Annotated in this window: 58 protein-coding genes (2 of these 58 cut by a window edge); 27 read left to right on the top strand and 31 right to left on the bottom strand. The window is 33.6% G+C overall.

What is annotated here, in order from left to right; genetic code table 11:
* The 4 genes from Q7C23_RS10350 to Q7C23_RS10335 form a co-directional block, all read right to left on the bottom strand.
* Window positions 1-653 carry the 5' end (the start) of an alpha/beta hydrolase family protein gene (locus Q7C23_RS10350; RefSeq protein ID WP_375032448.1) on the bottom strand. Its footprint begins 724 nt before the window's first position, so only the first 653 of its 1,377 coding nucleotides appear in the window; its start codon is at window positions 651-653; its stop codon lies off the left edge, out of view.
* Window positions 654-678: 25 nt separating this feature from the next.
* Window positions 679-1,329 carry an SdpI family protein gene (locus Q7C23_RS10345; RefSeq protein WP_375032447.1) on the bottom strand — a complete coding sequence of 217 codons (651 nt, stop codon included), beginning with the start codon at window positions 1,327-1,329 and terminating at the stop codon, window positions 679-681.
* Between the two features lie 15 nt (window positions 1,330-1,344).
* Window positions 1,345-1,599, bottom strand: coding sequence for an autorepressor SdpR family transcription factor (locus Q7C23_RS10340; RefSeq protein ID WP_026984867.1), 255 nt, complete (start codon window positions 1,597-1,599; stop codon window positions 1,345-1,347).
* A 104-nt stretch (window positions 1,600-1,703) separates the two neighbouring features.
* Complete coding sequence (locus Q7C23_RS10335; protein WP_375032446.1) at window positions 1,704-2,981, bottom strand: MFS transporter; 1,278 nt, start codon at window positions 2,979-2,981, stop codon at window positions 1,704-1,706.
* Window positions 2,982-3,323: 342 nt separating this feature from the next.
* Between Q7C23_RS10335 and bshC the strand changes: the two genes are divergently transcribed.
* From bshC to Q7C23_RS10320, 3 genes are all read left to right on the top strand, one after another.
* Window positions 3,324-4,913 carry a bacillithiol biosynthesis cysteine-adding enzyme BshC gene (bshC, locus tag Q7C23_RS10330; RefSeq protein ID WP_375032445.1) on the top strand — a complete coding sequence of 530 codons (1,590 nt, stop codon included), beginning with the start codon at window positions 3,324-3,326 and terminating at the stop codon, window positions 4,911-4,913.
* Between the two features lie 120 nt (window positions 4,914-5,033).
* The gene (locus tag Q7C23_RS10325; RefSeq protein WP_375032444.1) at window positions 5,034-6,305 is read left to right on the top strand and encodes an acyltransferase family protein; all 1,272 of its coding nucleotides are present in this window, start codon (window positions 5,034-5,036) and stop codon (window positions 6,303-6,305) included.
* A 220-nt stretch (window positions 6,306-6,525) separates the two neighbouring features.
* The gene (locus Q7C23_RS10320) at window positions 6,526-6,945 is read left to right on the top strand and encodes a nucleoside-diphosphate kinase (protein ID WP_026984871.1); all 420 of its coding nucleotides are present in this window, start codon (window positions 6,526-6,528) and stop codon (window positions 6,943-6,945) included.
* Between the two features lie 91 nt (window positions 6,946-7,036).
* Here the strand turns inward: Q7C23_RS10320 and Q7C23_RS10315 are convergent, their stop codons facing one another.
* The 3 genes from Q7C23_RS10315 to Q7C23_RS10305 are packed head-to-tail and all read right to left on the bottom strand — an operon-like array spanning window position 7,037 to window position 8,241.
* Window positions 7,037-7,507: a hypothetical protein gene (locus Q7C23_RS10315; RefSeq protein ID WP_375032443.1), complete on the bottom strand. Its 471-nt coding sequence runs from the start codon at window positions 7,505-7,507 to the stop codon at window positions 7,037-7,039.
* A 16-nt stretch (window positions 7,508-7,523) separates the two neighbouring features.
* The gene (locus tag Q7C23_RS10310) at window positions 7,524-7,820 is read right to left on the bottom strand and encodes a DUF721 domain-containing protein (protein WP_375032442.1); all 297 of its coding nucleotides are present in this window, start codon (window positions 7,818-7,820) and stop codon (window positions 7,524-7,526) included.
* Window positions 7,801-8,241 carry a hypothetical protein gene (locus tag Q7C23_RS10305; RefSeq protein ID WP_375032441.1) on the bottom strand — a complete coding sequence of 147 codons (441 nt, stop codon included), beginning with the start codon at window positions 8,239-8,241 and terminating at the stop codon, window positions 7,801-7,803. The genes Q7C23_RS10310 and Q7C23_RS10305 overlap by 20 nt, the downstream gene beginning before the upstream one ends.
* Before the next feature lie 229 nt (window positions 8,242-8,470).
* On the opposite strand from Q7C23_RS10305, the gene Q7C23_RS10300 reads away from it, so the two are divergent.
* Window positions 8,471-9,535: a serine hydrolase domain-containing protein gene (locus Q7C23_RS10300; RefSeq protein ID WP_375032440.1), complete on the top strand. Its 1,065-nt coding sequence runs from the start codon at window positions 8,471-8,473 to the stop codon at window positions 9,533-9,535.
* Between the two features lie 698 nt (window positions 9,536-10,233).
* Entirely contained in the window at window positions 10,234-10,443 is a 210-nt protein-coding gene (locus tag Q7C23_RS10295) for a hypothetical protein (protein ID WP_375032439.1), read from the top strand.
* A gap of 56 nt (window positions 10,444-10,499) precedes the next feature.
* Here the strand turns inward: Q7C23_RS10295 and Q7C23_RS10290 are convergent, their stop codons facing one another.
* The 13 genes from Q7C23_RS10290 to Q7C23_RS10230 all read right to left on the bottom strand — a co-directional run bounded on the left by Q7C23_RS10290 (window position 10,500) and on the right by Q7C23_RS10230 (window position 21,814).
* The gene (locus Q7C23_RS10290) at window positions 10,500-11,105 is read right to left on the bottom strand and encodes a Zn-dependent protease (protein WP_375032438.1); all 606 of its coding nucleotides are present in this window, start codon (window positions 11,103-11,105) and stop codon (window positions 10,500-10,502) included.
* 205 nt (window positions 11,106-11,310) lie between these two features.
* A complete protein-coding gene (gene ftsY / locus Q7C23_RS10285; RefSeq protein ID WP_375032437.1) occupies window positions 11,311-12,264 on the bottom strand; it encodes a signal recognition particle-docking protein FtsY in 954 nt (317 codons plus the stop codon).
* Window positions 12,265-12,432: 168 nt separating this feature from the next.
* Window positions 12,433-12,585, bottom strand: coding sequence for a DUF4295 domain-containing protein (locus Q7C23_RS10280; protein ID WP_008468081.1), 153 nt, complete (start codon window positions 12,583-12,585; stop codon window positions 12,433-12,435).
* Between the two features lie 74 nt (window positions 12,586-12,659).
* Window positions 12,660-12,842: a 50S ribosomal protein L33 gene (rpmG, locus tag Q7C23_RS10275; protein WP_008253902.1), complete on the bottom strand. Its 183-nt coding sequence runs from the start codon at window positions 12,840-12,842 to the stop codon at window positions 12,660-12,662.
* Window positions 12,843-12,869: 27 nt separating this feature from the next.
* Window positions 12,870-13,106, bottom strand: coding sequence for a 50S ribosomal protein L28 (gene rpmB, locus Q7C23_RS10270; protein ID WP_007805815.1), 237 nt, complete (start codon window positions 13,104-13,106; stop codon window positions 12,870-12,872).
* A 71-nt stretch (window positions 13,107-13,177) separates the two neighbouring features.
* Complete coding sequence (locus Q7C23_RS10265) at window positions 13,178-14,431, bottom strand: CinA family nicotinamide mononucleotide deamidase-related protein (protein WP_375032436.1); 1,254 nt, start codon at window positions 14,429-14,431, stop codon at window positions 13,178-13,180.
* Between the two features lie 213 nt (window positions 14,432-14,644).
* Window positions 14,645-14,989 carry an Hpt domain-containing protein gene (locus Q7C23_RS10260; RefSeq protein WP_026984878.1) on the bottom strand — a complete coding sequence of 115 codons (345 nt, stop codon included), beginning with the start codon at window positions 14,987-14,989 and terminating at the stop codon, window positions 14,645-14,647.
* On the bottom strand, window positions 14,989-15,600 hold the full coding sequence (locus tag Q7C23_RS10255) for a fumarylacetoacetate hydrolase family protein (protein WP_375032435.1): 612 nt from the start codon (window positions 15,598-15,600) through the stop codon (window positions 14,989-14,991). The genes Q7C23_RS10260 and Q7C23_RS10255 overlap by 1 nt, the downstream gene beginning before the upstream one ends.
* 88 nt (window positions 15,601-15,688) lie before the next feature.
* Window positions 15,689-16,459, bottom strand: coding sequence for a 3'-5' exonuclease (locus Q7C23_RS10250; protein WP_072973054.1), 771 nt, complete (start codon window positions 16,457-16,459; stop codon window positions 15,689-15,691).
* A 216-nt stretch (window positions 16,460-16,675) separates the two neighbouring features.
* Window positions 16,676-18,001 carry a dihydrolipoamide acetyltransferase family protein gene (locus Q7C23_RS10245; protein ID WP_375032434.1) on the bottom strand — a complete coding sequence of 442 codons (1,326 nt, stop codon included), beginning with the start codon at window positions 17,999-18,001 and terminating at the stop codon, window positions 16,676-16,678.
* Window positions 18,002-18,085: 84 nt separating this feature from the next.
* Window positions 18,086-19,249 (bottom strand): glycosyltransferase family 2 protein, encoded by a 1,164-nt coding sequence (locus tag Q7C23_RS10240; protein WP_375032433.1) that lies wholly within the window; start codon window positions 19,247-19,249, stop codon window positions 18,086-18,088.
* A 30-nt stretch (window positions 19,250-19,279) separates the two neighbouring features.
* The gene (locus Q7C23_RS10235) at window positions 19,280-20,458 is read right to left on the bottom strand and encodes a hypothetical protein (RefSeq protein WP_375032432.1); all 1,179 of its coding nucleotides are present in this window, start codon (window positions 20,456-20,458) and stop codon (window positions 19,280-19,282) included.
* A gap of 165 nt (window positions 20,459-20,623) precedes the next feature.
* Entirely contained in the window at window positions 20,624-21,814 is a 1,191-nt protein-coding gene (locus Q7C23_RS10230) for a DUF5009 domain-containing protein (RefSeq protein WP_375032431.1), read from the bottom strand.
* A gap of 138 nt (window positions 21,815-21,952) precedes the next feature.
* Here Q7C23_RS10230 and Q7C23_RS10225 point away from each other — a divergent pair, with 138 nt between their 5' ends.
* Window positions 21,953-22,690, top strand: coding sequence for a tyrosine-protein phosphatase (locus Q7C23_RS10225; RefSeq protein WP_375032430.1), 738 nt, complete (start codon window positions 21,953-21,955; stop codon window positions 22,688-22,690).
* A gap of 9 nt (window positions 22,691-22,699) precedes the next feature.
* Here the strand turns inward: Q7C23_RS10225 and Q7C23_RS10220 are convergent, their stop codons facing one another.
* Window positions 22,700-24,118: an undecaprenyl-phosphate glucose phosphotransferase gene (locus tag Q7C23_RS10220; protein WP_375032429.1), complete on the bottom strand. Its 1,419-nt coding sequence runs from the start codon at window positions 24,116-24,118 to the stop codon at window positions 22,700-22,702.
* A gap of 171 nt (window positions 24,119-24,289) precedes the next feature.
* Between Q7C23_RS10220 and Q7C23_RS10215 the strand changes: the two genes are divergently transcribed.
* From Q7C23_RS10215 to Q7C23_RS10195, 5 genes are all read left to right on the top strand, one after another.
* Window positions 24,290-25,255, top strand: coding sequence for a T9SS C-terminal target domain-containing protein (locus Q7C23_RS10215; RefSeq protein WP_375032428.1), 966 nt, complete (start codon window positions 24,290-24,292; stop codon window positions 25,253-25,255).
* A gap of 93 nt (window positions 25,256-25,348) precedes the next feature.
* Window positions 25,349-27,211: an ABC-F family ATP-binding cassette domain-containing protein gene (locus Q7C23_RS10210; protein WP_375032427.1), complete on the top strand. Its 1,863-nt coding sequence runs from the start codon at window positions 25,349-25,351 to the stop codon at window positions 27,209-27,211.
* 145 nt (window positions 27,212-27,356) lie between these two features.
* A complete protein-coding gene (locus tag Q7C23_RS10205) occupies window positions 27,357-27,818 on the top strand; it encodes an FKBP-type peptidyl-prolyl cis-trans isomerase (RefSeq protein ID WP_375032426.1) in 462 nt (153 codons plus the stop codon).
* Between the two features lie 251 nt (window positions 27,819-28,069).
* On the top strand, window positions 28,070-28,612 hold the full coding sequence (locus tag Q7C23_RS10200; protein WP_375032425.1) for a hypothetical protein: 543 nt from the start codon (window positions 28,070-28,072) through the stop codon (window positions 28,610-28,612).
* A 110-nt stretch (window positions 28,613-28,722) separates the two neighbouring features.
* Window positions 28,723-29,502: an O-methyltransferase gene (locus Q7C23_RS10195; protein ID WP_375032424.1), complete on the top strand. Its 780-nt coding sequence runs from the start codon at window positions 28,723-28,725 to the stop codon at window positions 29,500-29,502.
* Between the two features lie 58 nt (window positions 29,503-29,560).
* Here Q7C23_RS10195 and Q7C23_RS10190 read toward each other — a convergent pair whose 3' ends face one another.
* Entirely contained in the window at window positions 29,561-30,220 is a 660-nt protein-coding gene (locus tag Q7C23_RS10190) for a DUF6565 domain-containing protein (RefSeq protein WP_375032423.1), read from the bottom strand.
* A gap of 306 nt (window positions 30,221-30,526) precedes the next feature.
* On the opposite strand from Q7C23_RS10190, the gene Q7C23_RS10185 reads away from it, so the two are divergent.
* From Q7C23_RS10185 to Q7C23_RS10155, 7 genes are all read left to right on the top strand, one after another.
* Entirely contained in the window at window positions 30,527-31,213 is a 687-nt protein-coding gene (locus Q7C23_RS10185; RefSeq protein WP_375032422.1) for an ABC transporter ATP-binding protein, read from the top strand.
* A 130-nt stretch (window positions 31,214-31,343) separates the two neighbouring features.
* Window positions 31,344-31,913, top strand: coding sequence for a cob(I)yrinic acid a,c-diamide adenosyltransferase (locus Q7C23_RS10180; protein ID WP_375032421.1), 570 nt, complete (start codon window positions 31,344-31,346; stop codon window positions 31,911-31,913).
* A 173-nt stretch (window positions 31,914-32,086) separates the two neighbouring features.
* A complete protein-coding gene (locus Q7C23_RS10175) occupies window positions 32,087-32,308 on the top strand; it encodes a DUF2795 domain-containing protein (RefSeq protein ID WP_007138072.1) in 222 nt (73 codons plus the stop codon).
* Between the two features lie 89 nt (window positions 32,309-32,397).
* The gene (gene secA / locus Q7C23_RS10170) at window positions 32,398-35,739 is read left to right on the top strand and encodes a preprotein translocase subunit SecA (RefSeq protein WP_375032420.1); all 3,342 of its coding nucleotides are present in this window, start codon (window positions 32,398-32,400) and stop codon (window positions 35,737-35,739) included.
* Between the two features lie 161 nt (window positions 35,740-35,900).
* Entirely contained in the window at window positions 35,901-36,278 is a 378-nt protein-coding gene (locus tag Q7C23_RS10165) for a hypothetical protein (RefSeq protein ID WP_375032419.1), read from the top strand.
* 102 nt (window positions 36,279-36,380) lie between these two features.
* Complete coding sequence (locus tag Q7C23_RS10160) at window positions 36,381-38,540, top strand: TonB-dependent receptor (protein WP_375032418.1); 2,160 nt, start codon at window positions 36,381-36,383, stop codon at window positions 38,538-38,540.
* A gap of 81 nt (window positions 38,541-38,621) precedes the next feature.
* A complete protein-coding gene (locus tag Q7C23_RS10155) occupies window positions 38,622-40,217 on the top strand; it encodes a PepSY domain-containing protein (RefSeq protein ID WP_375032417.1) in 1,596 nt (531 codons plus the stop codon).
* A gap of 68 nt (window positions 40,218-40,285) precedes the next feature.
* Here Q7C23_RS10155 and Q7C23_RS10150 read toward each other — a convergent pair whose 3' ends face one another.
* The 4 genes from Q7C23_RS10150 to cysC all read right to left on the bottom strand — a co-directional run bounded on the left by Q7C23_RS10150 (window position 40,286) and on the right by cysC (window position 43,225).
* Complete coding sequence (locus tag Q7C23_RS10150; protein ID WP_375032416.1) at window positions 40,286-40,951, bottom strand: TrmH family RNA methyltransferase; 666 nt, start codon at window positions 40,949-40,951, stop codon at window positions 40,286-40,288.
* A gap of 64 nt (window positions 40,952-41,015) precedes the next feature.
* The gene (locus Q7C23_RS10145) at window positions 41,016-41,984 is read right to left on the bottom strand and encodes a sulfotransferase family protein (RefSeq protein WP_375032415.1); all 969 of its coding nucleotides are present in this window, start codon (window positions 41,982-41,984) and stop codon (window positions 41,016-41,018) included.
* Between the two features lie 9 nt (window positions 41,985-41,993).
* Complete coding sequence (locus tag Q7C23_RS10140) at window positions 41,994-42,677, bottom strand: aspartyl/asparaginyl beta-hydroxylase domain-containing protein (protein ID WP_375032414.1); 684 nt, start codon at window positions 42,675-42,677, stop codon at window positions 41,994-41,996.
* A 23-nt stretch (window positions 42,678-42,700) separates the two neighbouring features.
* Complete coding sequence (gene cysC / locus Q7C23_RS10135; RefSeq protein WP_375032413.1) at window positions 42,701-43,225, bottom strand: adenylyl-sulfate kinase; 525 nt, start codon at window positions 43,223-43,225, stop codon at window positions 42,701-42,703.
* Window positions 43,226-43,399: 174 nt separating this feature from the next.
* On the opposite strand from cysC, the gene Q7C23_RS10130 reads away from it, so the two are divergent.
* From Q7C23_RS10130 to Q7C23_RS10110, 5 genes are all read left to right on the top strand, one after another.
* Window positions 43,400-44,101, top strand: coding sequence for an NAD-dependent deacetylase (locus Q7C23_RS10130; RefSeq protein WP_375032412.1), 702 nt, complete (start codon window positions 43,400-43,402; stop codon window positions 44,099-44,101).
* A gap of 80 nt (window positions 44,102-44,181) precedes the next feature.
* Window positions 44,182-44,790 carry a sterol desaturase family protein gene (locus Q7C23_RS10125; RefSeq protein ID WP_375032411.1) on the top strand — a complete coding sequence of 203 codons (609 nt, stop codon included), beginning with the start codon at window positions 44,182-44,184 and terminating at the stop codon, window positions 44,788-44,790.
* 91 nt (window positions 44,791-44,881) lie between these two features.
* Complete coding sequence (gene purB, locus Q7C23_RS10120; protein ID WP_072973163.1) at window positions 44,882-46,228, top strand: adenylosuccinate lyase; 1,347 nt, start codon at window positions 44,882-44,884, stop codon at window positions 46,226-46,228.
* Between the two features lie 10 nt (window positions 46,229-46,238).
* Complete coding sequence (locus tag Q7C23_RS10115; protein ID WP_375032410.1) at window positions 46,239-46,850, top strand: hypothetical protein; 612 nt, start codon at window positions 46,239-46,241, stop codon at window positions 46,848-46,850.
* 281 nt (window positions 46,851-47,131) lie between these two features.
* Entirely contained in the window at window positions 47,132-49,369 is a 2,238-nt protein-coding gene (locus tag Q7C23_RS10110; RefSeq protein WP_375032409.1) for a cation:proton antiporter, read from the top strand.
* A 72-nt stretch (window positions 49,370-49,441) separates the two neighbouring features.
* On the opposite strand, the gene Q7C23_RS10105 is transcribed toward Q7C23_RS10110, so the two are convergent.
* Both Q7C23_RS10105 and Q7C23_RS10100 read right to left on the bottom strand, forming a co-directional pair.
* The gene (locus tag Q7C23_RS10105) at window positions 49,442-50,080 is read right to left on the bottom strand and encodes a peroxiredoxin (protein WP_026984920.1); all 639 of its coding nucleotides are present in this window, start codon (window positions 50,078-50,080) and stop codon (window positions 49,442-49,444) included.
* Window positions 50,081-50,190: 110 nt separating this feature from the next.
* Entirely contained in the window at window positions 50,191-51,120 is a 930-nt protein-coding gene (locus Q7C23_RS10100) for an AEC family transporter (RefSeq protein ID WP_375032408.1), read from the bottom strand.
* A 100-nt stretch (window positions 51,121-51,220) separates the two neighbouring features.
* On the opposite strand from Q7C23_RS10100, the gene Q7C23_RS10095 reads away from it, so the two are divergent.
* From Q7C23_RS10095 to meaB, 3 genes are all read left to right on the top strand, one after another.
* Window positions 51,221-51,628 carry an RrF2 family transcriptional regulator gene (locus Q7C23_RS10095; protein WP_375032407.1) on the top strand — a complete coding sequence of 136 codons (408 nt, stop codon included), beginning with the start codon at window positions 51,221-51,223 and terminating at the stop codon, window positions 51,626-51,628.
* A 57-nt stretch (window positions 51,629-51,685) separates the two neighbouring features.
* Window positions 51,686-52,327, top strand: coding sequence for an NAD(P)-dependent oxidoreductase (locus tag Q7C23_RS10090; protein WP_375032406.1), 642 nt, complete (start codon window positions 51,686-51,688; stop codon window positions 52,325-52,327).
* 155 nt (window positions 52,328-52,482) lie between these two features.
* Window positions 52,483-53,580, top strand: a complete 1,098-nt coding sequence (gene meaB, locus Q7C23_RS10085) for a methylmalonyl Co-A mutase-associated GTPase MeaB (RefSeq protein ID WP_375032405.1) — start codon at window positions 52,483-52,485, stop codon at window positions 53,578-53,580.
* A gap of 69 nt (window positions 53,581-53,649) precedes the next feature.
* On the opposite strand, the gene Q7C23_RS10080 is transcribed toward meaB, so the two are convergent.
* From Q7C23_RS10080 to Q7C23_RS10070, 3 genes are all read right to left on the bottom strand, one after another.
* Window positions 53,650-55,587 (bottom strand): LTA synthase family protein, encoded by a 1,938-nt coding sequence (locus tag Q7C23_RS10080; RefSeq protein ID WP_375032404.1) that lies wholly within the window; start codon window positions 55,585-55,587, stop codon window positions 53,650-53,652.
* A 65-nt stretch (window positions 55,588-55,652) separates the two neighbouring features.
* Window positions 55,653-55,880 carry a hypothetical protein gene (locus Q7C23_RS10075; protein ID WP_072973177.1) on the bottom strand — a complete coding sequence of 76 codons (228 nt, stop codon included), beginning with the start codon at window positions 55,878-55,880 and terminating at the stop codon, window positions 55,653-55,655.
* A 27-nt stretch (window positions 55,881-55,907) separates the two neighbouring features.
* Complete coding sequence (locus tag Q7C23_RS10070) at window positions 55,908-57,293, bottom strand: MATE family efflux transporter (protein ID WP_375032403.1); 1,386 nt, start codon at window positions 57,291-57,293, stop codon at window positions 55,908-55,910.
* 238 nt (window positions 57,294-57,531) lie between these two features.
* Here Q7C23_RS10070 and Q7C23_RS10065 point away from each other — a divergent pair, with 238 nt between their 5' ends.
* A protein-coding gene (locus Q7C23_RS10065; protein ID WP_375032402.1) for a hypothetical protein crosses the window boundary here: on the top strand, window positions 57,532-57,671 show its beginning. Its footprint extends 406 nt past the window's final position; 140 of the gene's 546 nt are visible here — the first part of the coding sequence; it begins with the start codon at window positions 57,532-57,534; the stop codon falls past the right edge of the window.

The raw sequence follows: 57,671 nt of genomic DNA, 5'->3' as shown, positions 1-57,671 counted from the left end.
GCACTAAAATCACCTGTAGATTCGCCTACTCCACGATCATCCAAACGCAAAACTGCAATTCCTTTTTTAGTCAAATAATCAGATAAAACTAAAAAGGGCTTATGTCCCAGCACTTCTTCGTCTCTATTTTGCGCACTGCTCCCTGTAATTAATATTACAGCCGTAAAATTTCCTTCTTTTTTAGGGAGTGATAATGTTCCAGCCAAAGTAATATTAGCCGTTTTATTGACAAATTTTACATCTTCAGTATAATACGGATATGGTTTTTTAGGTTCCTGAGGTCTTGCATAAACTTGTTCTGAAATATTTTCTTTGGATAAATTCACGTCAAAAGATTGTCCATTTTGAGTAAGTTTTCCAACAATGATATTGTCTTTATTTAATATCCCTGTATATGAACCATTAATTGCAGGAATTTCTAATTTTAAAATAGAATTTTCAAAAGTTGTTGTGGCAACAGGAATTCCCTTCGCCTTTTGATCTGGACTATCCATAGTAGAAACATATCCCGTTTCCGTTTTACCAATATTGGCTACAATTCTTAACTGAGCACCTGGAACTTTTAAAAGACCATTCCATTGTCCTGCAATTTCTTGCCCTATCACGAAAGAAGATGTTAAAATTGTTATTATTATAAGTATTGCTTTTTTCATTTGATTTAAAAATTATGGAATAAAATTAAATTGATTTTTTATCTCTTTTTTGAATTTCTTTAAACTTGATAAAAGAATAAAGTACAGGAAAAAGTACCATAATAATTATAACAAAAACAAAAGCATTAGCAAATGTCGTACTCATAAGCAATCCTCCCAATAGCAGAAGTAATCCTCCAACAACCCAAAGCTTACCAGCAAATAAATGTGTGGCTTTCCATACTTCACTATTTTCCAACGTCCAGGGTGTACGTATTCCAAGAAAATAATTTGGTTGAATTACTTTAAAATAATTCCCCAGAATCACAAAGAAAGTACCCATTAATGCAAAAACCAGATTCGGATTATTTATTGACCTTTCTTTGGTAGTATAAAGAATGAGCAAAGCAATCAGAGACATGAAAAGAACTAAAATAAATTTCAATTGGTAAAATTTTCCTCCCATTAAAGAAATCCTGTTCTTAGGATCTATTCTTGGAATAAAAGTCATTAGCACATATATTAAAACTGGCAATAAAAATAATATGGTAATAAGCGAAAACTTATCTCCCCACCTATCAATTTCTCCCTTATAATTCCAATGTACGGGAACTTTTTCAGGAAGATTGTTCCAAATAATAGCTAAATAGACAAAAGGAGTAAGAACAATTCCAATTAGTGGAAGTTCTTTTTTCAATTCTAAATTCATTTTTTATTTTTTAAAGGTTAGTATCCATTGCAAAACATCTTCCATAATGGTGGTATTAATGGAGTAAATGATGAATTGCCCATTTTTTTCAGAAGTAATTAAATCGGCACGTTTTAAAATATCTAAGTGATGCGAGATACTTGGTTTGGAAATATTAAAAGCATCAGCAATTTCTCCGGCAGATAAGTCCTTCTCTTTTAAAAGCTCCAGAATCTCTCTTCGGGTGGCGTCATTTAATGCTTTAAAAATATCGTTCATCATTTATATATTTAGACAAATATCTAAATACTTTTTCGATCCACAAAAAAAATGGGCAACAATTTAAATTGTTGCCCATTTTATAAGGGTTTAAGAATCTATTTTTAAAACTGATGTACTTTCTTAGAAATCACTAAAAACGAAACTAGTGAAATTAAAGCAGCGGCAGTTAAATAAAAGCCTACATGACTTAATCCGTATGTACTAGCAAGCCAGATTGCGATCATTGGTGCAAATGCCGCACCTAAAATTCCTGCTAAATTAAAAGTCAAAGAAGCACCTGAATAACGAACTGTGGTAGGAAACAACTCAGACAAGAAAGTTCCTAATGGCCCATAAGTGAATCCCATCAAAGACATTCCCATACAAACAAAAGCGGTTACCAAAACTGCATTTCCTGAATTAAGAAAGTACGAAAAGAAAAATCCAAAGATAGCAATGGCAGCGGTAGTGATAATTAATATTTTTCGACGACCGATTTTATCTGCAACCAAAGCTGAAATTGGAATAAAAAAGGCAAAAAACAGTACTGAAAGTAACTGGATTAACAAAGCATCTCTTTTAGTAAAACCTAAGTCAGAAGTCGCCCAACTCAATGTAAAAACAGTCATTAAATAAAAAACCAAAAAGGTAGTTACAGCTGATAATGTCCCGAAAATTAATTGATTTTTGTATGATTTCAACAAAGTTAAAAACGGAATTCTAACTTCTTTCTGTTCTTCTTTAGAATTTTCGAAAGCAGGAGTTTCACTAATTTTTAGACGAATATAAAATCCAACAACAACCAAAAGAGAACTTGCTATAAATGGAATTCTCCATCCATAATCCATAAAGGCTTCACTGGTCATACTATCAGTTAATATTAAAAAAGTACCCCCGGAAAGTAACAATCCGATTGGCGCTCCCAATTGCGGAAACATTCCGTACCAGGCACGTTTATGTGGTGGTGCATTTTCAATTGCCAATAAAACAGCTCCTCCCCACTCTCCTCCTAGACCAACTCCTTGTCCAAATCGGCATAACATCAATAAAATGGGTGCAGCGATTCCGATACTGGCATATCCAGGTAAAAAACCAATTGCAATTGTGGATAATCCCATCGTTAATAATGCCACAACTAATGTGACTTTACGACCAATTTTATCTCCATAATGACCAAACACAGCTGACCCCAAAGGTCTGGCAAGAAAGGCTATCGAAAATGTAGCCAAAGATTCCAATGTGGAATTTGTACTACTAGCTCCGGGAAAAAATAGTTGTGGAAAAACCAATACAGCGGCATTGGCATAGATATAAAAATCAAAAAATTCAATTGTGGTTCCAATTAACGAACCAAAAAGAACATGTCGAAGAGAGTTCTCCTGATTTGGGTTATTTTTCATTGTGGTTGATATAGTTTTTTTTTAAAATTCTAGTGTAAAAATGAATTGACTCGTTACTTACACAAAACATTTATCTGCAAAAATATAGTTTCATTATTAAAAACACACATTTACAAACAACAGTTTACTATTACTCTCAGAATTTTAACAAAAAAATCAAATCTGTTGTTTTAATACCTGCTAAATAATCTTGCACACATCCAGGTTCAAAACCTAACTTAAAACTCTGATTACAAATATTTTAAATTAAAAACTAAAAATCAAATCTTAAGCATTCGTTAAAAACACTTTTAAGTACATATTTTCATTAAATTTACAGCTATCAAAAATAAATCGAAAATTATGCCCACCGACTGTATCAGCTACCAAAACTCAGGATATTTCTCTAAATTGATACAAGATTATTTAGATCAAAAACCCGAATTAAACTCCTTTTACAATCATTTTCCAACACTGGAAAATTTTGAAAAACAAATAACTGAAAAACAGGCCAATTTTGACAATGCAAATCGAATTCCTTTAGTCGAAACACTAAAAAAGCAATATCAAAATATCGAAATATCAGATGCAACTAAGCAAAATATCGAGCTATTAGCACATCAAAATACTTTTACCATCACTACTGGGCATCAGTTAAACTTATTTAGCGGCCCTCTTTATTTCTTATATAAAATCATTTCTACTATTAATTTGACGAAAGAATTAAAGTCGAAATATCCAACGCATAATTTTGTTCCCATTTATTGGATGGCAACCGAGGATCACGATTTTGAAGAAATAAATTATTTTAATTTCAAGGGGAAGAAATTTCGCTGGAACAAAGAAAGTACAGGTCCGGTTGGCAGACTTTCAACAGAAGGATTAGCTGAATTTTTCGAAATTTATTCTCTGGAATTAGGATCCAGCACAAACGCGAATGTTCTTAAAAACCTATTTGAAGAAGCCTATTTAAAACACGAAAATTTAGGAGATGCTACTCGTTTTTTAGCTGATAAATTATTTGCTAATTATGGCTTAGTTATTTTAGATGCTGATGACGCCGATTTAAAACGTGCTTTTATTCCTTTTGTAAAAGAAGAATTAGAACAACAAACTTCATTCAAAGCTGTCCAGGAAACCATTTCAAAATTTAGAGATTACACCGTTCAGGTAAATCCACGCGAAATCAATTTGTTTTATATCGAAGATGATTTGAGAGAAAGAATCATTTTTGAAAATGATAAATACTACGTAAACAATACTAAAATCTCTTTTTCTAAAGAAGAAATTTTCAAATTATTAGAAAGTAATCCGGAGAAATTCAGTCCAAATGTAATTATGCGTCCATTGTATCAGGAAATCATTCTGCCTAATTTATGTTACATTGGCGGAGGCGGAGAAATTGCGTATTGGCTGGAATTAAAATCATTTTTTGAAGCTGTAAACATTACTTTTCCTATGCTTTTAGTTCGTAATTCAGTGCTTTTGAACACGGAAAAACAAGCCAAAAAAGCTGATAAATTAGAATTAAGCTGGGCCGATTTATTTACAAAACCTGCGAATTTAGTGAATGCAATTACGCATAAATTATCTGCTTTTTCAATTGATTTAACTCCTCAAAAAGAAACATTAGAAAAGCAATTTGAATATCTTTATCAACTCGCGCAACAAACGGATAAATCATTTACCGGAGCTGTAAAAGCGCAGGAAGTAAAACAGAAAAAAGGATTAGAAAATCTTGAAAAAAGATTATTGAAAGCACAAAAACGAAAACTGGACAACGAATTACAGCGTGTTATTGATCTACAATGTGAACTTTTCCCAAATCAAAGTTTACAGGAACGTCAGACTAATTTTTCGGAGTTTTATCTAGAAAAAGGAGAACAATTAATTCCTCTTTTAATTCAAAAATTAAAACCATTAGAAACGAACTTTAATATTATAACGATATAAATACGAATAAACAATAAAGTAATAATCATCAGAATAAATAACCACCTCTTCTGAAGTTATTGCCTCTCTAAACCAAATAGTAACTTTTAAAAAACAAAAATTAATCTATTACCAAAAACTATGACCAGAGAGCGCTTGATTTCACTAGATGTCTTCAGAGGATTAACTATTTTATTAATGACTATTGTAAACAACCCCGGAGATTGGGGCAATGTTTTCCCACCACTTTTACATGCCGAATGGCACGGCTGCACGCCAACCGATTTAGTATTTCCGTTTTTTATCTTTATTATGGGAGTTGCCGTTCCTTTGGCAATGCCGGATAAAATTTATGACGGAACCACTTTCAATAAAATACTGGTTCGTTCCTTACGAATGCTCTGCCTTGGAATATTTTTTAATTTCTTTGCCAAAATACAGCTTTTCAGTCTTGATGGAATTCCGCTTTTAGTTGGTCGTTTAGCTATTACTATTGCTGTTGGTTATGCCTTAATGGGTAGTTTTAGTTCGAAAGTCAAAAACATTCTGGCCTTTTCAATTCTAATTATGTATATCGTTTTAGCTTATAGCGGTATCGAAGCCTATCACGATGTACGTCTTCCGGGAGTTTTGCAACGAATTGCAATTGTATATTTTGTAGTTTCCCTTTTATATTTAAAAACCACTCAAAAAATACAAATCATAACGGGAGTTGTTTTGTTGTTGGGTTATTGGGCAGTAATGACCTTAATTCCGGTTCCCGGAATTGGAGCTGCAAATCTTGAAAAAGGAACTAATTTAGCATCTTGGTTAGACAGCATTTTATTAAAAGGGCATATGTATCACGGAACTGTGACTTGGGATCCTGAAGGTATTTTAAGTACTATTCCGTCAATTGTAAACGGAATTATCGGTTTATTAATTGGTCAGATATTATTACGCGAAATAGGTAAAACCAAAAAAGCTCAAAATATGGCTACGATAGGCGTGGCACTTATTATTGGCGGATTACTTTGGAATATTGTTTTCCCAATTAACAAATCACTTTGGACAAGCAGTTACGTTTTGTACACTACTGGTTTAGCGACTACATTTTTAGCAATATTATATTATGTAATTGACATAGCCGATTATAAAAAAGGGTTCAAACTTTTTTTAATCTGGGGAGTAAACCCAATGATTGTCTTTTTTGCCTCGCAAATTATTCCGCAGGCATTAGTGATGATCGAATTCCAAAATCCTCATAGTCCATCAGAAAAAATCAATCTTTTGAATTATTTATACAGCTTCGGAATTGTACCATTTTTCAGCAATCCAATGACCGCTTCTTTAACCGGGGCACTGGTTTATGTTGCAATCTGGACCTTTATATTGTGGATATTCTACAAAAAGAAATTGATTTTCAAAGTTTAAAAAATCATTTGCCCACATACGATATAATAAGTAGAGACGCACAGCAGTGCGTCTTTTCATTTAAAATAATACCCACTATATCAATATTTTACAACTTACCACTGACTTTTTACAATTTTCTTTGCCATAACATCATTTCACGATGTTTTAATTATGAATTTATTAAAATCAATTCATAAAAAAAGTATACTTTTGCACAAAATTAAAAATAAGCAATAAAATGGCAACAAATAGAACTTTTACAATGATTAAACCAGATGCTGTTGCAAACGGACACATCGGGAACATCTTAGCAATGATTACTAACGGAGGTTTCAAAATCGTTTCATTAAAATTAACTCAATTAACTGTAGCTGACGCTCAGGCATTTTATGCTGTACACGCTGCAAGACCTTTCTACGGAGAATTAGTTGAATTTATGTCACGCGGACCAATTGTTGCTGCTATTTTAGAAAAAGATAACGCAGTAGAAGATTTCAGAACTTTAATTGGAGCTACAAATCCAGCTGAAGCTGCTGAAGGAACTATTCGTAAAGCATACGCAACTTCTATTGGAGAAAATGCAGTTCACGGTTCTGATAGTGACGAAAACGCTGCTATCGAAGGTGCTTTCCACTTTGCTGGAAGAGAGCAATTCTAATTTTAGCCTCCATCTCAGTGACAGTTTTTAGTCACAGAAACACATAAAAAAATCCTGTTTGTAAAACAAACAGGATTTTTTTATTTCCAATTTACTTAAATAATTCAGAACTTTCTTCTGTAAAAGTAGATTCTTTTACTCCCAGATCGATTAGTTTATCTTTCAAAATTGACTTTAACTGATCAAAATTACTATGATAAAAACTAGAAATACTACCTACCCTTTTTCCATTTTTAAGAATAAAAAGAGATTCATAAACACTTCCCTTTGCTGATTCAAATAATATTATAAAACCATCTAACGTGCTAAAATCATAACTTTCGGACTTTCCTACTCCAAAATAATGTTTTACAATTATAGTATTACCATCAATTTCAACCTTATGCGCTCTGGTCCTAAAGACTGTCAGCCAAAAAAAGACAATAAAACCCAATAACATAAAAGGTAAAATCATACTTGTTTCAGAAGAAATAGCTGCAAGATAAACAACTAAAAGTGGTAATACAGTAATAAAAGAAATTAGAAAAATGGCAAGAAAATTAAATTTAGACTTTACACTCATAATAACACAAAATTGATTACCTCAAAACAACATCCTTCACCACTTCACGCCCCAGCTCCTCATTAATCATTTTAACAATTTTAGATTTTCCGTGACTTAATTCTTCTCTTAAAACAGCAGATCCAAGTTCAACATAAAGCGTACTTCCCTTCAAAACAACGTTCTTAGTATACGTGTTTACACCATTCCCCATCAGCTGTCTCCACGCTTCTTTTACATCAATCTGATCCATACCAGGCTGTAATTTATTCACCTGAATAATCTGGTTCAAAACATCCCCAATCGTACTCTGACTATTTAGTCTCTTTGCCATCTTTTAAAATATTTAGTGGTGCTGCTTTTTTATAATGATATTCCTTTTGTTGCTCGTTTTTAACAACAAACTCTTTGTCTGAAACTGAAATTAATTCCTCGCTCCACTTCGCATAATCTGTTTTATAATCCAAAAAAGTTCCTTTATCCGTAAATCGAACCGAAACATTTTCGAATGTATTTGTGGTCAAAAAAGTACCGTCAAGCTGTGCCATAACCTTTGTTCTGGTTCCTTTAGTTCCTTTAATCTGAAAAAAATCAAAGTTCTCATTCATTCCGTAATCTTTTACTTCTCCTTCCTCAAAAACTACTTTTTCAATTTCCCAATAACCATTCAATTTAACAATATCTTCCGGTTTAATTTGCTCTTTGCAGCTTACAAACAAAAGCGACAAAATCAAAATCATAAAAATGTTTTTCATATAATACTATTTATAAGGAGCTATTTCCTGCTGTCCTTCCAATTTTTTGTGGTGAACCCCACCACAAAAAGGATTTTCCCTCCCATCAGGGCTAGGGCACCTATTTTCAAGAGAAATTTCGTGAACTACAAAGTTAACTTTATATCATTCAAAAGAAATAAAAAAACACAAAACCCATTAAACTATTTTACATATTTTTGGTCAAACCCCTAACCAACACCAAAAAACCATGATCAAAAACATTTGTAAAATCCTGATTCTCTTATTGTGTGCAAGCTGCAGCAAAGAAGATAATAATTCGACACCTACTCCAACACAAAGTATGTATTTTCCACCCTTAACAGGAAATACTTGGGAAACGGTATCAATCTCCGATCTAAAATGGAATCAAAATGCAGTTCAGCCACTTTTAGATTATCTCGAACTGAAAAATTCTAAATCTTTTATTATCCTTGTGAATGGTCGAATCGTTTTAGAAAACTATTTCAATCAACATGATGCAACGAAAAATTGGTATTGGGCAAGTGCGGGTAAAACATTGACTTCAACCATGACAGGAATTGCACAACAAGAAGGTTTACTGAATATTAATAATAAAGTCTCACAATATATCGGAATGGGCTGGACAAGTGAAACACTTGCAAAAGAAAACCTTATTACCTGCAAACATTTATTAACAATGACATCCGGATTAGATGACAGCACAGATGATGTAGAGCCAGTCAACCTTATCTACAAAGCCGATGCAGGAACACGCTGGGCCTATCATAATGTGTACGTAAAATTACAGGATGTCGTCGCAAAAGCAAGCGGTCAAACCTGGGAGAATTACTTCAACACCAAATTAAGAGACAAAATAGGAATGAATGGTAATTGGGTACAACTTGGTGTAAACAGCGTTTATACCAGCAACTCCAGAAGCATGGCACGTTTCGGTCTATTAATGCTCAATAAAGGAAAATGGGAAAGTAATCAAATTTTAAACGAAACCTATTTTAACGAAGCCACTACAACTTCACAAAATATTAATTTAGGTTATGGTTATTTATGGTGGTTAAACGGGAAAACTTCTTATCATTTACCACAATCACAACTTACTTTTCCAGGAAGCGTGATTCCAACCGCACCAAATGATACATTTATGGCTTTAGGCAAAAATGATCAAAAAATATATGTTGTACCCAGCAAAAATATGGTCATCATCAGAATGGGAGATGCAGCTGACGGAGAAAACTTAGCATTATCTGATTTTGATGAAACTTTATGGAAGAAAATTACCGCCTTGTATCAGTAACTAATACTTCAGGCACGGTAAAAGATATTACATAAATAACACCCGCTTAAAATGCTAAAAAAGAGGAAGTCTCAAAACTAAAACAAGTTTTTGAGGATTGTAAATTTGAGACCTGCGCTCCGATAGGAGTCCTAGTAAAAAACAGAAAAAGAGGCTGTTTCACGAGTTGTGAGACGGCTTCTTTTTTTTTATCAATTCATTTTAAAATAAAAAATGCGTTTTCTCACACTTTTTAATTTATAAAACAATAGCTTATTATAATACTACAATACCTTTTAGCAGTCATTAAACAACAAGAAAAAGACAACTTTTACCCCGATTTATACACAATTAAAATCAATTAACAAATAGAACTAAACTTCCTTATCTTCTTAAAAGACACACAAACAGCAAAATACAGAAAAGAAGGAAAAAACGACAATTAATAATGGAAATAAAAGTACTTTTTCTTGTTATAGCATTAACAACTTTATGTATTACCAAAAACAAAAAAGATCATTTTAGCCTGAAGAAGGAAATAAACTACAATCAGCTTAACAAACAAATTGATCACCAAAATGATCCTTCACCATTAGATTCTATAAAGCAAATATTTTTAAACACTATATTCTGAAAAGAATTTCCTACAAAAATCATCTCCTCAAAATTATTAAAAAACCAATATTCAGACTATAAGGATATTGAATTGACTTACAAGAATGTCAGCAAAAAAAATCGGAGCTATCCGATTTGAGTGGTATTGCGAAAATGCTCTTAACAAACCCGCAAGCGGAAAATTCTTTTTTATAAAAGGAAAATCTGAAGGGACTACACACTTAGCTATAAACGCCAGGCAAACCAGATCACAATTTTGGGGAAGCTTTTCAACAGATCTAAAAGTATTATCTCAGCGCGAGCTTATTTTGTAGCATTTTCAGACGGATCAACATGGAAATTACACTAACAGGAAATAAGCAAAAAGCAATTACATCAATTGCCAGCCTTTACTTTTTAAATAGCCGCTGCAATTCCTGCAAAAATCTTTTTCTTCATCCAGTGGATTTCCTCCTTCGGCATCTCTCATTAAACAAGCTTTAACTTCACAGTGCGGCAAACCTGCTGTATGGCCAAGTTCATGCAAAACTAATTTATAAAATTGTTGATTTTTATTTTTAATATCTAATCTAAAATCAGAAACAACACAAGCTTTTCCAGGTCGGTAACCCAATCCCATAATACCCCAATCTTTAATTCCATTTTTAGTGGTACTGATATCAGAATGCGATAATCCAACAATTACCGAGTCTTTACCTATGTTATTTTTAAGATTTTTAATAATACTGTCAGCGCGATATCGGTTTCGGGGCTTAAAATAGGCCTTTTCAGGAAAAGGAATATTTTTTCTCAAAACTACATTTGGGTTAATAGTCTTGATTTCAGAAAGAACCTTATTGGACTGTTCCAATTCAAAATTACCTAAAGGCTGAATTACAATAACCTTTTGACTTTGTATCTTTTCTACACTATTTTCATTATTCCTGTTGGTACAAGAAATCAGGCTAAAAAGCATAATAAGAAAATAGTATTTCATAGGTAATGCTTATTTTTTAGTACGGATTCTTTTAATCATCCCTGCAAAAAATAAACCTAGACCTAAAACCAATAGAATGTAGTAAAAAGAAAGACTTTTACCTTTTAACACATTGGCTAAAACAAAACATACAACGCTTGCGAAATAAAAAGTAACAGGCGTTATATTCTTTAAAGAAGAAAAACTCATTGAATTATCTAAAATATTATTTGAAAAAACTATCTACGAATTCGTATTTATTAAAGACTTGTAAATCTTCAATTCCTTCACCAATTCCGATATATTTAACCGGAATCTGAAACTGATCAGAAATACCAATTACAACTCCGCCTTTTGCTGTTCCGTCTAATTTAGTTACAGCTAATGAAGTCACTTCAGTTGCAGCGGTAAATTGCTTTGCTTGCTCAAAAGCATTTTGACCAGTCGAACCATCTAAAACCAAAAGAACATCATGAGGCGCATCGGTAACAACCTTCTGCATTACACGTTTTACTTTTGTAAGCTCGTTCATTAAATTGATTTTATTATGAAGACGCCCTGCTGTGTCAATAATAACAACATCGGCATTTTGAGCAACTGCAGACTGTAAAGTATCAAAGGCAACAGATGCCGGATCACTTCCCATATTTTGCCTTACGATTGGCACATCCACACGATCGGCCCAAACTTGCAACTGATCAATCGCAGCGGCACGAAAGGTGTCAGCAGCACCTAAAACCACTTTATAACCCGCTTTTTTAAACTGATATGCCAGTTTTCCAATAGTAGTTGTTTTACCAACTCCATTAACACCAACTACCATTAAAACATATGGTTTTTTATCTTTTGGGATATCAAATTCAGTTGCTTCACCTCTATTGGTCTCTGATAACAAAGCACCTATTTCATCGCGAAGAATCTGATTTAATTCATCCGTTCCCAAGTATTTATCTTCGGCAACACGTTTTTCAATTCTTGAAATAATTTTCAAAGTAGTATTTACACCAACATCTGAAGCTACCAGAATTTCTTCCAGATTATCTAAAACGTCGTCATCGACTTTTGATTTTCCAGCAACAGCTTTGCTTAACTTTGAGAAAAAAGTAGTTTTTGATTTTTCAAGACCTTTGTCTAAAGTCTCTTTTTTATCAGTGGAGAATAATTTTTTAAAAAAACTCATTTTTTATAGGTTGTTAGTTTTTTTGATTATTTGATTTTACCATCTAAATAATCCTTAATATTTAAAGAAACCTAAAATAAGGGAAGCTTCTTTAAATTTTAGACAAATATAAAAAATAAAAAAGCTACTTCCGAATGAAAGTAGCTTTTCTATATAATGTGATTGTAATTATTTCTTTTTCAAGAATTCATCAACTTCTTCAGGAGCCATAATAGATTCTACGAATGTATACGCACCAGTTTTAGGAGATTTTACCATTTTGATGGCTTTTGATAATCTCTTAGAAGATGTTTGTAACGATGCTACGGTTTTCTTTGCCATGATTCAAATGTTATTTGAAGCTTTTATAAAACTCGAATGGCAAAACCATTGAGATTTACAAAAATCTCTAATTATTACTTAATTTCTTTGTGAACAGTTACACGTTTCAAGATTGGATTAAATTTTTTAATCTCTAATCTATCCGGAGTATTTTTTTTGTTCTTAGTTGTAATGTATCTAGAAGTTCCTGGAACACCAGAAGTCTTGTGCTCAGTACATTCTAAAATTACCTGGATTCTATTACCTTTCTTTGCCATCTTGCTATATATTTATTTAGGAAAAGATTATTTGATAAATCCTTCTGACTGCGCTTTTTTCAAAACTGCAGAAATTCCATTTTTATTAATTGTTTTTATCGTAGATGCTGCTACTCTAAGAGTAATCCATCTATCTTCTTCTGGAAGATAAAAACGCTTTTTAACTAAGTTTACAGAAAACTTTCTCTTAGTTTTGTTCATAGCGTGAGAAACGTTATTTCCTACCATCGCTCTTTTACCTGTAAGGTCACAAACTCTTGACATTATACTTATCTTTTATCGTTATTCAAAATCAGGGTGCAAAGAAAAGAAAAATAAACCATTGTAGCAAAAAATTATTGCACATTTTTTAAAATTTCTTTCTGTAATATTTCTAAACTCTTAATCATCGCTCTATCTATCACTTTTTCACGTGGTTGGCCAAAGTTAAATTCTTCTACAATTATAGCAGTTGGAGTAGCCAAAGCGATAAAAACAGCTCCAATTTCAGCATCCGAGTCACCTTTTGATGGTCCGGCGTTCCCGGTTGTCGCAATTGCATAGTCTGTTTTGAGTATCTCTTTCACATTCAAAGCCATAGCCGAAGCAACCTCGGCACTAACTACCGAATATTGGTCTACTAAATTTTGCGAGACACCGAGAACATTAACCTTAGCCTCTGTCGCATACGAAACAACACTCCCTTTGAAATAATTTGAAGCCCCCGGAACGGCCGCTAAAAGCGACGCTATTTTTCCACCTGTAAAACTTTCAGCCGTTGAAATTGTTTTATTTTGCTTCGTTAATATTTTCCCGATTACCGTTTCGATTGTTTCATTTTCTTCATAACCCACTATAATATCGTGAATTATCGCATCTAAAGATTTTACATTTTCCTCAATTGCTGCTTCTAATTCCTCTTTATTAGTTCCTCTCCCGGTCAATCGCAAACGCACTCTCCCTGGATTTGGCAAATACGCCAATTTGATGAAATCCGGCAGATTATTCTCCCAATCTTCAATACGCTCTGCCACCATACTCTCGCCTTGTCCGTACGTTAAAATGGTTTTATGAATGATATAGGGACGCTTGTATTCGCGAACAATCTTTGGAATTATTTCTTCTTCGACCAAATATTTCATTTCGTAAGGAACTCCGGGAAGCGAAATAAAAACCGTGTTTTCTTTCTTCATCCACATTCCGGGTGCAGTACCCACCTGATTGTGCAATACCGTACAAGTCGAAGGCACTAAAGCCTGATCTTTATTAAGTTGTGAAATTGGTCGTTTGTAAAAACCTTCAATCAATTGTGTTACATGCGCTAAAACTTCAGGATTTACAACCAACTCATCGTCGAAATATTCGCAGAAAGTTTTTTTGGTCACATCGTCTTTTGTAGGACCCAATCCCCCTGTAATAACAACAACATCCACTTTATTTTGCAGTTGCGCAAAAGTATCCAGAATATGCTTTTTATCATCACTTATCGAAATCATTTCATGTATTTCGACTCCAATCCTGTCCAATGATTTAGCAATAAAGCCAGAATTGGTATCAACGATTTGGCCAATTAGAATTTCGTCTCCAATTGTAATTATGGTTGCTTTCATGTAAATATATTTTTATACTTACCAGATCGTAAGTCATTATTAGAAAGTAGGTTGTTGCGAGAACGATTTGCGTGAGGGGCAGAAACGGCATCCTTTTGTGACAAACAACAAGAAGTCGTTAAACGAAAATTTTCTGGAACAAAAGATATAGTGGATGACCCGACCCTATTTTTGACCTAATTAAAAAAGGGCAAAAATAGGGGCATGCCCAAATTATACGTCAAAGTCTTTTTTGATTTCTTTAATCGCTTCTTTAACTTGTATTTTTATACTTTTGAAAGTTTCAATAATTTCTTTCTTCTTGCCTTCTGCTTTTGTCCAGGCTTCAACCTGCAAGATTTCTTCAAAAGCTACATTTAAACCAATTAAATCTAAAGTAGGTTTTATTTTATGCGCATAGGCATAGGCGTACTTATGATCCTTCTTTTTAATTCCTTCTTTGATTTGTTTTAAATCCTCAGGAACTTCAGTTACAAATAATTTAAGAATTTCATTTACAAATTCCGGATCATTGTCTGAAAGTGCATATACTTTCGAAAGGTTGTATTTTAAAGCCATTACTTTACCTGTATTCTAAATAATTTTTTCTCTTCTAAAAAGCCTTCTAAAACATCGCTTGGTTTGACAGTCGCCACTCCAGCAGGTGTTCCTGTAAAAATAATATCTCCTATTTTAAGCGTAAAATATTGTGATACATATGCAATTAGCTCATCAATTTTCCAAAGCATAAGAGTCGTATTACCTTTTTGAACGGTTTGAGAATTATTTGTTAACTCAAAACTAAGGTTTTCCATTGAAACAAAATCAGTTTTTGGCAAAAAATCTCCAATGACCGCAGAACCATCAAATGCTTTTGCTTTTTCCCAAGGCAACCCTTTTGCTTTAAGTTTATCTTGTAAATCTCTGGCAGTAAAATCAATCCCAACACTAATTTCGTCATAATACTTATGCGCAAACTTAGGCTCAATATACTTTCCTACCTTATTAATTTTAACAATTATCTCTATTTCGTGATGAATTTCTTCAGAAAATTCAGGGATTACAAACGGATGCTGTTTTAATAAAACTGCCGAATCCGGTTTCATAAAAATCACCGGTTCTGTTGGACGTTCGTTTTTTAATTCTTCGATATGATTGGTATAATTTCTACCGATACAGATAATTTTCATTCTTTTAAGTGTTCAGTTTTCAGCTTTTAGTGTTCAGTAAATACAGCATTCAAAAAACTGAACACTAATTTCCTGAACACTGAATACTTTATTTCGTATTTAACTTTCTTAATTTAATGGCCGTCAAAACCTTTTTAGTATACAATGGAAAATCAGCATTTTGAATCCAGCTGAAATATCCAGGTTCTGTTTCAAGCACTTTATCTACTTTGGCCCCCTTATGTTTTCCGAAGGTAAAAATTTCTTCGTTGTCAGCATCAAAAGCAATCATTCCGGCAAAATCGGCAATTTTTTTACGGGTTGTAAATTCAGATAATGATTTCATATCATTCTCCAAATCCGGATAACGGTCTAATTGCGCTTTTAGAATTTCGTAAGTTGCCATTGTATCAGCTTCTGCAGAATGGGCATTTTCTAAACTTTTTCCGCAGTAAAATTTCAAAGCTGCACTTAAAGTACGCTCTTCCATTTTATGAAAAATAGTCTGCACATCTACTGAAACTTTATTCTTCATATCAAAATCAACTCCGGCACGTAATAACTCTTCTGCCAATAACGGAATATCAAAACGATCTGAATTAAAACCACCTAAATCACTGTCCTTAATCATATTATGGATTTGTGGCGCCAATTCATTAAAAGTAGGCTCATTAGCTACTTTTTCGTCAGTAATACCATGTACTGCAGTTGTTTGAGGTGGAATTGGAATTGTCGGATTCACCAACCAAGTTTTACTTTCTTTATTTCCGTTTGGAAAAACTTTGAATATTGAAATCTCTACGATTCGATCTTTTCCGATGTCAATTCCGGTTGTTTCAAGATCAAAAAAGCAGATTGGTTTGTTGAGTTTCAGTTCCATTTTTAGTTTTTATAAGATTACAAATGTAATTTTTAAAGCCGAATTTTTACCTCTTATTTTTTATTTTTTTTAGTTAAAATGGACTTTTATTTGTGATTTCAATTTGCAAAAAGATTATTTCACTTCTTTTATTTCAAACTAATCTCCTTTTTTCTCAAAACAAAAAAACCGGAAAATTTAAAAATTTTCCGGTTTTCATTTTATCTATTAATTTATTTAAAAATCTCTGTCTACATCAAAAGCTTCCAAATATTCAGCCACTCTTTTTACAAAGCTTCCTCCCAAAGCACCATCAACAACTCTGTGATCATAAGAGTGCGACAAGAACATTTTTTGACGAATTCCGATAAAATCACCTTCCGGAGTTTCGATAACCGCAGGCACTTTACGAATTGCACCAAGTGCTAAGATTCCCACCTGAGGCTGATTGATAATTGGCGTTCCGAAAACACTTCCAAAAGTACCAACGTTTGTTACCGTGTAAGTTCCACCTTGTGTATCGTCTGGTTTTAATTTTCCTGCTTTTGCACGGTTTCCTAAATCGTTAACCGCTTTTGCCATTCCAACAAGATTCAACTGATCCGCATTTTTAATTACAGGTACAATTAAGTTTCCGTTTGGCAAAGCTGCTGCCATTCCTAAATTTATATTTTTCTTTTTGATGATATAATCGCCATCAACAGAAATATTCATTCCGGGGAAATCTTTCAATGCTTTTGCAACCGCCTCCATCATAATTGGAGTAAAAGTCAGCTTCTCACCTTCTCTTTTTTCGAAAGCCGTTTTAACTTTCTCTCTCCATTTTACAATATTCGTTACATCAACTTCAATGAATGACTGAACGTGAGCCGAAGTTTGCACAGAAGCCACCATGTATCCTGAAATCAGTTTACGCATTCTGTCCATTTCAATGATTTCATCACCTCCATTTACAGAAACCGGAACAGCTTGCTGGCTTTTTTGAACTACTGGTTCCGCAACTTTTACCGGTTCAACCGTTTTTACCGGTTCAGCTGCTTTTGGAGTTACAACACCAGCTTTACGATCTTCTATATATTTTAAAATATCTTCTTTTGTTACACGGCCGTCTTTTCCTGAACCCTGAATACTATCTAGTTCGGCAATAGAAATACCTTCTTCTTTAGCAATATTTTTCACCAAAGGAGAAAAGAATTTATCAGATCCTGAAAAATCTTGTGGAGTTGCCACAGTTTCCTGAGCCGCTTCTATTGTTTTTTCGATTTCCGCAACTTCTGCCGGAGCTTTTGTTTCCTTAACCTCAACAGCGGTTGGACCGTCACCTTCTGTTTCAATAATCGCAATAGTCTGTCCTACCTGAACCAAATCATCTTTACCAAATAATTGTTCAACTAAGATTCCTGACACTTCGCTTGGTACCTCACTGTCAACTTTATCAGTTGCAATTTCCAGTACCGCTTCATCAGCTTCAATTTTGTCTCCTACTTCTTTCAACCAGTTGGTAATAGTTGCTTCAGCGACACTCTCTCCCATCTTAGGAAGCTTTAATTCAAATCTTGCCATATTGTTAACCTCAAGGGTGATTTTGATTTTCTGATTGCGAAATTACTGAATATTTTAAATATAAATTACATTTAATATAATTTTTTACTTGATTTTTACAATTTGCCCCCTGTCATTTCGCGAATCACTTCCTATAATAAAATTTGAGTTTTTGGGGAAAATCTTAAAAGTAATGTTCTTATCTTTAAGAGTTTCTATGATTTTGATACATTTTTTGAATGAAACATAGTGATTATCCAAAATTATCTCTGTCTTACCAACCCTTAAAACAAGGCACGAATTTACCATTTTTTCTTTTTTGAAATCGAAAAACTGCACTTTATTTTTCAAAATTAAAGGTAATTTTTCAGACAAAATTTCATTTGAAGAGTAAAAAATATACGTTTCAGGTGCCAATTTTTCTTTTGGTTTTCCCTGAAACATTTTAATAAATGAAAAAAGGACAATTCCAATTTTAATAAAAAAGGTGAAAAACCACGATTTCTTAAAATGTTTTTGATAAAAGAAATTCATGGCGCTCTGAAAACGATTCATATACTTTTCGTCTTTAACAGTACTCTCTCCTTTATAATGTATTACTGTAGTTTCATGAAAATAGTAATTTGACTTTTGCTTTTGCAAGGCGCGATAAGACAAATCAATATCATCAGCATACATAAAACAATCTTCATCAAAACCGCCAAGTTCGAGATAGAAATCGCGTTGCATAAACATAAAAGCACCTACCAGAATTTCTACTTTTCCGGTTTCATTTTCGTTTATATGCTGTGCATAATATTGATTGAAAAGTTTCCAATTTGGAAAAGCTTTATATAAACCAAAAATCTTTGTAAAAGCCACCCAGGGTGTTGGAACTCCGCGTTTACTTTCCGGTAGAAAATTTCCGGTTCCATCAATTAATTTACAACCGATAATTCCGATATTTTTTTGCCCTTCGGCGAAAGCCAAAATTTTAATAAAAGTATCTTCTGCAACGACCGTATCCGGATTTAGAATGCAAACGTATTTTCCTTTTGCCTCAAAAACGCCAATATTATTCCCTTTTGGAAATCCGAAATTTTCTTTGTTTTGAATGAGTTTTACAGATGAAAAACGTTCCAACATCATCAAACAGCTATCATCAGTCGAATTATTATCGATGACAATAATTTCCGCATCCAGCGCTCTGATTGCTTCCTGAACACTTAAAACGCATTGTTCCAGAAAGTAACGCACATTATAATTAAGTATAATTACCGATAATTGCATGAAAAATTGGACTGTTAATTTTTTGGAAAGTTAGAAATTTTCTGTTAATCCCAATCGTAAAGACCAATCGTTTTTACTGACTCCGTAATCTAAGGCCAGATTACTGTTGTTTTTTTTATTCCATTTAATTCGGATTCCGGTTCCGATGGCCGGATGCCATTTATCAAATTTATAGGTATCTAACTTTGAAACCGATGAAATATTACCAAAAAACACGGCTCCAAAAAAACCATTTCTAGTGATATCCGTTCTATATTCCGTTTCTAAATAAATCAATGCATTACTACGATATCTGTTTTTTGTAAAACCTCTTCCTGTTTTTCCATCGCGATCCCAGCCTATACTCGGTAAATCAAGATAATGGGGTTTACCTCCAAAAGTTGACCAATAAAAAGCGCGTGAAGCCCAAACCCGATGTTTTGTTTTACTGAAAGAATGGTATTTTCGGGCATCAAAATATAAAGACTGCCATTTATTTCCGTCGATGCCACTTGTATTTATTCTCAAATCGGCTTCAACATACAATCCTTCTTCCGGATTAATGATGTTTTTTCTGGAGTCATACAGACCCTGAAAAGCAAAACCAAAAGAAGTTTCATCTGAAAAATCTCCGTTCATATATTTCATATAGTCCGTTTCTTCATCAATATACGACTCTTCAGAAATGTTTTGATAATTATCGTATAGAAATCCTATTCCCAATCGATAATTCCCAACTACTTTTCGGGTAATAAATTGATAAAAACGCCATTGTTGATAGTCTAAATTTGACATTTCTTCCTTTGTATTATGATCACCTAATCCGTACGTTAACTGTGGATAAATAAGATAACGATAATCTCCAATGAAATTCCATTTATTTTCTTTTGTATAAATATAGGATTGAATTGGAAAGACAAGTTGCTTATTAAAACTAAAATAAGGTGAAAAAGAAACCTGCGACATATTGGTTGTCTCATGATTTTCATCTAAATAAAAAGTGGTTAGAAAAGAAACTACCAAACCATTTGAGTTATTAGCACCAACTGGAACGGGCAATAACGAAAAAGCCAATTTTCTTTGTTTGCTGATTGAATCGTCTTTTTTGAAAATCTTGCGAATGACATCTAAAATATCTTTGCTCTCCGCAGCTGTACTGTCATTTTGAGAATAACAAAATGGTGAAATAAAAAAAACAAACCAGATAAATTTGATTTTTAAACTATTCATTAAAAAGCTTTTAGGAATGCATTCTTACAAATTTAAAATTTTATTAAGACAAATACATGATTTTAAAAAATTTTAAAGAAAGATAAAATTCTTTCACGTTTCAGGTTTCACGTTTGCACGAAACTTGAAACCTGAAACCTAAAACCTGAAACAAAAACAACTTCCTTACAGATGTAATTGTATTTTATACTTATTGCAGATTTTCATCACAAATAACATAATCGTTGAAAAAACTAAACTCCATATAATTCCGGGAATTCCTTCTCTGAAATACTCCGGTATAATTTCTATTTTGAATGCTAAATTGAAATAATAAATAACGCCCGGTAAAATATAAATCAACAACGGATTTGCTGCTGCAGGCATGAAGAAATTACTCCATTTTGTTTGTTTTTTGATTTCCATTAACCAATAAAGAAAGTAAAACGAGGCCGTACAAATTCCGGCTGAAATCATGGTCCATGAAGGTGTCCCTTTTATTTTTGAAATTCCAAAATAAGGACGAAGAAAATAACCTATAGCAAAAAAGAAAATGGCAAAACCAATTACAGCCCAATTGATTTTAGGTGCAATTTTTCGATCAAAAAATAACAACGAAATAATCACACCAGCAGTTACCACAGACGCATGCGTTACATGTCCGGCTATAAAACTAAGCGAAGAAGATTGCTGTATTAGAGAACCTTCGATTAAATTCATCGAATTTGCTGCTATACAAAATACTAAAAAAGTAATCATCGCCCACAATCTTCCGGAAACCAGCCAATAATAAACTACTGAAAAAAGATAGGCCCAACCTATCAGCCCCAGAATTCCCCACCATTTCGGAGTCATACCTCTTTCTCCAGTATCCTGAATATATAAGAAGTAAAGTGTTATCAAGACTAAGATTCCACCATATTGCAAAGTATTTTTTAGCCAGGCAGGGAAATCTTTGTGATATTTATTCCAAATAGGAATTGGCATCGCATAAGCTAAGAGTCCCCAAAAAGCAGGTGCAATTAGCATTTTTGAAGCATCATAACCATACTCTGCATTGACCATAAAAACACCAATAATAATTAATGCTACGGCTCGTTTTAAAGTATGAGTCCAAATCGTTCTAACACTATCCCCCTTAAGCAATCTTGCATTAAATGCAAACGGAATAGACATACCGACAATAAACAAGAAAGATGGGAAAACAAGATCAACAAAGGTCATGGCATCCGCACCTGCCGGCATGTGCTTCATCCACTGCGGTACGTTTTTAACGCTGGCAAGCTCATTTACAAAAATCATTACAAAAATGGTAATTCCACGTAAAGCGTCAATCGAAATAATTCTCTTGTTATACAAATTCTCTTTAATTCTCATAAAATGCTACATTGTTGATAGTAACAAATATAGAATAATAGACTAAATGTCAAATTAGATATGAATAATAATATCCGTAAATAATAAAATCATCATTTTTAATACTATAAAGCAATCTGCAATTCTTATTTTTGTACTATGTTTTCATTCTTAAAATCAAAACCTTATTTAAAGGATCTGCTAGGCGGGAATTATATTGATATTCATTCTCATTTATTACCAGGAATAGATGACGGTGCCAAAAGCATATCGAGCACAGAAAGGCTTGCCAAATCTTTTCAGGAAATGGGTTTCTCTCAGTTTATTACAACACCACATGTAAGTCATTATATTTGGAATAATTCGAGAGAAGATATTATTACCAATTACAAAGAAACGAAACTTTCGCTGGAAGAACGTAACATACAAATTCCGTTTCAGGTCGCAGCTGAATACTTTATGGATGATTGGTTTGAAACCCATTTTCAAAACGAAAAGCTACTAACCTTAAAGGATAATTACGTTTTGGTCGAAATGTCATATATGAATGCTCCGGTACAATTGTATAAAATACTTTTTGATTTACAGGTTGCGGGGTATATTCCGGTTCTAGCACATCCGGAACGGTATTTATTTTACCATAAAAACTTCAATGAATATGATAAATTAAAAAAAGCCGGATGCCTTTTTCAATTAAATCTTCTTGCTGTAGCTGGATATTACGGAAGTGAAATCACTAAAATAGCAGAGCAACTTCTAAAAAAAGGAATGTATGATTTCGCTGGGACCGATATTCACCATAGCGATCATGTTGCTGCCTTCAATCAAAAAATAAAAATTGAAAATATAAGTGCAGTAAAAGAAGTTATCGCAAATAATCAGTTTTTTAAATTCTGATGAAATTTATTAATACGCATTTTCTTCTCCTTTAAAAACATTTATAAGCGTTCTCACAATAATTTTTATATCGAGTAAAAGGCTCCAATTCTCGATATACCAAATATCGTATTCTACTCTATTCTCCATATCAATCAGCTCTTTGGTTTCTCCACGATATCCGTTTACTTGCGCCCAACCCGTGATTCCAGGTTTAGCATAGTGGCGAACTGAATAATTCGCAATGAGTTCACCATATTCTTTGGCAAGGTTAACCATATGAGGTCTAGGGCCAACAACAGACATTTCTCCCAAAAAAACATTAAAAAACTGAGGCAATTCATCTATACTGGTTTTACGCATAAAAGCTCCAAATTTAGTAATACGACGATCGCCTTTTCCTGCTTGTTTTTTATGGGCCAAATCATTTACATACATACTTCTAAACTTGTAGCAGGTAAAAGATCGATTATCTCTACCTGATCGATCCTGCTTAAAAAATACTGGCCCCGCAGACTCCAGTTTAATGATTAGCATTATTATAGGAAACAACCAAGGGAATATCAAGAATATAACTCCTATTGAAAAACAAATGTCAAAAACTTTTTTAATTAGTCTGTTTATTGCTAACTCCAGCGGTTCCGGACGAAACATCAATACCGGTGTGTTTTCATAAAAAGTAACCTCAACTTTACTTGATTTGGTATACAATTGAAAATCAGGAATAAACTTAATTCGCACCATATTTTGTTCGCAAATTTTTACTAATTTATTTATAGTTTCAACATTATTGATATGTAACGCTACATAAATTTCATCTACCTCTTCTCTTAATATAAATTCCTCAACATCATTAAATCCGCCTAAAAGTGGTGTAAAAACACTAGCTGATTTTTCCGTTTGTTCATCAAAAAAACCTAAAAATTTATAACCATAAGTTAAATTTTTGGCTAGTATTTTTCGCATTCGCTCACCGGTTTCATTGGCACCAACAATTATGAATTTTTTAAAATTATAACCTTTAGCCCTAATGTATTTTAAAGTCTTCATTAAGGTGTAACGAGAAATCAATAACAGTACAAAGAATATCAGGTAAAAATACAACAATCGCAATCTGGAAATGTCTGCATATTTATAAAAAACGACAAAACAAGTCAGGATAGCAATATGCATTACAATTTTTTTAATCGTTCTTTTTAAGATGGATTCTATATATTCTATTCTTATTATTCTGTGTGAATCTTTAGTAAGTAATAGTCCAATCCAAATTAAATTAGCTAATAACGAAACTGTTTTTTCATCCTTTAAAAAAAGTTTCTCCAAATCCCCGAATCGAACCCACGCCGAAACTACTAAAGCTATATTTAGCAATATAATATCCCAAAGCACAAATAGCAATTTGGAGTAACGCGACAAACGGTAATGGGATAAATCTTGTATAATTTTCATCTTGCAGGAATGGCTTTGCCAAACAAAAGCCTTGGTTCTGTTTTTTGATGCAAAATAACATTTTAATTATATTTTAAACTATCTGAATCTAATTATTTATAAGAAGTATCGTTATAAAAAACCGATGTTTCCATACTGTCTTGTACTTTTGTATTTGAAAAGAATTTAATAATGAAAAAAGCACTCTTCTTTTTCTTCGCGATCATCACATCAGCACACGCTCAAATTTCGGGCTGCACAGATTCGCTTTCAAAAAACTATAATCCAAACGCGACAATTAATGACGGAAGCTGCCAATATCTTACTTTGAGTTTAAAACCTATATATTCAATTCATTTAAGCGACTCTATCCAAGAAACCTCAGGTCTTATACATCTTGACAGCTTACTATGGACACACAATGACGATGACGACAAAACGATTTACGGATTAGATTCTTTAGGGAAAATTCAGAAAAAAATCATTTTGGATAAAGTAATAAATCGGGATTGGGAAGAAATCACGCAGGACAGCTCTTATTTATATATTGGTGATTTTGGTAATAATGCCTCGGGAAACAGAACTGATTTAAACATTCTTAAAATACAAAAAAAATCATTTTTAGAAGGAAATCCTCTTATTGACACCATTGCTTTTACTTATAATGATCAGATTGATTTATCTCCACAAAAAACAAACAATACCGATTTTGACTGTGAAGCTTTTACAGTTTCCAAAGACAGTATTTATTTGTTTACCAAGCAATGGAAATCATCCAAAACCAATATTTATGTTTTACCGAACCAATCCGGAAATCATACGGCTCAATTTAAAGAAACAATTGACACAAAAGGTTTGGTTACAGGCGCCACTTATCAAGAAGATAAAAAACTTATTGTCCTTTGTGGATATTCTAAACTCGGTAAACCTTTTATATATTTAATATATGATTTTAAAGATCATGATTTTTTGTCTGGAAATAAACGAAGAATTAACATTGGCCTATCTTTTCATCAAATAGAAGGAATTGCTACCAACGATGGGCTGCATTATTATTTAACCAATGAGGCTTTGGTTCGAAAACCTGTTTTGAATGTCCGTCAGCAAATCCATTATTTTGATTTAAGTCCGATTCTGAATTCCTATCTCCATAAATAATTCGCAAATCGTGATATAATAGTTTACTTTTGCAAAAAAGTTGTGTTTTGTAAAACCTTCATAACTTATAATTTATAACTCATAATTTACAAAGTGAATTACTTATCTGTAGAAAACATATCGAAGTCTTTTGGCGAAAGAACGCTTTTTGACAACATCTCATTCGGAATCAATAAAGACCAAAAAATCGCTTTTATCGCTAAAAACGGTTCAGGAAAAACCACCATTATGAGTATTATTAATGGTTTGGATGAGCCGGATACAGGTCAGGTAGTTTTGAGAAAAGGAATCCGAATGGCATTTCTTTCTCAGGATAATAATCTACAAGAGGAATTAACCATTGAAGAAAGCATTTTTGCTTCTGATAATGAAACACTAAAAATAATCGAAGCCTACGAAAAAGCGCTTGAAAACCCAGACGATGAAGAAGCATATCAAAAAGCCTTTGACGGAATGGATCAGCACAATGCCTGGGACTTTGAAACGCAATACAAACAGATTTTATTTAAATTAAAACTAGAAGATTTTAAACTTAAAGTAAAAAATCTTTCGGGAGGACAAAAAAAACGTCTTTCATTGGCCATAATCCTAATCAATCGTCCTGATTTATTGATTCTGGATGAGCCAACCAATCACTTAGACCTTGAAATGATCGAATGGCTGGAAAGTTATTTTGCCAAAGAAAATATTACTCTGTTTATGGTAACGCACGACCGTTTCTTTTTAGAGCGTGTTTGTAATGAAATAATTGAATTAGACAACGGAAAACTATACCAATACAAAGGAAATTATTCTTATTACTTGGAAAAAAAGGAAGAAAGAATTGCCTCTGAAAATGCCAGCGTTGACAAAGCAAAAAACTTATTCGTAAAAGAATTAGAGTGGATGCGCCGTCAGCCAAAAGCGAGAACTACTAAATCAAAATCGCGTCAGGATGATTTTTATGTAATTAAAGAAAAAGCACAAAGTCGCCGTCTTGAAAATAAGGTAGAACTTGAAATTAATATGGAACGTATGGGAAGCAAGATTATCGAGCTTCACAAAATTTCAAAAAAATTCAAGGATCATGTTATTCTGGATAACTTTAGTTTTGATTTTCAGCGTGGAGAACGTATCGGAATTATTGGAAAAAACGGGACTGGAAAATCGACTTTTTTAAATCTTCTTACGGGAACACTTCCATTGGACAGTGGGCGTGTTGTAAAAGGTGAAACAATAAAAGTGGGCTATTATACGCAAAGTGGAATCAACCCGAAACCAAATCAGCGCGTCATTGACATTATTAAAGAATACGGAGAATTTATTCCGCTTGCAAAAGGCAGAATGATTTCGGCTTCACAATTATTAGAACGTTTTCTTTTTGATGCTAAAAAACAGTATGATTTTGTCGAAAAATTAAGCGGTGGAGAATTGAAACGTTTGTATTTATGTACGGTTTTGATTCAGAATCCGAACTTCCTGATTCTAGATGAGCCAACAAACGATCTGGATATTGTAACATTGAATGTTTTAGAGAGTTTTCTTTTGGACTATCCAGGATGTCTTTTAGTAGTTTCGCACGACCGTTACTTTATGGATAAAATTGTAGATCACTTATTTATTTTTAGAGGAAAAGGTGAAATCGAAAGCTTCCCAGGAAATTATTCTGATTTCAGAGCTTATGAAGATAGTGCCGATGTCGCTCAAAAAGAAGAGAACAAAGCAGAAAAGAAAGATTGGAAACAAAATAATCCAACTGGAAATTTAACTTTCAACGAGCAAAAAGAATATCAAAAACTAGAAAGAGAAATTAAAGATTTAGAAATTGATAAAACTAAAATCGAACAATTATTTTCTGACGGAAAAGTAGCTGATGCTGACATCGAGAAAAAAGCAAATGAACTACAAAATATCATCAACAAAATAGATCAGAAAGAAGAACGTTGGTTTGAATTATCAGCTAAAATAGAAGGATAAAGTTATTACACAGAGATTCACAAAGAAAACGCAGAGTTACACTAAGTTTTTTTTGTGAATCTTTGTTTTTTCTTTGTGAATCTCTATGAAACAAAAAATACATTTTATTATATTAACCTATTAAAAAATACATTTTTAAAATATCATGAAATACATCGTAACATCATTACTTGCCTTAACCCTTTTTATCTCTTGCAATTCTAATGACGAACCTAAAAAAACAGATTACACTGTTGAAAACGAAAAAGAAATAGTTGATTATATTACCAAAAATAAACTAACAGCAAAAAGAACTGATTCTGGTTTGTATTATATCATCAACGAGCCTGGAGAGGGAGCGCAGCCAACTGCAAACTCTAATGTAACAGTAGCCTACAAAGGTTACTACTCTAACGGAACTATTTTTGATCAAAGTAAAGCAGAAGGAGTATCTTTTGGTTTAAATCAGGTAATTCAAGGCTGGAGAGAAGGAATTCCCTATTTTAAAACTGGTGGCAGCGGATCTCTGCTTGTTCCTTCCCATTTAGGTTATGGCCCTTTTGATGACAGAGGTATTCCCGGAGGATCTGTTCTTATTTTTGATGTGAAATTGATTTCAGTAAATTAGTTAAGACAAAATCTTATTTTTCATCATAAAAGGCCACAATAAAGCATATTTTTATTGTGGCCTTTTTTTGTCATCCTCAACGCACTATTCTTTCCTTTAAAATTAAATTAATACTATAAAAGCACCCTCTACTTTACAAAAGTCTGAATTTCATTATGTAATGATTTGAAAAAATTGTGTAAATAATATTATATCTGTTTTCCGAGCTTTGTTTAAGTGAAAATGAATTCACCATATAAAACATATATAAAATGGAAAATTTACATAATCCCGACGGAACAAAACGAGAGGTTTTAACAGGAATGTTTTCAGACCGTGACAGTATAGAAAGAGCATATGATACTTTAAGCGAAAGAGGTTATACAAAAGATGAAATTAACCTCATCATGTCAGATGAAACCAGAAAAAAACATTATTCAGACAAAGACGATCACTCTGAGCTTGGAACAAAAGCTGCTGAAGGTGCCGGAACAGGTTCTGCAATTGGAGGAACAATTGGAGCAATTGCAGGAGTTGTTGCTGCACTAGGAACCAGTCTTGTTATTCCTGGTTTAGGGTTAATTGTTGCTGGTCCATTGGCGGCAGGATTAGCTGGTGCTGGTGCAGGAGGAATTGCAGGAGGTGTAATTGGTGCCTTAGTAGGATCAGGAATTCCGGAAGACAGAGCAAAAATTTATGAAAATGGAATTAAGGACGGTCATGTTGTTTTAGGTGTTCATCCGCGCAACAACGAAGATGCTGAATATTTTAAACAGCAATGGGAAGCCAATAATGGTGTAAACATATACAGATAAGTGTCAAAATTGCCTTATATAAAAGCCTAATCTAAAAAAAGATTAGGCTTTTATCATTAAATAATTTCAATTTCTGATTCGTATCTTCGTCCCCTCTTGCAAATAAGATTATGCTATTTCAAATTAAAGCCTATTTAAAGTTTCTTTGGAACTCCAAAAATGAACATGGAGTACATTCACCATTTGTTTTTAGTTTACTGACCAAATGTTTTTACGATCGAAGGTTTAAACCCGAATATGATATTCTGAAAAACTATCGAAAATCATTATTACAAAATAAAAACTTTATTGAGGTAACTGATTTTGGTGCCGGTTCAAAGGTTTTTAAATCAAACAGAAGACAAATTTCAAAGATTGCCTCAACAGCCGGAATTTCTCCAAAACGATCAGAATTATTATTTAGAGTTGCCAATTATTTCAAGCCTTCAACTATTCTGGAAATAGGAACTTCATTAGGCTTAGCGACCTCAGCCCTGACATTGGGTAATACCAATGCACATGTAATTACATTAGAAGGTTGTCCTCAAACTGCAAATATTGCCAAAAATCAACTAAATCAATTTGATTGTAAAAATGTGGAAAGTATTATTTCAGAATTCGAATCTTTTCTAATTTCTGAAAATCTACAATCTACAATCTACAATCTAATATATTTCGACGGTAATCATTCAAAAAAAGCAACATTAGCTTACTTTGATCTTTTATTACCAACTATAGATAATGATTCCGTCTGGATTTTGGATGACATTCACTGGTCTCCAGAAATGGAAGATGCCTGGGAAATTATTAAAAAGCATCCAAAGGTGACCGTAACTATTGATACTTTTCAATGGGGATTTGTCTTTTTCAGATATGAACAGCAAAAAGAACATTTTGTAATTCGAGCATAAAAAAAATGGCAACCATTTCTGATTGCCATTTTTTTTACTAATTCAATTTATTTAAATTTTATTTTTTAGCTTCTTTATTTTCGTCAGATTTAGCTCCCATTCTATTGACAGTATACATTGGAGCAAATTTCACTTTTAAACCTGCAATTTTTCTATTGTCTTCAGAGCTTAAACCTTCTTTTTCAACCGTATTTTTTCGGTTGTCAAGTGCTTCATACAATACTTTAATCTCATCCCAGTCTTCACGAGAGTAACTATCTTTATTATCCTCAACTGTATGAACAAATTGTTGGTACACACTATGAATATTTTGGGCGTTTACCCAAGAAAAACTCATATCGTCTCCAATTTTTCCTTCACCAAACAAAGCATTACGCAATTGTTGTTTAGGACTTGGAGCAGGTGGGGCAAAAACGGTGGTCATTTCATTTTTAAATTCCTCGTACTTTGTTTTACTTGCGTTTATCCTTTCGGTTTCAGCAGCATTATCTTTAATGTCAGCAAGTGCTAACTGTGCATTTTCAGCTCTTCTATCATATTCAGCTTCAACAGCTGCCCACTCTGCTTTCAAATCATCAGCTTTGACATTTTTTACTGAGTCAACGTAGGTTACATAAGCATCAATTGTTTTCTGAGCCTTTTCTTGTTTTTCGTCTTTACACGATGTAAAACTCAATGCAATTAATGCAATTCCCGATAATAATTGTATGTTTTTCATAATTCTGATTATTTAATATTACAATACAAATATAGTTAAATTTTTAAATAATTATACATTTTAATCAAATATTTAATAATTTTATTAAAAATAATTTACTAAAAATTGCAAAATATGAGAATTATGTAAAAAGTAATCAGAATCATATAACAAGTATTTCATTGATTAAAATATTTTTTATTTAATCCTTGATATAACGAACGTAAATCATCTGTAAAATCTTCTCTTGTAACAAAAATCAATTTCAGGCTACTTATCGTTTATTGAAAAGTGTTTTGTACTTTTAAAACCAAATTGTAATACGAAATGGCAAATCCATTAATTAAAATAACTAACATTAAACGAGATTTTGTACTTGGTAATGAAATCGTTTATGTTTTAAAAGGAATAGATTTAGAAATCAACAAAGGAGAATACGTAGCTTTGATGGGACCATCAGGATCCGGAAAATCAACTCTAATGAATTTGTTAGGCTGTCTGGATACCCCAACTTCCGGAAACTACATTTTAAATGGAAAAGATGTCAGCCAAATGAAAGATGATGAATTGGCAGGAATTCGAAATAAAGAAATTGGTTTTGTATTCCAGACTTTTAATCTTTTACCAAGAACGACCGCTTTAGATAATGTTGCATTACCTATGATTTATGCAGGTTATTCTAAATCTGACAGAAATGAACGCGCTGTAGAAGTTCTAAAACAAGTAAATCTTGCAGACAGAATGGATCACCAGCCGAATCAGCTTTCCGGAGGTCAACGTCAGCGTGTTGCCATTGCCCGTGCTTTGGTTAACAAACCTTCCATCATTTTAGCTGATGAACCAACAGGAAACTTAGACAGTAAAACTTCTGTAGAAATCATGAAGCTCTTTGGAGATATTCACGCACAGGGAAATACCGTAATTCTGGTAACACACGAAGAAGACATTGCGGCTTATGCACATCGCGTAATTCGTTTACGTGATGGTTTGATTGAAAGCGACACTACTAAATAATTTTAGATTTCTGATTTTAGATTTTAGATTGCTTGTGCTACCCATACTTTTGCAATTTTAAATCTATAAATTAAACAAATTTAGATTCCTATCATTAATCTAAAATCAAAAATCTACAATCTAAAATAAAATGAAGGTATATACAAAAACCGGAGATAAAGGAACAACGGCTCTTTTTGGGGGTACGCGTGTTCCTAAAGATCACATTAGAATTGACAGTTACGGAACTGTTGACGAATTGAATTCTTATATAGGATTGATTCGTGATCAGGAAATGGATTCGCATTACAAAACTATTTTGATTGAAATTCAAGATCGTCTTTTTACGGTGGGCGCAATTTTGGCAACGCCACAGGAAAAAGAAGTTTTAAAAAACGGCGAGCTTCGATTGAAAAATCTTGGCATCATTGATTCTGACATTGAGTTGCTCGAGAACGAAATAGATAAAATGGAAGAAAGCCTTCCGCCAATGACGCATTTTGTTTTACCCGGAGGCCACCAAACCGTGTCATATTGTCACATTGCACGCTGTGTATGCCGTCGCGCTGAGCGTTTGGCAGTACATTTAAGTCATAATGAGCACGTTCCTGAAATCGCAATCATGTACTTAAACCGACTTTCTGACTACCTTTTTGTCTTGGCACGGAAGTTGTCCTCAGACTTAAAAGCGGAGGAAGTGAAATGGATTCCGAGGAAGTAAAATTTTAGATTTTAGAGTTCAGATTTTAGATTATTAATAGGTCCAAAATCTAAAATCAACAATCTGAAAACCGCAATATAAAGAGACGTTCTTAAATTTTATTAAAATAAATCAAAATTTACTTGTCTTTTTCAGTAAAAAATTTATTTTTGCACAAACTAAACAGATAACAGATGTATTGGACATTAGAATTAGCATCTTATTTAAGTGATGCGCCATGGCCTGCTAACAAAGACGAACTTATTGACTATGCTATTAGAGCTGGTGCTCCATTAGAAGTAGTAGAAAACCTTCAGTCAATTGAAGACGAAGGAGAGATATATGAATCAATGGAAGAAATTTGGCCTGATTATCCAACAGACGAAGATTATCTTTGGAATGAGGATGAATATTAAAAAATAAACCAAAGGAAAAAGTCTCATCACAGAGGCTTTTTTTTTGGTTCTAAATACAACATTTACATATAATAGAAATATAACAAATCATGAGTTTCATAAACAGTATTATTAAAGTCTTTGTAGGTGATAAATCACAGAAAGATGTCAAAGCTTTACAACCTTATTTAAACAAAATTAAAACATTCGAAACCAGCTTAATGAGTTTGTCACACGACGAATTGAGAGCCAGAACCGCATATTTTAAAGAAAGAATAAAAGAAGCCAGAGCTGATAAAGATGCTAAAATTGCTACGCTTAAAGCGGAAGTAGAAAACATCGAAGACATCGACAAAAGAGAAGATCTTTATGATGCTATTGATGCTCTTGAAAAAGAAGCTTACGAAATCTCAGAGAAAACTTTATTGGAAATTCTTCCTGAAGCATTCTCTGTAGTTAAAGAAACAGCACGTCGTTTTAAAGACAATTCTTTTATTGAAGTTACTGCAACTCCAAAAGACCGCGAATTTTCAGCTACAAAAACATACGTTACTATTGAAGGCGAAAAAGCAACCTGGGCTAACAAATGGAATGCTGCTGGTAAAGAAATTACCTGGGACATGATTCATTATGATGTTCAGTTAATTGGTGGTATGGTTTTGCACGAAGGTAAAGTTGCCGAAATGCAAACGGGAGAAGGTAAAACTTTGGTAGCTACTCTTCCTCTTTACTTAAACGCTTTAACTGGAAACGGTGTTCACTTAGTAACGGTGAATGACTACTTAGCAAAACGTGATAGTACATGGAAAGCGCCTTTATTCGAATTCCACGGTTTAACTGTTGATTGTATTGATAATCACCAGCCAAGTACAGAACAAAGAAAAAAAGCATACGACGCTGACATCACTTACGGAACCAACAACGAATTTGGTTTTGACTACTTAAGAGATAACATGGCGCATTCGCCAAACGATTTAGTACAAAGAAAACACAACTATGCAATTGTCGATGAGGTCGATTCTGTATTGATTGATGATGCAAGAACGCCACTTATTATTTCAGGACCGGTTCCGCAAGGAGATCGTCATGAGTTTAATGAGTTGAAACCAAAAATTGAAAACCTGGTTTCTCAACAACGTCAGTTAGCAAATGGTTTCTTGGCAGAAGCTAAAAAATTAATCAAAGAAGGAAACACTAAAGAAGGTGGTTTCTTATTATTGAGAGCTTACAGAAGTTTACCTAAAAATAAAGCATTAATTAAATTTTTGAGTGAAGAAGGAATTAAACAATTGCTTCAAAAAACTGAAAATCAATATATGCAGGATAACAATCGCGAAATGCATAAAGTGGATGAAGCTTTGTATTTTGTAATTGAAGAAAAAAATAATCAGGTGGAATTAACAGATAATGGTATTAAATACCTTTCTGGAGATACTGATTCCGATTTCTTCGTTTTACCAGATATTGGAACAGAAATCGCAGCTATTGAAAAACAAAAACTGGATAAAGATGCTGAAGCAGAAGCTAAAGAAAGATTATTCCAGGATTTTGGAGTAAAAAGCGAGCGTATTCATACGCTGACTCAGCTTTTAAAAGCATACGCCTTATTCGAAAAAGATGTAGAATATGTTATCATGGACAACAAAATTATGATTGTCGATGAGCAAACAGGTCGTATCATGGACGGTCGTCGTTATTCTGACGGATTACACCAGGCGATCGAAGCTAAAGAAAATGTAAAAATCGAAGCTGCTACACAAACATTTGCAACTGTTACATTACAGAATTATTTCAGAATGTACAGCAAATTAGGCGGTATGACAGGTACAGCGGTTACAGAAGCTGGAGAGTTATGGCAGATTTATAAATTGGATGTTGTCGAAATCCCAACCAACCGTCCGATTTCAAGACAAGACAAAGAAGATTACATCTACAAAACTACACGTGAGAAATTCAACGCTGTAATTGAAGATGTTACCGAATTATCAAATGCAGGAAGACCAGTATTAATTGGAACAACTTCTGTAGAGATTTCAGAATTATTAAGCCGTATGTTGAAAATGAGAGGCGTTACACATAACGTTTTGAATGCGAAAATGCACAAACAAGAGGCTCAAATTGTAGAAGAAGCAGGTAAAGCCGGAGTTGTAACCATTGCAACAAACATGGCTGGTCGTGGTACCGATATTAAATTATCTCCAGAAGTTAAAGCTGCCGGAGGTTTAGCAATCGTTGGTACAGAGCGTCATGACTCTCGTCGTGTTGACAGACAGTTACGTGGTCGTGCAGGACGTCAGGGAGATCCGGGAAGTTCTCAATTCTACGTTTCTCTTGAAGATAACTTAATGCGTTTATTTGGTTCTGAAAGAGTAGCTAAAGTAATGGATAGAATGGGACTACAAGAAGGTGAAGTTATTCAGCATTCTATGATGACTAAATCTATCGAACGTGCTCAGAAAAAAGTAGAAGAAAACAACTTTGGTGTTCGTAAACGTTTATTAGAATATGATGACGTTATGAACTCTCAACGTGAAGTAGTTTACAAACGTCGTCGTCACGCCTTATTTGGTGAGCGTTTGAAACTGGATATCGCTAATATGCTTTATGATACTTGCGAATTAATTGTAAGTCAAACTAAACCTGCTAACGATTTCAAAAATTTTGAGTTCGATTTAATTCGTTATTTCTCTATCACTTCTCCAATTTCAGAAGCTGATTTCCAGAAACTAACTGATATCGAAATTACAGGAAAAATATACAAAGAGACTTTAGCTTTCTATACGGAGAAAACAGAAAGAAGCGCAAGAGAAGCTTTCCCAATCATTAAAGGAGTTTACGAAGAGCCAAACAATCATTTTGAGCGTATCGTAGTTCCATTTACTGACGGAATCAAAACTTTGAACGTGGTAACTGACTTGAAAAAAGCATATGACAGTGAAGGTGCTCAATTAATTGCTGATTTTGAGAAAAACATCACTCTTTCTATTGTTGATGAGGCATGGAAAAAACACTTACGTAAAATGGACGAATTGAAGCAATCTGTTCAATTAGCCGTTCACGAACAAAAAGATCCATTGCTTATTTACAAATTAGAAGCTTTCAACTTGTTTAGAGGAATGTTGGATACCGTTAACAAAGATGTTATTTCATTCTTATTCAAAGGTGATTTACCAGCTCAAAACGTTCCTGAAATTCACGAAGCAAGAGAAGTTCGCCAGAAAGAAAACTTCAAATTAAGCAAAGATGAAATTCCAAACAGCGAAGACATCAACCGCGAAGCTGGAGAAACACAACAACGTCAGGTTACTGAAACAATTGTGAGAGATATGCCAAAAATCAACCGTAATGATACTGTAACAGTTCAGGAAGTTGCAACAGGTAAAACTGAAGAAATGAAATTTAAAAAAGCAGAGACTTTAATCGCTTCTGGCGCTTGGGTACTTGTTAAATAATACTATTTAAACCCGACAGGTTTTAAAAACCTGTCGGGTTTGTCAAATCGAGAATCCGCAACTACTTTGTAATTGCGGATTTTTTTTGCAAAAAATCTAATATTTATTCTTTCTAAAACGAATAAACTGTATTTTTGCCAGCGTAAACAATAAACAGAGCTTTGAAGCGAATTTTAATCGTATTTCTTTCTTGCATGCTTTTACTTCCTTCTTTTGGAAGCTTCTTTGTTTATACTTCATTCAAATTAAATCAGGAAGAAATTTCAAAAACCATCTGTGTGCAACGAAAAATGGTTTTTAATTCTTGTAACGGTCGATGCGAACTTCAGAAAAGTTTGAAGAAATACGCTGACAACGAAAAAAGAATGCAAAACAATCTGAAAGAAAAAGCAGAAGTTGTTTACATTCAAAATACAGCAACTGCTAATTTTAAATTAGTAACTCCCATTGAATCTAAAGCAAAAGTTTTTGCTTCTTTTGATGAGAAACCAATTTCGGTTTCAAACAGTACTTTCCACCCTCCATCCTATTTTATATAAATTTTAGCTACACTTTTCAATTTCAAAATTGAAAAGATTTTTTTTCTTGGCTTTACGTCAGAAAAAAAGATATGGTACTTTTTAAAATTTATATAATTTAAAATGAAAAAAATATACTTTACCCTACTCATCATAGGGCAATGTGTCTTTGCTCAAAATGAAGTGAAGCAAGACACAGCAAAATCTCACGAATTAGAAAACGTTTTTATAACCGCCAATCGTACTGCAACTATTCGCAAGGAAACTCCTGTTGCTATTAGTAAAATAACAGCAAAAACGATTAACGAAACCAAAGCAACAGCAGTCTACGAAATCATCAATAAAACGCCAGGAGTTTTAATGGTCAATTTAGGAAACGAACAGCACATGATGTCGATTCGCCAACCAATGACGACCAACGCCTATTATTTGTATTTGGAAGATGGCTTACCAATTCGCCCGATGGGAATCTTTAATCATAATGCTTTACTAGAAATAAATCAATATAATTTACAAAGTATAGAAGTGGTTAAAGGTCCTGTTTCTTCTTTGTATGGGCCGGAAGCTGTTGGCGGAACGATTAATTTAATTTCAGTAAAACCGCCTGTTGATCCTGAATTTAAATTTGGCGTTCAGGCCGATAATTATGGTTACAGAAGATTTCAGGCAGCCGGCGGTGCAACGATTGGAAAAGTTGGTTTTCATATTGCCGGAATTTCAAGCTTACAAGAAAATGGCTGGATGACGTATTCTGATTACAACAAAGATAATTTGAATGCAAGAATTGATTACAACATCTCTCCTTCTACCCGACTGATTAGTAATACCATGTATGGAAAATATTACTCTGACATGAGTGGAAGTGTAAACGAAGATGCTTTTAATAACAGAACTTATAAAAGCACAACAGATTTTACCTATAGAAAATCTGATGCTTTAAGAACACGTTTAACATTAGAACACGATTGGAACGATAATTCAAGCAGTTATATTACGGCTTATTTACGTGATAATAAATTAGGCCAAAATCCATCGTATGGGATTAAATGGAGCCCAACCGTAAATCCCACAACGGCGAAAGGAGAAGTAAATTCGAATAACTTCAAAAGTTATGGTGCTATCGGCCAGCATACTCAAAAATTTGATTTCTTAAATACTAAAATTGTTGCCGGAGCCTTATACGATTATTCTCCGGTTACCTATTGGTCTTATGTAATTGATTTGAAAGCGAATTTAAATCCGGGAGAACCTGGCAAACAAACCGTAGATTCTTATGGAATTATTGCAGAACATCCAGATTCTAAATTAGCCGATTATAGCGCTGATATTTTCAACACAGCTGGTTATGCACAAGTAAATTTTAATCCAATAGAAAAACTAGTTGTTACTGTTGGAGGTCGTTATGACAACATGAAAGTCAATTACGACAATGCTATAGATAATTCTACAGGAAGCAAAATTTATGACAAAATGACTTTCAAAGCGGGTGCAAATTACAATCCGTTTGAATTTGCCGGTTTTTATGGCAATTATTCTCAAGGATTTGCGCCTCCGGGAATCACTTCTATTTTCAGAACAAAACCTGGGACTGGCGGAACAACTGGCGTTCCTGCTGATTTCTATTATAACTTAGAACCTGCTACTTTCAACAATTACGAAATTGGTGGATGGCTTTCTGTCCTTCAAAATAAATTAAATTTTGATTATGCTTTCTATTATATGGAAGGAAAAAATGAACTTTTAAATATCAAACTTGCAGATAATTCAACTGATTATCGTTCGGCCGGAGAAACGCGCCATAAAGGAATCGAATTTGGAGCTACTTACAGACCATCAAAACAAATCAACTTTCGTCTTGGCGGAACTTACGCGCAACACACTTATGTTGATTTTAAACTTTCAGACAAACCGTCTGATCCAGTGCAGAATTTAAACGGAAAAGAAATGCCATCAGCACCAAAATGGTCTGGAAATTCGGAGTTAAGTTATTATCCAAACTGGCTTCCTAATCTTAGAACTTCTTTTGAATGGCAACTTGTTGGAAGTTATTATCAAGACCAAATCAATACCGTAAAATACGATGGTTACAACATCTTCAATGCGCGAATTGGCTATCAATGGAAAGGAATTGAAATCTATGGAAACGTACTTAATTTAACAGACAAATTATACGCTTATAATGTTACCAGAGCCAATACAGCAAACGCTCAACCAACCTATACTGCAGCGGCGCCAAGAACTTTTGTTTTCGGAATCCAGTATAATTTTTCATTAAAGAAATAATATTTAGCCACAGATTAAAATCATTTACATCCTTTAATCTGTGGCTAAAACATCAAGTAGACAAATCATAAGAACACGAATATGAGTAAAGAAATAAAAGAGAAAAAGTCTAAAAAGAAAGATCCTAAGCTTGTCAAAAAAATCAAGCAGCACATGTACAAATGGCATCGCACAATAGGTTTGATTACCATTATTCCTGTAATTTTCTGGACATTATCTGGTTTAATGCACCCGTTTATGGCGCATTTTTTCAAACCGGAAATTGCTCATGATAAACTGGAGCAGCAAATTATTGATAAAAACCAACTGCATTTTTCCATTCAGGAAGTTTTGCAAAAAAACAACATCAACGAATTCAAAAATTTCAGAATCGTTTCCTTTAACAATGTTACCTACTATCAGGTAAAAACGATTTCTGGTGCACTATTGTATTTTGATAGTTCAAACGCAAAAAAACTCGAAAACGGAGACCAAAAATATGCAGAATGGCTTTCCCGTTATTTTTTAGACGATCAGAAAAGTGCCGTAAAAAAGAGCGAAATTGTTACCGAATTTACCGAACAATACAAATATGTAAACCGTTATTTACCGGTTTACAAACTGAGTTTCGATCGTCCTGACACTATGGAAGTTTACGTAGAAACCTCTTCCGGTAAACTGGCAACTTATAATCCAACTTCAAGACAATGGTTTATTTGGTTTTTCGATACTTTCCATAATTGGTCTTTTGTAGATGCAATCACCAATAACAGCATCCGAATCATTACCATGATTTTTTTATTATCCATTATTGGATTTTCTGCCTTGAGCGGAATCTTAATTTATGGTTTATTATGGAAACAATTCAAAAAAACAGATAGTTTACAACCCAAAAAAGGACTTCGAAAATACCACCGCCAAATCGGGATTTGGATTTCGCTTTTCACTCTAACTTTTGCTTTTAGCGGTGCATATCACGCTACTACAAAGTGGGCTCCGTACACTTTATCGCAAATGGTTTACGAACCAACTTTTGAAACCAAAGCAATTCCTTTAGCCAGTAACACTTTGAATTTAGACTGGAGTCGTTTCCAAAACACGGGTATAATTACTTTAAACGACACAATGTATTTTCGTTGTCAGTTATTGGAAAAAGAAAAATTCAAAAAACCAAAAGCCGATTCTAATTCGAAATGGAATAAAAAAGACGACAAAAAATCGGAGGTAGTTTATATTAACGCTACAACAAATAAAATTGTCCCAAATATTGATCTTGAATATGCCGAATTTCTGGCGTATTATTTTACAGATGGAGCCCCAAAAGCCGCTTGTTGTGAGATGGTAGAAACTTCAGACGAACCGGAAGCTTCATTAGAAAATGCAAAACTATTAGAATCAAAAGTTCTAACCGATTTTGAAAGCAGAGAATATGGTTTTGTAAATAAAAGATTGCCTGTTGTAAAATTGGCCTATGACACTCCGGAAAAAACTACTTATTTCATCGAAACGGCAACTTCCAGATTGGCAGCTAAAATTAAAGCCTCTGATATGGTAGAAGGCTATTCGTTTGCTATTCTCCACAAATTTTTATTTATGGACTGGGCAGGAAAAAATATTCGCGATCTAACAATGGTTCTGGCCGCTTTGACCATTCTGATTGTTAGTATTTTAGGGTTTATTTTGTTTTTGAAGAAGTAAAAAAGGTACTGAGGTTCTAAGTTGCTAAAGTTCTAAGTTTTTTTCTTAGCAACTTAGTAACTTAGCGCTTAGTATCTTGGATTTTCTTCGTAATATCGCGCTTCAATTCGTTTAATATCTTTTATAGAATTCCTTGCCCAGGCCAAACGTTTCTCCAGAATTTCCTCTTCTGACAATTGCCATTTGATATCTGAATTTCGTAATCTATTGGTTAAGTTTTGAATGATGATCGCAGCGGAGACCGAAATATTCAAACTCTCCGTAAAACCAACCATCGGAATTTTAAGAAAACCATCTGCTTTTTGTAGAATCTCTTCTGACAATCCGTCTCTTTCTGTTCCAAAAAATAAGGCACTTGGTTTTGTAATATCGAAATCTTCCAACAAACAATCATTTTCATGCGGTGTTGTTGCAATAATTTGGTAACCCTGATTTTTTAAAGTAGAAACACAAGTTGTAATGGAATCAAACTGATTGATATCAACCCATTTTTGAGCACCCATCGCGATTTCTTTATCGATTTTTTTTCCGTAGCGTTGCTCGATAACATTCAATTCCTGAATTCCGAAAACTTCACAACTGCGCATAACTGCACTTGTATTGTGCATCTGAAAAACGTCCTCAACCGCAATTGTAAAATGTTTGGTACGGTTTCCGAGTACATTTAAAAATCTTTCTTTACGATTGTCGGTTAATATATTTTCAAGAAAGGCCAGGTAATCTAAATCAATCATTTTATTTGAGTTTGGCGCAAAAATACATTATAAATAAAACAGAAAGAAAAATTCATGCGCATTTTCAACGCACTACATCTTCAAGAAGAGTATTATTCAGTTTTTCATGCAGCTGATTTACATTGGTAAAATCTATTTTCAAAGTTTCATCGGTAAAAGAATCACCACTAAAGAGGACACTCTCATCTTTAGAATGCTTTTTTAAACGTTCATACATTTTATCGAGTTCGACAACAGGAAAATCGGCATTAATAAAGGAAAGAAAATTTTCTATGACGCTTTGCATTCCTTCATTATAATTAAGTTTGATAACATTTTGATCCATTTGATAGAAATCCAGAAAGCCCTGGAAATATTTTTCTAAAACCAAAGCTCCATATTGCTGAAAACTAATTTCCGTAATTTCTTTAGTTGTAATTCCAAAAATAGCAGCTGGCAATACATTAGGAATCATGTGCATTCCTGTACGTTTTTGATGCGATTTTAATACTTCAACGGGGTTTCTGTAAAGCAATCCAAAAGGCAATTCAGGAAAAATCGATCTCAAATAATTGGCATTAAAGATATGCCAGGCATCTAATTTTATAATTAAGCTCTTTTGCTCCGGAAATCGCTTTTGTCCCAATAATGCAAGTACTGATTTTAAAAGAATACCTTTTTTATCTAAATCAAAAAGATCACATCTCAGAATTTCATCTATAATGGGTGCTTCAGAAATCATAACATTCTCCGAAGAAGATGCCAAAGATTGACTCAACATCGTAGAACCACAACGCGATACATGAAATATCAAGGACTTGAGTTCAACAGAAATTAATTGATTAGACCATTCTATAAGATTTTCCGCAGTTGTAACTACTTGAAATGGTTTTGAGTTATAAGAATGTTTCCAGCATTTTGAAATTGTTTCCTCAAAAAAAGGTTCAGCATATCTTATATCATCTAAATAAATCCATTCAAAATAAACCTCGTTATCTTTTTCTATTAATTTATACGGAATCCAGTTTGAAAGAGGATGATTTCTATTTTCCATTTTTTCTCTTTATTCTGCTAATAAATCAGCGATAATTTTAGCGTTAACTTCTGATAGATTTCTTGAAAGTTCCGCTATAATCTGTTGTTTTACATCCTCTGAATATTGTACTTTTTCTTTGGAATACTCTAAGTCAAAACCCATTTCTGTAAATAATTTATCCGACCAATCATTTCTTATACAATCAAGCGTTAAATGAATACGCGGTTCAGTACTTTTGTTTTCCACGCTATGCGGAAGCTGAAAATTGGCGTACCAGCAATCGCCCATTTTCATTGGAACTCGTTTTTTATCTACATAAAAAAACACTTCAGAATTTGTTATAATGGGAATATGGATTCTGAAAAAACCATCTTCATAAGAGGTATCATTGTCAACATGTTCTTTTATTTCACTTTGTGGGCCTAATCTAAGCAATCGCACTGCTTCTTTTTCGCATTGAAACCAATCCATTATTTCTTTAAAATAAGGACAGCGATCAAGCAAATCTGTGTTTTTGTAGGCTTTATTTGCAAAAGATGTAATGTCGTTTGTTAAACCGGATTGCGATCTTAAAGAAACACTTGTCCAATTGCCTTCATATCGATTGGTATTAAAATGAGGAGTCCACAAATGAGTTTCGCATATCGCGAGTTCTTTTTGTAATTTATCTATTGAGAAAGAAATCGGAAGTTTACTGAAAGATGGATTCATGTTTTTAATGATTAGATTATACGTTAAGCTAAATTGGTTATAATAAAATCGTATAACTTATGAGTTGAAAAGGGCACCGTTTCACAATCTGTTTTTAGTACCAAATCTGCTCTTGAGGGAACCTCATATAGATCACTTATTCCCGTAAAATTTTTTATTTTGTTACAATCGTTATCTGGCAATAATGCCTTTTCATACAATCCTTTAGGATCTCTCTTTATCAAATTATTTATAGAACAATCGAGAAATACTGTTCTGACAAATTCATAGGATCGTAATTCATTTCTGAGGTTTTCATAAGGATTTATTACTGACATCAAGACGATTGTATCTTCACTTATAAAATTTCGTCCTAAATTAAAAAGGCGTCTGACATTTTCGCATCTGTCCTCTTTAGAAAATCCTAAATCTTTACAAATTGTCTTTCTGTAAACATCACCATCAATTATTTTAACCTTGTAACCTTTTTCAATTAACAAATGCCGAACATTTTCTGCTAATGTCGTTTTACCTGAACCTGACAATCCTGTAAACTGAATTAAAATCATCGAAAATTGGCTTTGTTTTATTCCTATTAAAGCTAAATAATTTATAAGACCGGTACAATAAGTAGAAATACGCTTTTATCAGCGTTCCAAATACTAAAAAAAATACGGTATAAATTCCCTTTTATCGAAGAATTAGATACGTAAATTACTATTTTTATCTTTTAATTAAATAAGATGAAAAAGAAGTTAGTTGTTTTAACCGGAGCCGGAATTAGTGCTGAAAGTGGTATCAAAACGTTTCGTGACAGCGATGGTTTATGGGAAGGCCATGATGTGATGGAAGTGGCAACTCCAGAAGGTTGGCGCAAAAATCAGGAATTGGTTTTAGATTTTTACAACAAAAGACGTCAGCAGCTTAAAGAAGTAGAACCAAATTTAGGTCACAAAATTTTAGCCGAATTAGAAAGAGATTTTGATGTTCATATTATTACACAAAATGTTGACGATTTGCACGAACGCGCAGGCAGCTCGAAGGTTTTGCATTTGCATGGAGAATTATTAAAAGTACGAAGCGTTCAAAATAGAAATCATATTCTCGATTGGACCGAAGATTTATATACCGGAGATTTTGATGAAAACGGACATCAATTACGACCACATATTGTTTGGTTTGGAGAAGATGTTCCCGCATTGGAAGAAGCGATTGAAATTACGGAAACGGCAGATTATTTTGCGGTGATTGGAACGTCATTACAGGTGTATCCTGCGGCCGGACTAATTTCTTATACATATAGCATTACACCGGTTTTCTACATTGATCCAAAGCCAATTGCGATTCCGAATATTCAAAATAAAGTTGAAGTTATTGCGAAGCCTGCATCTAAAGGCGTTGCAATTATGAGAGAAAAATTATTTGAAATGGCGAAAACAATATGATATTTCAAAGCTGGTTACAGCTCTTATCTCAATTTAATTTACTGAGTTTATTTGTTTTCTTTTTGATAGAAAATTTAGTTTTGATAATTCTGTCTGTTCTTTTAGCCAAATTAATTGAATATGATAATACGAAACTGAATAAAACAGATCGTAAATGGGTAATTGCAACTTTGATCTGCAATACATTTATAACACTATTAGGCTTTGAATTATATCGTTTTGGCATTATCAAAATAGATTTTTTTCCATCATTATTTTCAATTGTAACGGATACTTTATTGTTGATTATCGTAATGGATTTTTTCATGTTTTGCTTCCATTTTCTGGCGCATTATTTAAAATGGTTTTCTCCCATTCACAGACTTCATCACACACATGTTGAAACCAGTGTATATAGCCTGTATGTATTGCATCCGATAGAAACTTTAGGATTTGGAATTATCTGGTTGTTTTCGATTACGATTTTGAACTTCAACTATTTTAGTATTATTATTTATCTAATTTTAAATCTTTCATATGGAATATTTGGCCATTTAAAAACCGACATATTTCCCGATTTCTGGCATAAAAATTTTGCTACAAAATGGATATCAACAACTAAATTTCATTCTGATCATCATAAGCATCAGTCGCATAATTATGGTTTTTATTTTACCATTTGGGACAAAATCTTTAAAACTATTTTCTAAATCATACTATTAAGGCATAATATATCTCTTGTAACTTTCAGAAGTTTTAACAATGACTTATATTTGCACCTTTCGAACAAACAACATAACAATGACTACTTTAAACGAATTGAATGCTATATCGCCAATTGACGGAAGATATAGAAGCAAAACCCTTTCATTAGCACCTTTTTTCTCTGAAGAAGCTTTAATCAAATACCGTGTATTGGTTGAAATCGAGTACTTTATTGCTTTATGCGAAGTACCATTGCCACAACTTTCAGGTGTAAACCCAAATTTATTTGACAGTTTAAGAGATATCTATAAAAAATTCTCAACTGAAGATGCGCTTTGGATTAAAGAAACTGAAAAAGTAACCAACCACGACGTAAAAGCGGTGGAATACTTTATCAAAGATGCTTTTGAAAAATTAGGTTTATCTCAATATAAAGAGTTCATTCACTTCGGATTAACATCTCAGGATATTAACAACACTGCCATTCCGCTTTCTACAAAAGAAGCTTTTGAGCAGGTATATATGCCTTCTTTAATTTCTTTAATTTCTAAATTAAAAGAATTAAGCGTAGAATGGAAAGATATTCCAATGTTGGCCCGTACGCACGGACAACCAGCTTCTCCTACTCGTTTAGGTAAAGAAATTTTAGTTTTTGTAGAGCGTTTAGAAGAGCAAATGCGTTTGTTATTCAACATTCCGTTTGCAGCTAAATTTGGTGGTGCAACAGGAAACTATAATGCACATCACGTAGCTTACCCGCAAATCGACTGGAAGCAATTCGGAAATAAATTTGTAGAAACAGATCTTGGTTTACACCACTCTTTTCCAACAACTCAAATTGAACACTACGATCATTTTGCAGCCTTTTTTGATGCTTTAAAAAGGATCAACAATATCATTATTGATTTAGACCGTGATATTTGGACTTATGTTTCGATGGAATATTTTAAACAAAAAATCAAAGCAGGCGAAATTGGATCATCTGCAATGCCACATAAAGTTAACCCAATTGATTTTGAAAACTCCGAAGGAAATTTAGGAATTGCAAATGCTATTTTCGAACATTTAGCAGCTAAGTTACCAGTTTCAAGATTACAACGTGATTTAACTGACAGTACTGTTTTACGTAATATTGGAGTTCCAATCGGACATACTATCATTGCTTTTGAAGCTACATTGAAAGGTTTAAACAAATTGTTATTAAACGAATCAAAATTTGCTGAAGATTTAGAGAAAAACTGGGCAGTTGTTGCTGAGGCTATTCAAACTATTTTACGTCGTGAAGCGTATCCAAATCCATACGAAGCTTTGAAAGGTTTGACAAGAACAAATGAAGCAATTGACAAAAAAGCAATTCATAATTTTATTGCAACTTTAGAAGTTTCTGATGCTATTAAAGCAGAATTAATGCAGATAACACCTGCAAATTTCACAGGTATTTAATCTTTCCTGAATGAAATTTAGACATATTATTGTTTTATTTTTATTTTTAAATTTAACAGCATATTCACAAGAGAAAGTCGTCGATGAAATTGAGATAGAAATTCTAAAAACAAAAGAACCATCATCTTTTTCGACACTACTTTTAAGAGGAATAAAATTTGACCAGACGAAGTATAAGTATATTATGGTCAAGTGCCGTGTAAAATCATTGAATTTAAATCACGCCAAAATCAGCGCTTTTTCATTAGTTGATAATGAAAACAAATTAAGATATCGCCTTGGAGATTATTTAGGATATGCCGCAGTTGTTGGAAATCCAGAAAGAAATTATTTTAGGAAAACAAAGTCTAAAGATAAAAATTACGGACCAAACCTTCCTCAATATAATCCAAGTGAGATAGATCAATTTGATAAATTCAACTTAAAAGGATATCTTAATGTTGAAATACCAGTTGAATTTGGAACAACAAAAAATCCAGATTCAAGTATTGTTTTTTTTGGAAGAACTGCCTATAAAAATTTTAAAGCTGAATTGTTTTTCATTGTTCCTAAAGAATTGAATGTTTCAACTTTTGATTTATATTATAAAGACACGCAAATAGGAATTGCAAAAATAGAGTAATGAAAATTGATTTAAATCCCAACAAATACTCAGGATTTTAGAGAAAACCTAAAATATTTTCTCAAAAAAAGCTATCTTTAACGATAGCTTTTTTTATTCCCTATAAACCCGATTGGAATTAGCCCAGATTAGAATGAAAAGCCTTTTGTAAAAAAAACTATATTTTTTGTAGATACAGAGCGACCAACGGAAGCTCCTGTAACTACTTAAAAAAAAATGTTTTTTGAATAAAAGCTTGAAATGGAAAGCTGGATTAGCTCCTGAACAAAAAATACCACTTTATGATTTCTCTATACGCTGCTGCAGAAACTACACACCATTTGAGACCTTTAATTAGTGATTTGGGATTAATCCTGATCACTGCCGGAATCGCTGTATTACTTTTTAAAAAAATGAAACAGCCTTTAGTTTTAGGTTATTTGATTGCTGGTTTTTTAGCTGGAAACCATTTTGATTTTTTCCCATCCATCACAGAAATGAAAAGTGTTGAAGTTTGGGCTGAAATTGGTGTGATCATTTTGTTGTTTAGTTTAGGACTCGAGTTTAGTTTTAAGAAATTAATGAAAGTTGGCGGTACGGCTTCAATTACGGCTATTACCCAAATTATTACCATGGTCATTATTGGTTATCTGGTCGGGCAATGGATGGGCTGGGCGTCTATGGATAGTATCTTTCTTGGGGTAATTTTATCAATTTCTTCAACTACAATTATTCTGAAGACCTTTGACGAACTAGGCGTTAAGGCACAAAAGTTTGCCGGAATTGTTATCGGATCCCTTATTGTTCAGGATATTGTGGCGATTTTAATGATGGTTTTACTTTCGACTATTGCGGTAAGTCAGCAATTTTCTGGAAGCGAATTGATGATGTCTGTTTTAAAACTGATTTTCTTTTTGACTGTTTGGTTCTTAGGTGGAATCTTTTTTATCCCTACCCTTCTTAAAAAAACAAAGCATTTATTAACTGATGAGATGCTATTAATTGTTTCATTAGCCTTGTGTTTAATGATGGTTAGTTTTGCTGCCAATGTTGGATTTTCACCTGCTTTAGGAGCTTTCATCATGGGGTCTATTATTGCCGAAACCACGCAGGCAGAACATATTGAACATTTAATAAAACCTGTAAAAGATTTGTTTGGGGCGATTTTCTTTGTATCTGTGGGAATGTTAATTGACCCGAAAATGTTGTATACACATGCGCTTCCGGTTGCTATTTTAACGCTTGTAACTATTGTGGGGCAATCTGTAAGTTCTACAATTGGTGCCTTACTTGCTGGTCAGCCTCTGAAACAATCTGTACAAACCGGAATGAGTTTGTCGCAAATTGGGGAATTCTCGTTTATTATTGCTACGTTAGGAATGACTTTAAATGTTACTAGTTCGTTTTTATATCCTGTTGTAGTAGCCGTTTCTGCTATAACAACCTTTACTACGCCATTTATGGTGAAATACGCGGTTCCTTTTTCAAATTTTCTGGAACATAAATTACCAAGAAAATGGGTCAAAAACATTAACCGTTATAGTGTCAATGCGCAAGCAATAAAATCTGTGAGCATCTGGCAAAAAGTACTGAATGCTTATATCGTACAGATTATTCTCCATACCGTTATTATTACGGCCGTCATTTTATTATCAGCCAAATTTGTTGCGCCTTTAGTAGCTGACACCCGATTTGGAAATACATTGGCAGCTCTTATAACATTGGTTGTTATCGCTCCCTTTTTATGGGCACTTTCATTACGACGTATAGCCGATGAGGAAGTAGAATTATTGTGGAAAGAACGCAAATACCGTGGAGCACTATTGATGATGATTTTGATAAGAATGAGTTTAGGTTTATTTTTCATTGGTTTCTTGCTGAATATTTTCTTCTCTCCATTGGTTGCTTTTGTTGCCTTGATCATTGCTATTGCTGCTTATCAAATATTCCCGAAAAAACTAAATGAGCAATATCATAGAATTGAAAGTCACTTTTTGAAAAACCTAAACGATCGTGAAAACAAAAAAATAGACAGGCGTTATGCCAACTTAATGCCCTGGGACGGTCACATGTCGTTTTTTGACATCGGAAAAGAATCGAATCTGGCTGGAAAAACCTTAGAGGAATTACGCATTCGTGAACAAATGGGAATTAATATTGCCTACATAAAACGAGGGGACGTCATGATCTCAATCCCAACTAAAAATGAGCGTTTGTTCCCTGGCGATGAAGTATGTGTAATTGGTACAGATGCCCAGGTTACCGAGTTTACTAAATATTTAAATCAAAACGAAGTCGAAGCACCTGATACTGTTGAAGAATCTCAAATTGTCTTACGCCAGCTGGAAGTTTCACAAGATGAATTTATCGATAAGAGCATCGGCCAGTTTAGAGGAAAAACAGGTGGAATGGTTGTAGGAATTGAAAGAAACGGAAAGCGAATCTTAAACCCTGAATCCAATATCGTATTAGGAAAAAATGATATCATCTGGGTTGTTGGAGATAAAAAAAGAATGAGTGAGTTGATGAAGAGAACTTAGATAAAGTTTCTAAGACACTAAGAATTTGTTTTAGTAAACATTAGAAACTTAGTATCTTAGAAACTTAGCATCTTACTTGTTCGGTTGCGGTGTCATACGCAAATACGGTTTTATTGGCGTGTGTCCTTTTGGGAATTTAGCCGGAATATCGCTGTCAGGAACTGCCGGAGTAATTACTACATCTTCACCGTCTTTCCAGTTTGCGGGAGTTGCTACGCTGTAATTTGCTGTTAATTGCAAACTATCGATAACACGAAGCAATTCGTCAAAATTTCTTCCTGTTGAAGCCGGATACGTTAAAGTCAGTTTGATTTTTTTATCGGCACCAATTACAAAAACCGAACGCACTGTAAATTTATCGCTTGCATTTGGATGCAGCATATCATATAAAGTGGCTATTTTTTTATCTTCATCAGCAATTATCGGGAAATTTACTGTTGTATTTTGAGTTTCGTTAATGTCTTTGATCCACTCCTTGTGTGACTCTAAACCATCAACACTCAAAGCGATAACCTTTGTATTTCTTTTAGTAAATTCCGGAAGATAATTGGCTACTGTTCCCAATTCTGTTGTACAAACTGGAGTGAAATCTGATGGATGCGAAAATAAAACTCCCCATGAATCTCCTAACCATTCATGAAAATTGATTGGTCCTTCTGTGGTTTCTGCATGAAAATCCGGAGCTATATCGCCTAATCTTAATGTTGACATAATTATATTTTTTTAGTTCCTCTAAAATTACTAAAAAATATAATTAAAAAAACTAAACTCTACTTTTTCTATCAATTTTATTCTAAACCACTTAAATAGCTTAAAACAACTTAGATAAAACCAACAATAAAGTACCAGATGGCAAGAGTTATAAAAGAAATTGGAATACCGAAACCAATCATCATGCTGCTTAACTTTGGCTTTAAGCCATAAGTTGAAGCTAATATTGCACCTGTAATCATAGGTGCCATTGCGATTTCTATTATGGTTATTTTAATCGCCTCAGAATGTTGATTGAAAATGAAAACATACAAAACCATAATAATGAATGGCGTCACGATAAGCCGAAAGAAAAGTCCCAGTCGTAAAAATCGCCAATGCTGACTTCTTCTATCAAAATTTAATTGCAATCCGACAGAAAATAGAGCCAATGGCGTAACCAGACTTCCTACTTTCAATAAAACAGATTGAAGATTTAGATCTAAATCATAATTGAAAATATTCAAAGAGCAAGCTACTACAAACGTAACGAAAGGCGGAAAGAAAATTACTTTTTTCACAATACTCCAGGCATCCGGACTTCCTTTAGAATAAAAGGCAGCAACAAAAACACCTAAAGTGGAAACCACAACAAAAGTGCCTGGTTGGTCTACTAAAATAGCAGTTTCTAAGCCTTTTTTCCCAAATAAAGCTTCTACTATCGGATATCCTAAAAAAGAGGAATTACTCAAACCAGCTGTCAGAACCAAACAACCAATAAGTTTATTTGACCAACCCAATCGTCGACCTAAAAAATGAAAGAAAATAAACGCCAGAAAAAAACTAATCCAGCCTGCTCCTATTGGAAATAACAAATCGTTATTCCATTTTATTTTCGGAATATGGTATAAAGTGATAGCCGGTAAGCAAACGTAAATGACAATTTTATTAATGCTTTTGTAAATATGAGTTGGAAACCGCTTTACATTTTGCAAAAGCAATCCTAAAAACAAGAAGAAGAGTATCTGAATAAAGTTGTTCATATCGTAGGTTCCCGACAAAAATAGGAATTTCTAAATTGTTGAGAGACATTAATTATTCGCTAAAATATTTTTTTTGTTCAATAAAACACTTTACATTTGTAACATATTTTATTACAGTATGATTTCAGGTAAATTTGCCATAACGATTCACATTCTTACTTTGCTTACAAAATATCCAAATGATTATTTATCATCTGAATATATTGCGGGAAGTATTAATCTAAATCCTGTTTTGGTTCGAAAAGAAATTGCCAATTTAAAAGCACATCATATTGTAGATAGCAAAGAAGGTAAAAATGGTGGAACAAAATTAGCTATGGATCCAACGAATCTTACTTTGAAAGAAATATTTGAAATGACTTTTGAAACCATTAATCTGGGATATGCAAAAAATCAGCCGAATCCAGACTGTCCTGTTGGAAAAAAAATCAATCAGAATTTAACCGCTTTATACGCAGATATGAATCAGAAAATTAGTTTACAATTAGAAGGAATTTCTTTAGAAGATTTTTCGAATCAGTTCTAAAACTATTTTTTTATACTAAACTGTAACATTTTTTATTACTAATAAAAATTATATATTATGAAAATCGCACTTATTGGAGCAACAGGATTTGTTGGCTCAGCCATTTTAAATGAATTAACAAGCAGAAATCACGAAGTTACTGCTATTGCAAGAACACCAAAAGAGGCTGCAAATGTGAATTGGGCAGCCGCTGATATTTTTAATTCAGACGCATTAGCCGAAGTCTTAAAAGGAAATGATCTTATCATTAGCGCTTACAATGCGGGATGGACCAATCCAAACATTTATGATGATTTTATCGCTGGTTCAAAAGCTGTTCAGGAAGCCGTAAAAAAATCAGGAGTAAAACGTTTCATTGTAATTGGAGGCGGTGGAAGTTTGTTTGTTGCACCCGGTTTACAAGCTGTAGATACGCCAGATTTTCCAAAAGAATACTATGTTGCCGCAACTGCTGCACGTGATTACCTGAACATCATTAAAGAAGAAAAAGAACTGGACTGGGCCTTTTTTAGTCCGGCATTTGAAATGCATGCAGGAACGACAACAGGAAGAACTGGAAAATATCGTTTAGGATTAGAAAATCCTGTTTTTAACGACGAGCAAAGAAGTATTTTATCTGTAGAAGATCTAGCCGTTGTTATCGCTGATGAAGCAGAAACTCCAAAACACCACCAGGTAAGATTTACTGCCGGGTATTAATTTTTTTTCGCCACGAATTCACGAATATTTTTTTTAATAAATTATTCGCAAGCACTCGTGCATTCGTGGCTATAAACTTCAACAGTTTCAAAAGAAAATAACCCTTTTGAAACTGTTTTTGTTTTCTGTACTTTTACAATACCAAAAAATATATTTTGTCAAGTCCAAAAAAACAATCCAGCAGTTTACAAGAAAAAGCCGGTATTTCACCTCCTGAAATTATCAATGTATCGGCTATTACACAAATTCAGAAAAACAGGCGAAAACAACCTTCTTCAGAAGAATTAATTGCCGGAATCCTGGATGGAAACAGAACTGCCTTAAGTCGTGCCATAACTTTAGCCGAAAGCACCAATCCGGAACATGCTGAAAAAGCAAACGAAGTTATTAAAGGATGTTTGCCACACGCTAATAAATCCATTAGAATTGGAATTACAGGCGTTCCCGGCGTTGGAAAAAGTACTTTTATTGAAGCTTTTGGAACTTTCTTAACGCAACTTGGCAAAAAAGTAGCGGTCTTGGCGGTTGATCCGAGCAGTTCCCTTTCGCATGGCAGTATTTTGGGCGATAAAACCCGTATGGAAGAATTGGTAAAAGATGAAAATGCTTTTATCAGACCAAGTGCTTCCGGAGAGACTTTAGGCGGCGTGGCGCGAAAAACCCGTGAATCGATTATTTTGTGTGAAGCTGCAGGTTATGACACCATCATTATCGAAACTGTTGGTGTAGGACAAAGTGAAACTGCCGTTCATAGTATGGTGGACTTCTTCTTATTACTAAAAATTTCCGGCGCCGGCGATGAACTTCAGGGCATTAAACGTGGCATCATGGAAATGGCAGATGCGATTGTCATCAACAAAGCCGATGGTGATAATATAAAAAAAGCAAATCAGGCGAAACTGGAATTCAATCGCGCTTTGCATTTATTTCCTCCAAAAAAATCAAACTGGCAGCCAAAAGTTACGACTTGTAGCGCCATCACTAAAGAAGGCGTTTCGGAAATCTGGAACACTATTTCTGATTATGTTCAAATGACCAACCAAACGGGTTTCTTCCAGGAAAAAAGAAAAGAACAAAATCATTTTTGGATGATGGAAACCATCAACGAACAATTGAAACTGAACTTCTATAATCAGCCTGAAATTATTTCCCAATTAGAGCAAAACAAAAAAGCAGTGCAAAATGATGAAATTTCACCTTTTGTTGCTGCTCAGCTTTTGTTAAAATTATATTTTAATAAAGGTTCAAAGTAGCAAAGGTTCAAAGCGACAAAGGTTTTACACTCTGTTTCTTTGAACCTTTGTTCCTTTGTAGCTATGAACCTATTTAGTTCCTCTCAACTTGTATCTATTTTCCTTGTACAAATTTCCCGCTGTAATTACATGCGCCAAAGCATCTTTTGCTAATTCTTCATTTAATTTAACTGGAATTAAAGTCGTATCATTTTTGATTTCAAATTGCAATGGTTTCAAATTAGGCTGCATGATTACAACCTGATTTTCGACTCTGAAGGCGTTGATATCATTGAACTGCATAATTGATCTTCCTTGTGTTTTGGCATCCAGCTTATTTAAGTTTCTACCAACCATTGGAGTTTCAAACGGAATTCCTAAATAACCTAATAGGGTTGGCGGAATATCAATCTGACTTGCCAAATTGCTGTAAACTGTACCTTTCTTCACTCCTGGTCCCATTATTAAAGCCGGAATATGGAATTTATTAATTGGCACTAAGTTTTTACCGTATGTTCTTGTGTTATGATCTGCAATAACAATGAAAATTGTGTTTTTAAAATACGCTTCTTTTTTAGCCATTTCGAAGAATTTCCCAATGGAGAAATCGGCATATTTCATGGCATTATTTACTGTTGCAGGTATCTTGTCAAAAGGTTTGATTCTTCCAGCCGGATATTCAAAAGGTTCGTGATTTGAAGTAGAAAACATTAAAGAAAAGAACGGTTTATCTCCTTTTGCTTTAAAATAACTATTTGCTTTGGTAACCAAATCTTCATCTGAATAACCCCAGGTTCCTTTGAAAGCGTATTTGTTTCCATCTGATTCAAAATCTGTCTGGTCCACGATATCCTGAAAACCATTTCCGTTAAAAAACGATGCCATGTTATCAAAGTTCGCCATTCCACCATAAATAAAACTGGTGTCATATCCTTTTTGTTTCAAGGCATCTGCAAGGGTAAAAAATCCTTGTTGTGAGTTTCCTAACTTTACCACACTTTCTGACGGTGAAGGTAAAAATCCGGTCACAACCGCTTCAATTCCACGTACGCTTCTTGTTCCTGTACAATATAGATTTGTAAACAATAAACCTTCTTTTGACAATTTATCAAATTCTGGAGTTAATGGTTTTCCTCCTAAAATTCCAACATACTCCGCCCCTAAACTTTCTTGTAAAAAGATAACCAAATTATAAGGTTTCTTATTAGCTGAGTCTGGTTGTTGTATATGTAGAAACGGAATTTCAGCATCTGTAAAATCATTCGGACCGGCAATCATGTATTTCTTTACACGGGCAATAGCTTCGGCTTCATCCATTTTTCCATACATCTTGGTATTTCCTTCATTTTTGATCGAATACGCTGCAAAAGCAACCGTATAGAATGAATTCAAGCCAAGAGTATTTGTCAATTGATCTGTTGAGAAAACAGCATTGCTGGCATTAATTGGACGTTTTGAAACCAAACTGGAACGCGCTCCAAAAAACAATAAAAAAGCAACTAACGGAAAAACCATTAACTTGAATTTATAATCAGCTAGTGAAGTATAGAAATATTTTTTCCCTTTTTTGAAAGCAAAATAGATAACCGCTCCCAAAATCAAGAAAGTAACTATAATCGAAGTCCGGTAACTTTTTAAAAGCATTCCAACAACTTCCTTTGGGTATATTAGATAATCTAAGAAAATTTTATTCGGACGAGTATCGTACTGTTTTACAAAATCCGGCGAAGCTAATTCTACAAACAGAATTAGAAACAGGAATAAGAAACTATAAACTACAAGGAATTTATTAGTAAACTTCAACCATTTATTCGGTAAAAAAGTAATTAAAACAGCCGGCAGAAAAGATAAATAACATAGTAATATTAAATCCATTCGAAGGCCTATTGGGAAAATATACCAAAAATTTGGTGTTTCGACAACCCTATCTTTAAAAAGAAAAAATAAAAATATTCGGCTTAAAGTAGTAATTAGCAATCCGATTGCTATAAAATTGAAAATAGGTTTTAAAAAACTTAATTTTTTCATTAGAAAGATTTAGAACGTAAAAAATAACTTAAAAAAATTACGTAGAGACGCACTGCAATGCGTCTCTACTCTTCGTAACGATTTATTTCTCTATCATAAAATTCATTGGCTTTTTCAATTAAGCCTTCCATTTCTGCATTTAATTCGGCTTCATCAAGATCTTCCGCTTCTTCTAAAAATTCAACCTCATCATCTTTTAAATTGATTATAAATCTTGGGTAATCAAGATGAATAATAAAAATATCATCCGGGAAATCAGTATTGTCTCCGAGTAAAAATTTAGGTAATTCCATTTTATTTTTGTTTTATATGCTTCAAATTTAGCTATTTGAAACTGAATTATTGATTAATTTTTTTGTTAAGTAATGGAAACGAATGTACAAGAATATCGCCGCCGAAGTTAATCCTGCCAAAAGTCCAATCCAAACTCCTTCTGCTTTCCATGGCGTATATTCTGCCAAATAATACGAAATCGGGAAACCAATTACCCAATAGGCTACAAAGGTAATATACATTGGCACTTTTACATCTTGCAAACCGCGAAGCGCTCCGAGAACCACCACTTGTATTCCATCAGAAATTTGAAAAATAGCCGCTATCAAAAGCAATTTTGATGCAATACTTATCACTTCATTATTATCCAGCAATTGTCCTCCATTTTCCATATTCAAAAAGAGATACGGTAAGTAATTATGAAACGCAACAAATAGTATCGCAAAAAGGGTTTCAAGTATAATGGCCAATAAAAAAATAGAACGGGCCACAACCACTAATTTTTTAAAATCCTGCAAACCTCTTTGGTTACTAACCCTAATCATTGACGTTACACTTAATCCCATCGCAAACATAAAGGTCATCGATGCCAGACTCAAGGCTATTTGATTGGCTGCCTGACTGGTTTTTCCAATATTTCCGCAAAGCCAGATTGAGGCGGTAAACAACACCACTTCGAAAAGCATTTGCATGGCTGATGGAAAACCAATACTTATTATTTTTTTTATGGTTTCTTTTTTAATTTCCTGAAAACTGAAATCCTGAAAAAAGCGTTTTAAATCATTTCTTCTTGACAGCATAATATGCATGAACATCACCAAAAATATTCTTGAAATTACGGTACCAAGAGCCGCGCCAATAATTCCCATTTTCGGAAAAATCCAAATACCATAAATCAGCATGTAATTGATACCAACGTGCAGCACATTTGCCATAATCATAGCGTACATCGAATATTTTGTCATCGACATACCATCAGCAAATTGTTTGTATCCCTGATACATGATTAGCGGAATTAATGAAAAAGCAACCCAATCAAGGTAAGGCTTTGCAAGTTTGATAACATCAGCGGGTTGATGTAGTAATTCCATTATAGGCTTTGCCAGAACAATTACACCAAAAAGCATTAATCCTAAAATGGTACATAAAAACAAGCCGTGATGAAAAGCAGAACGAACTTTAGTATCATTCTTCTCCGCATCACCCTCTGCTACAATGGGCGTAATGGCTGTTGAGAAACCAATTCCTAAAGACATGGCAATAAAAATCATACTGTTTCCAAGCGAAACCGCGGCAAGTTCAGTACTACCTAACTTCCCTACCATTATATTATCGACAATACCTATTAAAGTATGGCCCACCATTCCTAAAATTACGGGATAAGCTAACTTTAAATTATACGAAAACTCCTTTGTATACTGTGCTAAATTCAATTCTAATGTTTTTAAGTCGGCAAAGATAATCAGAAGCTTTGAATTCTGCAGTATTATTAAAAAAGATAAGCTAATATTAAAAATTCCAAAAAAACTAAAATTCCAAATTCCAAAACTTTAAAGGCAGAAAATAAAGTCTGTTTGAAAATTATATAACAATTTCAGAAAATTATATAACGACTAAAAACGACCTCACTGCTACTTTTACATTATTAATAATTCAAAAAAAAATGTCTTTATGATCTCAAGAAATCTGAAATTTATCTGCCTAGCTGCTATAGCTTTTTTATCTGCCAACACAACTTTCGCTCAAGACGCTGCAACTGCAAATACGGAAAGTGAAATTAAAAATTACGATCAGGGTTTTAGATTGGGATT

This window comes from Flavobacterium sp. LAR06 (assembly GCF_041946075.1).
GTDB lineage: Bacteria > Bacteroidota > Bacteroidia > Flavobacteriales > Flavobacteriaceae > Flavobacterium.
This window is presented reverse-complemented; position numbering and strand designations above follow the sequence as displayed.

Bases quoted from the DNA above. Each gene is read 5' to 3' on its own strand.
- Q7C23_RS10340 (WP_026984867.1), bottom strand. From the start codon at position 1,599: ATGAACGATATTTTTAAAGCATTAAATGACGCCACCCGAAGAGAGATT.
- Q7C23_RS10335 (WP_375032446.1), bottom strand. From the start codon at position 2,981: ATGAAAAATAACCCAAATCAGGAGAACTCTCTTCGACATGTTCTTTTT.
- bshC (WP_375032445.1), top strand. From the start codon at position 3,324: ATGCCCACCGACTGTATCAGCTACCAAAACTCAGGATATTTCTCTAAA.
- Q7C23_RS10325 (WP_375032444.1), top strand. From the start codon at position 5,034: ATGACCAGAGAGCGCTTGATTTCACTAGATGTCTTCAGAGGATTAACT.
- Q7C23_RS10320 (WP_026984871.1), top strand. From the start codon at position 6,526: ATGGCAACAAATAGAACTTTTACAATGATTAAACCAGATGCTGTTGCA.
- Q7C23_RS10315 (WP_375032443.1), bottom strand. From the start codon at position 7,507: ATGAGTGTAAAGTCTAAATTTAATTTTCTTGCCATTTTTCTAATTTCT.
- Q7C23_RS10310 (WP_375032442.1), bottom strand. From the start codon at position 7,820: ATGGCAAAGAGACTAAATAGTCAGAGTACGATTGGGGATGTTTTGAAC.
- Q7C23_RS10305 (WP_375032441.1), bottom strand. From the start codon at position 8,241: ATGAAAAACATTTTTATGATTTTGATTTTGTCGCTTTTGTTTGTAAGC.
- Q7C23_RS10300 (WP_375032440.1), top strand. From the start codon at position 8,471: ATGATCAAAAACATTTGTAAAATCCTGATTCTCTTATTGTGTGCAAGC.
- Q7C23_RS10295 (WP_375032439.1), top strand. From the start codon at position 10,234: ATGTCAGCAAAAAAAATCGGAGCTATCCGATTTGAGTGGTATTGCGAA.
- Q7C23_RS10290 (WP_375032438.1), bottom strand. From the start codon at position 11,105: ATGAAATACTATTTTCTTATTATGCTTTTTAGCCTGATTTCTTGTACC.
- ftsY (WP_375032437.1), bottom strand. From the start codon at position 12,264: ATGAGTTTTTTTAAAAAATTATTCTCCACTGATAAAAAAGAGACTTTA.
- Q7C23_RS10280 (WP_008468081.1), bottom strand. From the start codon at position 12,585: ATGGCAAAGAAAACCGTAGCATCGTTACAAACATCTTCTAAGAGATTA.
- rpmG (WP_008253902.1), bottom strand. From the start codon at position 12,842: ATGGCAAAGAAAGGTAATAGAATCCAGGTAATTTTAGAATGTACTGAG.
- rpmB (WP_007805815.1), bottom strand. From the start codon at position 13,106: ATGTCAAGAGTTTGTGACCTTACAGGTAAAAGAGCGATGGTAGGAAAT.
- Q7C23_RS10265 (WP_375032436.1), bottom strand. From the start codon at position 14,431: ATGAAAGCAACCATAATTACAATTGGAGACGAAATTCTAATTGGCCAA.
- Q7C23_RS10260 (WP_026984878.1), bottom strand. From the start codon at position 14,989: ATGGCTTTAAAATACAACCTTTCGAAAGTATATGCACTTTCAGACAAT.
- Q7C23_RS10255 (WP_375032435.1), bottom strand. From the start codon at position 15,600: ATGAAAATTATCTGTATCGGTAGAAATTATACCAATCATATCGAAGAA.
- Q7C23_RS10250 (WP_072973054.1), bottom strand. From the start codon at position 16,459: ATGGAACTGAAACTCAACAAACCAATCTGCTTTTTTGATCTTGAAACA.
- Q7C23_RS10245 (WP_375032434.1), bottom strand. From the start codon at position 18,001: ATGGCAAGATTTGAATTAAAGCTTCCTAAGATGGGAGAGAGTGTCGCT.
- Q7C23_RS10240 (WP_375032433.1), bottom strand. From the start codon at position 19,249: ATGCAATTATCGGTAATTATACTTAATTATAATGTGCGTTACTTTCTG.
- Q7C23_RS10235 (WP_375032432.1), bottom strand. From the start codon at position 20,458: ATGAATAGTTTAAAAATCAAATTTATCTGGTTTGTTTTTTTTATTTCA.
- Q7C23_RS10230 (WP_375032431.1), bottom strand. From the start codon at position 21,814: ATGAGAATTAAAGAGAATTTGTATAACAAGAGAATTATTTCGATTGAC.
- Q7C23_RS10225 (WP_375032430.1), top strand. From the start codon at position 21,953: ATGTTTTCATTCTTAAAATCAAAACCTTATTTAAAGGATCTGCTAGGC.
- Q7C23_RS10220 (WP_375032429.1), bottom strand. From the start codon at position 24,118: ATGAAAATTATACAAGATTTATCCCATTACCGTTTGTCGCGTTACTCC.
- Q7C23_RS10215 (WP_375032428.1), top strand. From the start codon at position 24,290: ATGAAAAAAGCACTCTTCTTTTTCTTCGCGATCATCACATCAGCACAC.
- Q7C23_RS10205 (WP_375032426.1), top strand. From the start codon at position 27,357: ATGAAATACATCGTAACATCATTACTTGCCTTAACCCTTTTTATCTCT.
- Q7C23_RS10200 (WP_375032425.1), top strand. From the start codon at position 28,070: ATGGAAAATTTACATAATCCCGACGGAACAAAACGAGAGGTTTTAACA.
- Q7C23_RS10195 (WP_375032424.1), top strand. From the start codon at position 28,723: ATGCTATTTCAAATTAAAGCCTATTTAAAGTTTCTTTGGAACTCCAAA.
- Q7C23_RS10190 (WP_375032423.1), bottom strand. From the start codon at position 30,220: ATGAAAAACATACAATTATTATCGGGAATTGCATTAATTGCATTGAGT.
- Q7C23_RS10185 (WP_375032422.1), top strand. From the start codon at position 30,527: ATGGCAAATCCATTAATTAAAATAACTAACATTAAACGAGATTTTGTA.
- Q7C23_RS10180 (WP_375032421.1), top strand. From the start codon at position 31,344: ATGAAGGTATATACAAAAACCGGAGATAAAGGAACAACGGCTCTTTTT.
- Q7C23_RS10175 (WP_007138072.1), top strand. From the start codon at position 32,087: ATGTATTGGACATTAGAATTAGCATCTTATTTAAGTGATGCGCCATGG.
- secA (WP_375032420.1), top strand. From the start codon at position 32,398: ATGAGTTTCATAAACAGTATTATTAAAGTCTTTGTAGGTGATAAATCA.
- Q7C23_RS10160 (WP_375032418.1), top strand. From the start codon at position 36,381: ATGAAAAAAATATACTTTACCCTACTCATCATAGGGCAATGTGTCTTT.
- Q7C23_RS10155 (WP_375032417.1), top strand. From the start codon at position 38,622: ATGAGTAAAGAAATAAAAGAGAAAAAGTCTAAAAAGAAAGATCCTAAG.
- Q7C23_RS10150 (WP_375032416.1), bottom strand. From the start codon at position 40,951: ATGATTGATTTAGATTACCTGGCCTTTCTTGAAAATATATTAACCGAC.
- Q7C23_RS10145 (WP_375032415.1), bottom strand. From the start codon at position 41,984: ATGGAAAATAGAAATCATCCTCTTTCAAACTGGATTCCGTATAAATTA.
- Q7C23_RS10140 (WP_375032414.1), bottom strand. From the start codon at position 42,677: ATGAATCCATCTTTCAGTAAACTTCCGATTTCTTTCTCAATAGATAAA.
- cysC (WP_375032413.1), bottom strand. From the start codon at position 43,225: ATGATTTTAATTCAGTTTACAGGATTGTCAGGTTCAGGTAAAACGACA.
- Q7C23_RS10130 (WP_375032412.1), top strand. From the start codon at position 43,400: ATGAAAAAGAAGTTAGTTGTTTTAACCGGAGCCGGAATTAGTGCTGAA.
- purB (WP_072973163.1), top strand. From the start codon at position 44,882: ATGACTACTTTAAACGAATTGAATGCTATATCGCCAATTGACGGAAGA.
- Q7C23_RS10115 (WP_375032410.1), top strand. From the start codon at position 46,239: ATGAAATTTAGACATATTATTGTTTTATTTTTATTTTTAAATTTAACA.
- Q7C23_RS10110 (WP_375032409.1), top strand. From the start codon at position 47,132: ATGATTTCTCTATACGCTGCTGCAGAAACTACACACCATTTGAGACCT.
- Q7C23_RS10105 (WP_026984920.1), bottom strand. From the start codon at position 50,080: ATGTCAACATTAAGATTAGGCGATATAGCTCCGGATTTTCATGCAGAA.
- Q7C23_RS10095 (WP_375032407.1), top strand. From the start codon at position 51,221: ATGATTTCAGGTAAATTTGCCATAACGATTCACATTCTTACTTTGCTT.
- Q7C23_RS10090 (WP_375032406.1), top strand. From the start codon at position 51,686: ATGAAAATCGCACTTATTGGAGCAACAGGATTTGTTGGCTCAGCCATT.
- Q7C23_RS10080 (WP_375032404.1), bottom strand. From the start codon at position 55,587: ATGAAAAAATTAAGTTTTTTAAAACCTATTTTCAATTTTATAGCAATC.
- Q7C23_RS10075 (WP_072973177.1), bottom strand. From the start codon at position 55,880: ATGGAATTACCTAAATTTTTACTCGGAGACAATACTGATTTCCCGGAT.